44 protein-coding genes are annotated in these 40,623 nt (G+C 36.8%); 20 read left to right on the top strand and 24 right to left on the bottom strand.

Annotated elements, in window-relative coordinates:
- Nucleotides 1-127 precede the first annotated feature (127 nt).
- Nucleotides 128-322 (top strand): NAD(P)H dehydrogenase subunit NdhS, encoded by a 195-nt coding sequence (locus tag FJR04_RS21010; protein WP_168498417.1) that lies wholly within the window; start codon nt 128-130, stop codon nt 320-322.
- A gap of 182 nt (nt 323-504) precedes the next feature.
- Nucleotides 505-1,164, top strand: a complete 660-nt coding sequence (locus FJR04_RS21005) for an HAS-barrel domain-containing protein (protein ID WP_168498398.1) — start codon at nt 505-507, stop codon at nt 1,162-1,164.
- Between the two features lie 22 nt (nt 1,165-1,186).
- On the opposite strand, the gene FJR04_RS21000 is transcribed toward FJR04_RS21005, so the two are convergent.
- Complete coding sequence (locus FJR04_RS21000) at nt 1,187-2,566, bottom strand: sensor histidine kinase (RefSeq protein ID WP_174763564.1); 1,380 nt, start codon at nt 2,564-2,566, stop codon at nt 1,187-1,189.
- Nucleotides 2,567-3,272: 706 nt separating this feature from the next.
- Between FJR04_RS21000 and purB the strand changes: the two genes are divergently transcribed.
- The gene (purB, locus tag FJR04_RS20995; RefSeq protein ID WP_168498413.1) at nt 3,273-4,568 is read left to right on the top strand and encodes an adenylosuccinate lyase; all 1,296 of its coding nucleotides are present in this window, start codon (nt 3,273-3,275) and stop codon (nt 4,566-4,568) included.
- A 259-nt stretch (nt 4,569-4,827) separates the two neighbouring features.
- On the opposite strand, the gene FJR04_RS20985 is transcribed toward purB, so the two are convergent.
- The 3 genes from FJR04_RS20985 to FJR04_RS20975 all read right to left on the bottom strand — a co-directional run bounded on the left by FJR04_RS20985 (nt 4,828) and on the right by FJR04_RS20975 (nt 9,563).
- A complete protein-coding gene (locus tag FJR04_RS20985) occupies nt 4,828-6,342 on the bottom strand; it encodes an AAA family ATPase (RefSeq protein WP_168498396.1) in 1,515 nt (504 codons plus the stop codon).
- 244 nt (nt 6,343-6,586) lie between these two features.
- Nucleotides 6,587-7,249, bottom strand: coding sequence for a hypothetical protein (locus FJR04_RS20980; protein WP_168498394.1), 663 nt, complete (start codon nt 7,247-7,249; stop codon nt 6,587-6,589).
- A 376-nt stretch (nt 7,250-7,625) separates the two neighbouring features.
- The gene (locus FJR04_RS20975) at nt 7,626-9,563 is read right to left on the bottom strand and encodes an FAD-dependent oxidoreductase (RefSeq protein ID WP_168498411.1); all 1,938 of its coding nucleotides are present in this window, start codon (nt 9,561-9,563) and stop codon (nt 7,626-7,628) included.
- A gap of 163 nt (nt 9,564-9,726) precedes the next feature.
- On the opposite strand from FJR04_RS20975, the gene FJR04_RS20970 reads away from it, so the two are divergent.
- Nucleotides 9,727-10,500, top strand: a complete 774-nt coding sequence (locus FJR04_RS20970; protein WP_168498392.1) for an ABC transporter permease — start codon at nt 9,727-9,729, stop codon at nt 10,498-10,500.
- A gap of 7 nt (nt 10,501-10,507) precedes the next feature.
- Here the strand turns inward: FJR04_RS20970 and FJR04_RS20965 are convergent, their stop codons facing one another.
- Both FJR04_RS20965 and FJR04_RS20960 read right to left on the bottom strand, forming a co-directional pair.
- The gene (locus FJR04_RS20965; RefSeq protein WP_168498390.1) at nt 10,508-11,560 is read right to left on the bottom strand and encodes a glycosyltransferase family 1 protein; all 1,053 of its coding nucleotides are present in this window, start codon (nt 11,558-11,560) and stop codon (nt 10,508-10,510) included.
- A 19-nt stretch (nt 11,561-11,579) separates the two neighbouring features.
- Nucleotides 11,580-11,864 (bottom strand): glycosyltransferase, encoded by a 285-nt coding sequence (locus FJR04_RS20960; RefSeq protein ID WP_254445337.1) that lies wholly within the window; start codon nt 11,862-11,864, stop codon nt 11,580-11,582.
- A gap of 228 nt (nt 11,865-12,092) precedes the next feature.
- Here FJR04_RS20960 and FJR04_RS20955 point away from each other — a divergent pair, with 228 nt between their 5' ends.
- Entirely contained in the window at nt 12,093-12,986 is an 894-nt protein-coding gene (locus tag FJR04_RS20955) for an ABC transporter ATP-binding protein (protein WP_168498388.1), read from the top strand.
- An 81-nt stretch (nt 12,987-13,067) separates the two neighbouring features.
- Here FJR04_RS20955 and mtnA read toward each other — a convergent pair whose 3' ends face one another.
- Complete coding sequence (gene mtnA, locus FJR04_RS20950; RefSeq protein WP_371418183.1) at nt 13,068-14,114, bottom strand: S-methyl-5-thioribose-1-phosphate isomerase; 1,047 nt, start codon at nt 14,112-14,114, stop codon at nt 13,068-13,070.
- A 364-nt stretch (nt 14,115-14,478) separates the two neighbouring features.
- On the opposite strand from mtnA, the gene FJR04_RS20945 reads away from it, so the two are divergent.
- The 10 genes from FJR04_RS20945 to FJR04_RS20900 all read left to right on the top strand — a co-directional run bounded on the left by FJR04_RS20945 (nt 14,479) and on the right by FJR04_RS20900 (nt 23,490).
- A complete protein-coding gene (locus FJR04_RS20945) occupies nt 14,479-15,636 on the top strand; it encodes a DUF58 domain-containing protein (RefSeq protein ID WP_168498386.1) in 1,158 nt (385 codons plus the stop codon).
- A gap of 71 nt (nt 15,637-15,707) precedes the next feature.
- The gene (locus FJR04_RS20940; protein WP_168498384.1) at nt 15,708-16,073 is read left to right on the top strand and encodes a ferredoxin thioredoxin reductase catalytic beta subunit; all 366 of its coding nucleotides are present in this window, start codon (nt 15,708-15,710) and stop codon (nt 16,071-16,073) included.
- The gene (locus FJR04_RS20935; RefSeq protein WP_168498382.1) at nt 16,070-16,462 is read left to right on the top strand and encodes a DUF309 domain-containing protein; all 393 of its coding nucleotides are present in this window, start codon (nt 16,070-16,072) and stop codon (nt 16,460-16,462) included. Before FJR04_RS20940 ends, FJR04_RS20935 begins: the two co-directional genes overlap by 4 nt.
- 154 nt (nt 16,463-16,616) lie before the next feature.
- Complete coding sequence (locus tag FJR04_RS20930; protein ID WP_168498380.1) at nt 16,617-17,108, top strand: LptA/OstA family protein; 492 nt, start codon at nt 16,617-16,619, stop codon at nt 17,106-17,108.
- 28 nt (nt 17,109-17,136) lie between these two features.
- A complete protein-coding gene (lptB, locus tag FJR04_RS20925; protein WP_168498378.1) occupies nt 17,137-17,865 on the top strand; it encodes an LPS export ABC transporter ATP-binding protein in 729 nt (242 codons plus the stop codon).
- 392 nt (nt 17,866-18,257) lie between these two features.
- Nucleotides 18,258-19,373 carry an LptF/LptG family permease gene (locus tag FJR04_RS20920; RefSeq protein WP_168498375.1) on the top strand — a complete coding sequence of 372 codons (1,116 nt, stop codon included), beginning with the start codon at nt 18,258-18,260 and terminating at the stop codon, nt 19,371-19,373.
- A 171-nt stretch (nt 19,374-19,544) separates the two neighbouring features.
- Nucleotides 19,545-20,528 carry a hypothetical protein gene (locus tag FJR04_RS20915; RefSeq protein ID WP_168498373.1) on the top strand — a complete coding sequence of 328 codons (984 nt, stop codon included), beginning with the start codon at nt 19,545-19,547 and terminating at the stop codon, nt 20,526-20,528.
- Nucleotides 20,529-20,603: 75 nt separating this feature from the next.
- Nucleotides 20,604-21,332: a response regulator transcription factor gene (locus FJR04_RS20910; RefSeq protein WP_168498371.1), complete on the top strand. Its 729-nt coding sequence runs from the start codon at nt 20,604-20,606 to the stop codon at nt 21,330-21,332.
- Between the two features lie 73 nt (nt 21,333-21,405).
- Entirely contained in the window at nt 21,406-23,058 is a 1,653-nt protein-coding gene (locus FJR04_RS20905; RefSeq protein WP_168498369.1) for a SpoIIE family protein phosphatase, read from the top strand.
- Nucleotides 23,059-23,061: 3 nt separating this feature from the next.
- On the top strand, nt 23,062-23,490 hold the full coding sequence (locus FJR04_RS20900) for an anti-sigma regulatory factor (protein ID WP_168498367.1): 429 nt from the start codon (nt 23,062-23,064) through the stop codon (nt 23,488-23,490).
- A 722-nt stretch (nt 23,491-24,212) separates the two neighbouring features.
- Here the strand turns inward: FJR04_RS20900 and FJR04_RS20895 are convergent.
- Nucleotides 24,213-24,728 carry an orange carotenoid protein N-terminal domain-containing protein gene (locus tag FJR04_RS20895; protein WP_168498365.1) on the bottom strand — a complete coding sequence of 172 codons (516 nt, stop codon included), beginning with the start codon at nt 24,726-24,728 and terminating at the stop codon, nt 24,213-24,215.
- Nucleotides 24,729-24,936: 208 nt separating this feature from the next.
- Between FJR04_RS20895 and queG the strand changes: the two genes are divergently transcribed.
- Nucleotides 24,937-25,911, top strand: a complete 975-nt coding sequence (gene queG, locus FJR04_RS20890) for a tRNA epoxyqueuosine(34) reductase QueG (protein WP_168498363.1) — start codon at nt 24,937-24,939, stop codon at nt 25,909-25,911.
- The gene (locus FJR04_RS20885) at nt 25,886-26,521 is read left to right on the top strand and encodes an HAD-IA family hydrolase (protein WP_168498361.1); all 636 of its coding nucleotides are present in this window, start codon (nt 25,886-25,888) and stop codon (nt 26,519-26,521) included. The genes queG and FJR04_RS20885 overlap by 26 nt, the downstream gene beginning before the upstream one ends.
- 89 nt (nt 26,522-26,610) lie before the next feature.
- Here the strand turns inward: FJR04_RS20885 and recA are convergent, their stop codons facing one another.
- Nucleotides 26,611-27,687 (bottom strand): recombinase RecA, encoded by a 1,077-nt coding sequence (gene recA / locus FJR04_RS20880; protein ID WP_168498359.1) that lies wholly within the window; start codon nt 27,685-27,687, stop codon nt 26,611-26,613.
- 296 nt (nt 27,688-27,983) lie between these two features.
- On the opposite strand from recA, the gene FJR04_RS20875 reads away from it, so the two are divergent.
- Nucleotides 27,984-28,583, top strand: coding sequence for a tRNA isopentenyl-2-thiomethyl-A-37 hydroxylase MiaE (locus tag FJR04_RS20875; protein ID WP_168498357.1), 600 nt, complete (start codon nt 27,984-27,986; stop codon nt 28,581-28,583).
- A gap of 227 nt (nt 28,584-28,810) precedes the next feature.
- Nucleotides 28,811-29,410, top strand: a complete 600-nt coding sequence (gene recR / locus FJR04_RS20870; RefSeq protein ID WP_168498406.1) for a recombination mediator RecR — start codon at nt 28,811-28,813, stop codon at nt 29,408-29,410.
- A 153-nt stretch (nt 29,411-29,563) separates the two neighbouring features.
- On the opposite strand, the gene FJR04_RS20865 is transcribed toward recR, so the two are convergent.
- The 15 genes from FJR04_RS20865 to FJR04_RS20795 form a co-directional block, all read right to left on the bottom strand.
- Complete coding sequence (locus tag FJR04_RS20865) at nt 29,564-29,977, bottom strand: type II toxin-antitoxin system VapC family toxin (protein WP_168498355.1); 414 nt, start codon at nt 29,975-29,977, stop codon at nt 29,564-29,566.
- Between the two features lie 3 nt (nt 29,978-29,980).
- On the bottom strand, nt 29,981-30,229 hold the full coding sequence (locus FJR04_RS20860; protein WP_168498353.1) for a hypothetical protein: 249 nt from the start codon (nt 30,227-30,229) through the stop codon (nt 29,981-29,983).
- A 154-nt stretch (nt 30,230-30,383) separates the two neighbouring features.
- A complete protein-coding gene (locus FJR04_RS20855; RefSeq protein ID WP_254445335.1) occupies nt 30,384-30,575 on the bottom strand; it encodes a hypothetical protein in 192 nt (63 codons plus the stop codon).
- Complete coding sequence (locus tag FJR04_RS20850) at nt 30,556-30,816, bottom strand: hypothetical protein (RefSeq protein ID WP_168498351.1); 261 nt, start codon at nt 30,814-30,816, stop codon at nt 30,556-30,558. The genes FJR04_RS20855 and FJR04_RS20850 overlap by 20 nt, the downstream gene beginning before the upstream one ends.
- Before the next feature lie 273 nt (nt 30,817-31,089).
- Nucleotides 31,090-31,659 (bottom strand): dTMP kinase, encoded by a 570-nt coding sequence (gene tmk / locus FJR04_RS20845; protein ID WP_168498349.1) that lies wholly within the window; start codon nt 31,657-31,659, stop codon nt 31,090-31,092.
- 32 nt (nt 31,660-31,691) lie between these two features.
- Nucleotides 31,692-32,180 carry a uracil-DNA glycosylase family protein gene (locus FJR04_RS20840; RefSeq protein WP_168498347.1) on the bottom strand — a complete coding sequence of 163 codons (489 nt, stop codon included), beginning with the start codon at nt 32,178-32,180 and terminating at the stop codon, nt 31,692-31,694.
- A 9-nt stretch (nt 32,181-32,189) separates the two neighbouring features.
- Nucleotides 32,190-33,509 carry a B12-binding domain-containing radical SAM protein gene (locus FJR04_RS20835; RefSeq protein ID WP_168498345.1) on the bottom strand — a complete coding sequence of 440 codons (1,320 nt, stop codon included), beginning with the start codon at nt 33,507-33,509 and terminating at the stop codon, nt 32,190-32,192.
- A gap of 214 nt (nt 33,510-33,723) precedes the next feature.
- Complete coding sequence (locus FJR04_RS20830; RefSeq protein WP_168498343.1) at nt 33,724-33,984, bottom strand: hypothetical protein; 261 nt, start codon at nt 33,982-33,984, stop codon at nt 33,724-33,726.
- 37 nt (nt 33,985-34,021) lie between these two features.
- The gene (locus FJR04_RS20825; protein WP_168498341.1) at nt 34,022-34,363 is read right to left on the bottom strand and encodes a XisI protein; all 342 of its coding nucleotides are present in this window, start codon (nt 34,361-34,363) and stop codon (nt 34,022-34,024) included.
- Nucleotides 34,351-34,764, bottom strand: coding sequence for an element excision factor XisH family protein (locus FJR04_RS20820; RefSeq protein ID WP_168498338.1), 414 nt, complete (start codon nt 34,762-34,764; stop codon nt 34,351-34,353). The genes FJR04_RS20825 and FJR04_RS20820 overlap by 13 nt, the downstream gene beginning before the upstream one ends.
- Nucleotides 34,765-34,788: 24 nt before the next feature.
- Complete coding sequence (locus FJR04_RS20815; RefSeq protein ID WP_168498336.1) at nt 34,789-34,986, bottom strand: type II toxin-antitoxin system Phd/YefM family antitoxin; 198 nt, start codon at nt 34,984-34,986, stop codon at nt 34,789-34,791.
- A 14-nt stretch (nt 34,987-35,000) separates the two neighbouring features.
- Nucleotides 35,001-35,249, bottom strand: a complete 249-nt coding sequence (locus tag FJR04_RS20810) for a type II toxin-antitoxin system RelE/ParE family toxin (RefSeq protein WP_016949740.1) — start codon at nt 35,247-35,249, stop codon at nt 35,001-35,003.
- 57 nt (nt 35,250-35,306) lie between these two features.
- Nucleotides 35,307-37,937, bottom strand: coding sequence for a bifunctional aconitate hydratase 2/2-methylisocitrate dehydratase (gene acnB, locus FJR04_RS20805; protein ID WP_168498334.1), 2,631 nt, complete (start codon nt 37,935-37,937; stop codon nt 35,307-35,309).
- A 648-nt stretch (nt 37,938-38,585) separates the two neighbouring features.
- A complete protein-coding gene (locus tag FJR04_RS20800) occupies nt 38,586-38,993 on the bottom strand; it encodes a PIN domain nuclease (RefSeq protein WP_168498332.1) in 408 nt (135 codons plus the stop codon).
- The gene (locus FJR04_RS20795; RefSeq protein WP_071190359.1) at nt 38,980-39,192 is read right to left on the bottom strand and encodes a type II toxin-antitoxin system VapB family antitoxin; all 213 of its coding nucleotides are present in this window, start codon (nt 39,190-39,192) and stop codon (nt 38,980-38,982) included. The genes FJR04_RS20800 and FJR04_RS20795 overlap by 14 nt, the downstream gene beginning before the upstream one ends.
- Before the next feature lie 337 nt (nt 39,193-39,529).
- On the opposite strand from FJR04_RS20795, the gene FJR04_RS20790 reads away from it, so the two are divergent.
- A complete protein-coding gene (locus FJR04_RS20790) occupies nt 39,530-39,931 on the top strand; it encodes a GxxExxY protein (protein ID WP_168498330.1) in 402 nt (133 codons plus the stop codon).
- Nucleotides 39,932-40,623 lie beyond the last annotated feature (692 nt).

Below are 40,623 nucleotides of genomic sequence, written 5' to 3'. Positions count from 1 at the left end.
TGACAGAAAATGCAGGGAGCAGGGGAAAGAATTTCCTAATGACAACTGACAACTGACCAATCACCAATCCCTCTTCCCTGCCATAAGCATTAAGCTAGTAGATAGGAAACCAATAAGGGTAAATATGATGATCTTGCCTGGAGCAACTGTTCGTGTCAAAAATCCCGCTGATACATATTATCGGTCTGAAGGACTTGTACAAAGAGTTAGTGATGGTAAAGTAGCTGTACTGTTTGAAGGTGGTAATTGGGATAAAATCATTACTTTCCGTCTGACAGAGTTAGAAGCCGTAGAAACTACAGTCCAGAAAAAAGGGAAATAATCATTTAGTTATTAGTCATTAGTTCTTTGCTAAGACTATTGACTAATAACGCTTTTCCAGAATTAATAATTAAAAAAGTAGATGAAACAAGTTGGTTGAGAATTTTTAATGGTTGGTTGATTTACGTCTTTGTGTACTAGAGATATGTTTATTCATTTTTAATTTTTAATTTTTAATTGTTTATGCGTCTACCTTTACCACAGTTTGCTACTGGCGATCGCCATCCCCAACACCTTGCAGAGGTAATCGAAACTACAACAACGGAATTTTTGGCTCAGTGTTTAGAACCAGAAGATTTGAGTTTTCCGCCCATGCCACCTTTTGGAAGTTGGGTTTGCGCGGCGGATGAGGAATCGGGGAATCAAGTTTATGCTGTGGTCTATTATGCCACAACTATGCCTATTGATTCTGTACATCGGGCTGTTGCTTTGGGGTTATCTTTAGAAGCTTTGCGTGAGGAACAACCCCAGATATTTGCGATGCTAAAAACTGAATTCCGAGCGGCGATTGTGGGATTTCAAGAAAAATCTTTGAATATGAGTGATAACGGTAGAATTCATCAATATTTACCCCCCCGTCCTCCACAAATTCACCAAGCAGTTTATCACTGTCAAACAGAAGCTATAATCCAGTTTACGGAACAATTTGATTTTTTGCGGACATTACTTTTTATTAATGGTGCGCCAGTAGATTCTTTGGCCGCAGCAGTTATTCGTGGTGTATATCAGTTACGTAAAAATGACAGAGAATGGTTAATTAGAGCAGGACGACATTTAAGTATATTATTAAAGGATGATTATGACCGTCTACGTTTTATTTTGAGTCAAATTCACCCTTATTAAGGTAAGTTAAAAAGCCAAAAACCTATTTGGAGTGATTGTGATTAGAGATAACTGGAATTTTGATAATAAACTCAGAGCCTTCTCCAGGTGTAGATATACAATAAAACTGACCACCGTGTTTTTCCACTATAATTTGATAGCTGATTGATAATCCTAATCCTGTTCCTTTGCCTACAGGCTTGGTAGTAAAAAATGGATCAAATAATCGCTTTTGGATATGCTCTGGTATGCCTGAACCATTATCAGCAATACTAATAATAACATGATTGTCATTTGTGAGTTTTGTGCGAATCCGAATTTGAAGATTTTTGCGCGTTTTAAGAATTAAATTATCACTTTCAGAAAGCGCATCAATAGCATTAGCAAGAATATTCATAAATACTTGATTTAGTTGTCCTGCATAGCACTCTATTAAAGGTAATCTTTCATATTCTTTAATTATTTCAATTTCTAATTGATTAGGTTTAGCTTTCAAGCTATGTTGAAGAATTATTAATGTGTTCTCTATCCCTTCATGAATATCAACGGATTTAATTTCTGCTTGATCCAGTCTAGAAAAGTTACGTAATGATAGGACAATTTCATTGATTCTTGTTGCCCCAACTTGCATAGAAGATAATAGTTTGGGCAAATCTTCCTTGATAAATTCTATCTCAATTCCTTGTTCTTTTGCTTGTGATACTACATCAGTATAGGATTTCTTTTGTTGATAACATTCTATGACATAAAGTATATCTTTAACATATTCAATAGCATAATTGAGATTTCCATAAATAAAATTCATAGGATTATTAATTTCATGGGCAATACCAGCTACTAATTGCCCCAAAGCAATCATTTTATCGTTTTGTAATAAGCGACTATAGTTATGTTGAAGATCACGAAAATCGGCTTTGGCTATTCTAGCTTTTTCTTTTTCTTTTTGTAGGCGATGTATTGTTAAAATATGAATTTGAGAATTGGCTAAAAGTAACTGATGAAAATCTAGTAATCCATACTGATAAGATTGATCGGTAATCACAATTGTTTCATAGACTTGTTTGTGCGATCGCCCTAAAGCTATTTGAGTTGCTTCCACAATTGGTGTATCCTCTGGCAAAACAAGTGCTTTTGGTTGTAGAAAATTATAAAAATATTCAATAGGCCGCCCTGCAAATAGTCCTAAACCATAGGGACGACTCATTTGCTCAAAAAAAAGCCTACGGGAAATCATGCCTGCATATTTTTGATTTTTAGTCAAGATAATGCCTGGTAATAAAGGTTCTGCTTCAAAAAGTTTGGCTAGTTCATTACCTGGATGATCTATCTCTATTTGAATTGTCCAAACTGGTAATTCCTGTAAAGTTGACTCTAGCTTGAGATTTGGCAGATCCACATCTTTAATGCTCTGTATAGCCAGCATCTTTCCATCCTTAACCTGAATTTAATATTGGTTTACGTCTTTCGCATTATTGCTGAAACAGAAATTGGTCATGTCAAATCACTAGTCAAATTGATCAGGCGTGATAGTTTTAGTATTCCCAATATCTTGAGGAAAATCTTTACTTATCAGCCAAATTTTGATCTTAGATTTTTACTTGATTGATGGTGATTGATAAATTATGGCTATAGCATAAGTGCTGACTTGTCAGTTCGCATCCTCTCAAAGGTAAATATTTACTAGGCTTAATCTAGATTATAACCATAGGACTTACGCAAGATTGAACTCAAAACCTGATTATTGCGTAGGGGTAATTCATGAATTACCCCTACTTCCATTCTGTTTTGCGTAAGTCCTAAACCAGACAGTAGATGCCTATTGATTATCAAAATAACAGGCTACTTCATGCTATCACCTAGCCTTTAACTAAAGGTTAAGAAGCTAGATTGAAACTCGGTGCTGATATTTTTTACCTATTTCTTAATCTCTAGTTAATAAAGTTGGATTTACACAAAAAATTGTTAATTGATTACCTAGCGGATAAGTAGAAATCGCCATACCTGTGGGTAGCCACCAGCTTTCTATTTGGCCAATAGATTTAAAACATCCTTTGAAAGGAAAATAGGAAGACTCAATCTCTGGGTAATTTACAATGTAAAATATGACGGTTGTATTAGATGCTGTGAATGTGATTGAGCGTTATACTTTGCCTGAGATGGGCGATTTGTGGAGTGAAACCTATAAGCTGAAAACCTGGCTAGATGTAGAAATCGCGGTTTGCGAAGCACAGGCAGAACTGGGTTATATTCCAGCAGCAGCAGTTGAAGAAATTAAGGCTAAGGCGAATTTTGACCCGAAACGGGTGCTAGAGATTGAGGCGGAAGTCCGTCATGATGTCATTGCCTTTTTAACAAATGTTAATGAATATGTGGGTGATGCTGGGCGTTATATTCACTTAGGTTTAACTAGTTCTGATGTTTTGGATACTGCTTTAGCACTACAATTAGTGGCTAGTTTGGATCTGTTGTTAAAACGTCTAGAAGATGTAATTGAGGCAATTCGGAAAAAAGCCACAGCACATCGGGATACAGTCATGATTGGGCGATCGCATGGTATTCACGCTGAACCAATTACTTTTGGTTTTAAGTTAGCTGGTTGGTTAGCGGAAGTATTACGACACAAAGAACGCTTGCAAATTTTGAGGAAAACTATTGCTGTTGGTAAAATATCCGGTGCGGTGGGAACTTACGCCAATATTGAACCTCGTGTAGAAGCGATCGCTTGTGCAAGACTTGGACTCAAACCTGATACTGCTTCCACACAGGTAATTTCCCGTGATATTCATGCTGACTTTGTGCAACAGTTAGCATTACTCGCTGCATCCATAGAACGTTTTGCTGTAGAAATTCGTAATCTGCAAAAAACAGACGTTTTAGAAGTGGAAGAATTTTTCGCCAAAGGGCAAAAAGGTTCTAGTGCAATGCCTCACAAGCGTAATCCCATCCGTTCTGAACGGTTAACAGGGATGGCGCGACTGGTGAGAAGTCATGCAGGGGCAGTTTTAGAAAACGTCGCTTTATGGCACGAAAGGGATATTTCCCACAGTTCTGTAGAACGAGTGGTTTTACCAGACGCTTGCATTTTGACTCATTTCATGATGCACGAAATCACCAACTTGGTAAATAACCTGTTGGTTTATCCCGAAAATATGGCTCGAAATCTCAACTGTTATGGCGGGGTAGTCTTTAGTCAAAGAGTCTTACTCACTTTAATAGACAAAGGACTTAACCGCGAAGAAGCTTATGCCATAGTTCAAGAAAGCGCCCACACAGCATGGAATAAACCCGAAGGAAACTTCCGTTATTTAATCAGCAAAGATCCTCGTGTCACTCAAAACTTGACACCAGCAGAGATAGAAGCCTGTTTTGATCCACAACATCATCTCCAGCATTTAGAACAAGTTTATCAAAGACTAGGTATTTAAGCCTGGAGGCTGGGGATTGGGGATTAGTCAGTTGTCAGTTGTCAGTTGTCAGTTGTCAGTTGTCAGTTGTCAGTTGTCAGTGGTGATTGGGAAACTTCTTTCCTGCTCCCTACTCCCTGCTCCCCTGCTCCCCTGCTCCCCTGCTCCCCTGCTCCCCTGCTCCCCTGCTCCCCTGCTCCCCTGCTCCCCTGCTCCCCTGCTCCCTTCCTTGCCCCAACGACTATTTTTAACGCCAACCTACTGAGAATCCGGGTGGTTGCTATGAATTCTGCCGTTGAATACGTTCACTCAAAGGACTGTATTTGGAAGCTAAACGCGCCCTTCCAGCCGCTGCCCATTCTTGGAGTTTCTGAATCTGCTCGACAGCAGTTCGGGCTAAAGGGATAATTTGACTAGCGGCTTCTAAAATATCATCTGTGGTGAAATCGCGGTTTTGGCTAAAGCCTATGTGCATGGCTTCAATTAAAGTTTGCTCAATTTCTGCTCCAGAAAAGTCGGGGGTTTCGTAGGCTAACCGCTCTATTTCATAGCTGTTCAAGTTATGGGGACGTAAGCGAGATAAATGCACATTAAAAATCGCTTTTCTTTCTTCTTGGCTAGGTAAACCGACGAAGAAAATTTCATCAAATCGGCCTTTCCGCAGCATTTCTGGTGGTAAGGCTTGAATATCGTTAGCAGTGGCTACGACAAATACAGGGGAAGTTTTTTCGGCTAACCAATTGATAAAAGTCCCAAATACTCGGCTGGTAGTGCCGGCATCACCTTTGCTACCCAAACCAGAAAAAGCCTTATCAATTTCATCAATCCAGAGTATACAAGGCGCAAGGGCTTCTGCTACCTGTATCATTTGCCGAGTGCGAGATTCTGATTCACCCACTAAACCGCCAAATAAACGCCCTACGTCTAAGCGTAACAGAGGTAAATGCCAATGATGGGCGATCGCTTTGGCTGTTAAAGATTTACCAGTTCCCTGAATTCCCACTAACATTAATCCACGGGGATGAGGTAAACCATATTGGCGGGCTTTTTCGCTAAATGAACCACCGCGCCGAATTAACCAATCTTTCAAATTATCTAAACCACCAATATCAGTAATTTCTTCAGTGGCGGGGTAAAAATCGAGAATTTGGGTTTGGCGGATTGTTTGACGCTTTTCTGCTAAGACTAAATCTACATCTTCTGGTTGTAATTGTCCATGGGAGGCGATTGCTCGCGCTAATACGCGACGAATTCTTTCCATGGATAACCCTTGACAAGAACGCACTAAATCATCCAAAAATCTACCAGAAGGGGAATTATTAGTTGCTGCTAATAATCGTTCTACCTCGGTTTTGATTTCTAGGGCGTTGGGTAAAGGAAATTCAACCACTGTCAATACTTCTGTCAAATCGTCAGGAATAGCTACCCGTGGTGATAATAAAACAATATTTTTCGGTTGCGATTTCAGCAGTCGGGCTAAATTCCGGAGTTTACGAGCGATCGCCACATCGTCCAAAAACCGATGATAATCCCGTAAAATTAATACCGCAGGTGCAGTAGCTGTCAATTTTTCGACAAACTCTAAAGCCTGTAATGGGTTACGTTTGCCAAATCCTACATCATTAGGACTTCCCTGATACCCATCCACGAAATCCCAAGTGTACACTGGACGATTACCTTGATTGATCGCCTCTTCTCGAATCGCCGCTTCCACTCTTTCCTCTTCATAGGTGGGAATATAAATTAATGGGTAGCGGGCGCGGAGTAAAAGTTTAAATTCATCACGGAAATTCATAAGAAAGCAGAAATTTTTAATGTTAGGAAAAAATGAAATTTGATGTTATTACTCAAAGTAATACTTGGTTTTCTTATTTATCAATTGTATATTGTCCATTGTTAATTAATACCTTGTCCAAATCAAAAAAAGTCTTGATTTGTAGGTTGGGTTAAGCGACAGCGCAACCCAACAAATACGTCGGGTTTCACTTCGTTCTACCCAACCTACAAAAAATGGACAAGGTATTGTTAATGGCAGGGGATTAATTCACAATATTGACATTTCTAATTGTCTGATGTATTCCGAATATACCTAATAGTATCATAATAATGCCAACTATTAAAATTTTTGTTTGGATGAGACTAATTCCTACTAATACTACAACAGACCACAAAATTTTTTTTTTAAGATTATCGGTTTTTTGTTTTTTCACCCTCTTTTGTTCTTTATAAAGTAAATCTTGAACAAGATTACGGTTTTCTGGAGATTGCAAACATATATGATGGAAATAATGAACTTGACCATTTATGCGATGTCGAATTGATGAATCTTGATATAAAGGTAAGTCGCAAATAGAACAGCTTTTAAAAATATAAGCATTAATTCCCTCTGTGATAGGATGACCACATTTATTACAGTGCCAAGAAGTAGTTGATTTAATTATATAATGATTTGTTTTACATAAAGGACATTGGATATTAGTATAAATATCGCTATTTTTCCATTCTGAATCTACTTTTGCACGACATTCATCATGAAATTTTTTCGTGGAAATTTCATGTTTAGTCACAGGAAAGTTTTGACGACAAATTAAACAGTTGTTATATAAAACTTTATAATCTTCTGTTTTGCAATGAGGACATCTTGTCAGGCGGCTACTAACAAAGCCATTACATTTTATACACTTAAGTAATTCATCTGCCATCTTTTTATTTATAGTTTAATTGTCAGTATTTTCAATTGAAAAGGGGAAAAGAAATTTGGTACTTAGATAAAAACACTAAGAAACTAGTCTCAAAAACCTATGCCCAAATAATTTGTTTATTGATATATATCTTTGTCATCGCTCTGGATGAGTTTGAGATTTTTGTGTCTTCAAAAAAATCTGAACCTCCATATATTTACTGAGGTTGCTTTCCTGATTAGACTAATATATCATACATATTATATATGGATAAACTTCTAGTGGGAAGGAAGTATAATATAAATTATAGCCAAGACACTTGCTTGCAGTCGGTGAAGCCAGTGGTGTAAAATTTATGATAGCCAGGAGTGGAGAATTTCCTGGCTAATAACTTGATTTAAACTTGCAATAATCCCTCTGGATTGACTGTTAAAAGCGATCGCCTTTGTAATCCTTCTTGATGTAAAATTTCATTAGCAGCTAATAATCCACTGCTGACTGCTCTTTCCATTAAACCACAGGGAAACGGCATTTTCACCCAATCACCAGCAAAGAATAAGTTACTAATATTTGGGTTAGTTTCTGGACGTTCTTTGTAACTATAGGGAGGATAACCAGAAAAATTATGTTGATTGACTAATTCCCGATGTAAAACTTTAGCTGTTTTCAATTCCGGAACAATATCATAGAGTTCATTCTCAAAGGTTGTTAATAAGTCTTCTTGGGTAGGAAATGCTTTTTCTTTATAACAGTATGCGTGTAGTTCTACCACACTTCCTCCTGTTTTTTCTGCCCAATCAATAAATTGTTGTTGAATGCGATGATAGAGAGTAATACTATCAGTCAGTGCATAACCAGACAAAGACGTAAAATTACTATGTTCCCATTGAAAATCTTGATCAAGCCAGAAACGACAGACAGCAAAAGGATCAGCAATACTCAATTTTTCAATTTGCGATCGCACTTGTTTATCCACATTTCCATTCATCCGTTTAAATAATTGTTGAACTCCAGGAACATCTGTAGCAAAAACATAATAATCTGCACTGATAATTTCTGGTGCTGATGATGTTTGATTAACTGCAACTAATTGCAATTTATCATCCTGTTTTTCCATAATTTTAAACGTTGCTAAATCTCTTTTAGCAGGTCCCTTAACAACCTTCCCCTCAGCGGTAAATACTGCACCATGACAAGGACAATGAAACTGTCCATCTGCTGCTTTTTTGACAGTACAACCTTGATGAGTACAAGTCAGAGAAATTGCTGTTTGACTATCATCAGCAACCGCAAAAACCTCATCAGCAGCACCAAAATATGTCATTTTTTCATCGTTCATAGTAGAGTTGCGCTGAACTGAAAAAGGGACATGATATTGATTGTCATCTACATAATATTTAATTCCTGAAATCTTCCCCGCTTCAGTGACAATTTCACTCACATTTACATCTGTGATAATTTTCCCATTTTTTTGAATACTTTCAGCAATAGGTTGGACTAAACTTGTCCCCATATCATCTTTTGTGCCATTAAAAGCCAGTCCTTCGGGATTACCAAAAAAGTAAAAATGGAAGAACTGCATTAATTCACCTACACTCATTAAATCTGGTGAATTTAAACTAGATTTAGCAAAAGGAAGGAAATACAAATCATATAAACCTTGGGGAAATTCCGTTTTTACCCAATCCGCAACAGATATATGATCAAAACGTTGATAATTCTTTTCTCGCTGAAAACCACTAATAGCTTGAAAAACCTCCAAATGCTTAAATTTGGTCAGATTAATCCCCCATTTTAAGCGATTAGGAGAAGCGATCGCTAAATCTACAATATTCCAAGGAAAAGCCGAATGTGTCGGACGAAATACCTCTGGTTGATATTGAGAACCACGATAAACTAAAGAATAAGAATTTAAGGATTTAAAATTATCCTTGATCTCTAATTCTGATACTAAACTATTTAAGTTATAATATTGGGGAAAAAACCCATGAAACCCATGTTCCATCATAAAAGTTTCACCCACAGCCTCAATTTTCCAACTGGCAATTTTGCCACCAAGTTGGGGAGACTTTTCTACAAGTGTAACTGTAAATCCTCGCTGAACTAATTCATAAGCACAAGCTAAACCGGCTAAACCCCCGCCAATTACAACTACACTTTTATGATTATTGATCATTCTGGGTAACTCCAGAGTATCAAGTTGAAAAATTGTTGGTTGTGGTTTACTAAAACGGGAATATCCAGTGACTCCGACAATAGTCCCTACACCAAATAATTTTAATAATGTCCGCCGGGAAATGGTAGATACTTCTGGTAAACTAATTTTTTGGCTCATGATTAATGCAATTAAACTTTCACGATGAAATACAGCAGCAAATGATAAATAGAATTTAACAGCTTTTTCTGTAAATTGCCAATGTATAATCATCTTAAATATCCCCGATTTCTTGCAGAAGTCAGGGATATAATGTGGTAAAATTAGATATTAACTAATCAAAATGAAGTATTGGCAAGAAACTATTGCTGTCACTCAGCGGATTTTAATTGAACTTTTCCGACGCAGACGCAGCCTCATTTTTTGGAGTATTTTTCCCATTTCAATTTTAATCCTCAACGCATTTATTTTATCAGAACGGGCAAAATTCACAATGGCTGTAGCTTTTGAAAACGCTGCACCGTCAACATTAGTAGGTGCGGCACTTTTTTTTAGTTGTTTGGGTGGAAGTGTCGCAACTGTAGTTGCAGAAAGAGAACAACAAACCCTCAAACGCTTGTTCATTTCTCCCTTAAGTGGCACATCCTATTTTTTAGGAATTTTCCTCGCTCATAGTACCATTGGTATAGGACAAACTCTGCTGGTTTATACTATTGCTGCTTTTTGGGGTGCAACATTTAAAGGTTCGATTTTTTTGGGAATCACAATTATTTTATTAAGTATAGTGGCTTATGTTGGTTTAGGCTTTATTTTGGGTACACAATTAGCACGCAGAATTGAAGATGTTAATGCTTTAGTTGCGGCTTTTGGAGTTCCTTTATTAATTTTAGGAGGAGCATTTTTACCAACTTCTTTATTTCCCAAAACTCTCTTAGATATTGCTCAATATAATCCAATATATCACATGAATGAAGCCCTCTTAGGAGTTTCTGCTCAGGGAGATAACATCAACGATATTCAATCACACTTTATTTTTCTCTTATTGTTTGCATTAGTTATGTTAATTTGTGGTTGGTTATCTTATAGAAGGATGTTAATGGTAGAAAGGAGATTGTAATCCTCTATTAAGGTTGAGAAAATAGCAATTTTGCAATATATTCGGCATTTCTTTTTTCTCTCCAAATCCAATGATTATCTTGTCCTTTTTCTCGAATATGAATAATAGCTGCCTCGATAACTTGCTCTAAATCATCTAAATTAGAATAGGATGAACCGATAGCAATAGGCCAGGTAATTTGATGCTGAATTACTGGATAATTGGGAGCAATAATATAACATCCACAAGAACCGGCATCACTAATGACACCACTAGCGCGATAATAATAACGCTCTTGATCAAAATCGGTGACTAAAATATCTAATTGTTGTAAAGCATGAAGATAATCTTCATCTTTTGTGGTATCAATAAAAGTAATATCTAAGCAGTTTTCTAAATATTCAGGTTTTTGTTTAATGGGTGTACCAATAACTAATTCTATTTGCTGAGGATGTTGAGTAACATAAGCTCTAATTTTTTCTAAAATCTTATTAATGGGTTTATCTTGACGAATAATTCCGATGATGCCGATTTTGATTTTATCATCTTCTTTTAATCTTTCTTTTGGCTGTAATTTCGGTGTAACTTCACTAATTATAGGATGAGGAATCACAATTTTAGAAGCTGGGGAGAATTTCAAATCATTTCTGATATAATCATCATCTAATTCTAAAAGCACTACCTTAAATTGAGGATTTGCTTCTAGAAATTTTTGTAGATAAAGAAAACCCCAATATTTGATTTTATTTTCTTGAGCAAATAATTGATTACCGTGAATACCTAAAAATACTTGTTTTCCTGTTGATGCTAACATTGGTAACAGGGCTAAAAGATGTTGATTATAGATTTCCATCACATAAATACTATCCACATCTTTCAGAGATAAAGCTTGTAATCCCATTGAAAAATGACGATATTCACGTCTTAATTGTAATCCGACGGAATAACTAGGAATGGCTTGGGTGAATCTTATAAACCATTTAGTTAACGGTCTTTCTATGGTGACAAATCCGATTGTATGATTAGATAAATGTTGATTAATACGTAATAGTTCTCTGAGTCCTTGATGAAATAGCTGCATATTATGTTTATGGTTTATGTTAAAAAATAGTTACAAAAAATTTATAAACACCAGGAGGAAACCATCTCCGAGCAAAAGCAAGTCCCTGTTCAGCTTTAAAATAATATTTTAGAGGATAGGTTTCACTCCAATTAGATATATGCTTTTGGACTACCTCCGCGGTCTGATCAGTGCTATTGTTATCAATAATGAGAATTTCCCAATTTAGCTTTTCTGTTTTAACTTGCGATCGCAATTTTTCCAGGACATCTAATATCAGTTTTTCTCCGTTGTAGATACAGATAACCACTGTAAAATCAACCATAAGTCCTTGTAATATCTACGTTATCACTCAATTAGCTGGGAATGCGATCGTATTTCTCTGGGGTTTATTATAAAACTCACTCAAGTGCGTAATTACTCTTAAGTAATAGCGCAAAAAATGTTATTTGGCAAGCAAATGCTCTCAAAGCTTGTTCTCTCTAGTATTTAAGGACTTCTGTCAGACAGTTAAACTTAAGTTGACAAAATGAAAAATATCTGAATCATCAATATGCTGAAAATCAAAAATTTAAACAAAGCTTACAAAGCAAGAAAAGTCCTCGAAGATTTGACATTACATATTGACGGAGGAGAAATTTACGGTTTATTAGGAGCAAATGGAGCAGGAAAAACGACAACAATTAATATTATTTGTAATTTACTCACGGCTGACAGCGGTTCTATTACTCTAAATAATCAACCTGTTTCTGAAAAAACCAAAAAATTAATTGGCATTGCTCCCCAAGAAAATTTATTATATAAAACTCTTTCCTGCGAAGAAAATCTCAATTTCTTTGCCGATATTTATGGTTTAAATCGTCAAACCCGTCAACAACAAGTTATAGAAAGTCTCAAAGCTGTTAATTTATTAGATAGAGCCAAAAGTCCTGTAGAAACCCTGAGTGGGGGAATGCAGAGACGTTTAAATATTGCAGTAGCTTTGGTACATCAACCGCAATTAGTAATTCTTGATGAACCAACAACAGGTTTGGATATTGAAGCCAGATATGAAGTTTGGGAATTAATTAAAAATCTCAAAAATCAAGGATTAACAGTTTTATTAACTACCCATTTATTAGATGAAGCAGAACGACTTTGTAATCGGATTGGGATTTTAAAAAATGGGACAATTTTAGCAGAAGGGACTTTAAATGAATTAAGAAAATTAATTCCTGCTCAAGAAATTGTCATTATCCAAACCAAGCAGGAAGAAGACGCAATTAATCAAGCTGAAAAATATGGTTTTATCCCACGACGTTATGGTAGTGATTTGGCTTTTTGGTTGCCAGAAATACTAGAATTGCAAGAAATTATTTCCCGATTTGAAGGAATACAAATTGATTCTATTTCCCGGCAACCTGTAAGATTAGAACATATTTATGTGGAAGTAACTCAAGGTAATTAGAGAAGAAACAGATGGCAATTGTAAATCGCGGCTAAACCTACCTGCGTGGGTTCAAAGAGTCCGCCTTCGCGGACTAGTTATCTATATTTTCCCTTTTGCAGTTAATAAATCATCAGGAGAGAAAGCACCATTTTCTGTAATAATTGCTGTGATTAAATTAGCAGGTGTAACATCAAAAGCCGGGTTATAAAATTCCACTCCTGGAGGTGTGAGGATCGTTTCACCTATTTGATAAATTTCTCCTGGATGACGTTCTTCAATGGGAATTTGACTACCATCAACTAATTGAAAATCTACTGTAGATAAAGGTGCAGCGACAAAGAAAGGAATATTATGGGCTTTGGCAACTATAGCTAAACTGTAAGTTCCGATTTTATTGGCAGTATCACCATTAGCAGCAATTCTATCAGCACCCACAACCACAGCATCAATTAAACCTTGTTTCATGCAATGGGCAGCCATATTATCGGTAATTACTGTGACGGGAATCCCTTCTTGTACACATTCCCAAGCAGTGAGTTTTGCACCTTGTAACCGGGGACGAGTTTCGTCTGCAAATACTCTTGCTAAACGTCCTTCTTTCCAAGCAGAACGAACTACACCTAAAGCTGTCCCATATCCAGCGGTTGCTAAAGCCCCAGCATTACAATGAGTAAGTATAATTAATTTATCAGGGGTTTTCGGTAATGCGGCTAAACCATGATCACCTATAGCTTGACAAGTTTGCAAATCTTCCGCATTAATCTTTTGGGCAGTTTCTAAAAGAGTTTGTTGAATTTCGGCAACTGTTCCCACGGTTTCATAGGCTGTTTGCATCATTCTGCCAATTGCCCAAAACAAATTTACCGCAGTTGGACGAGTAGAACGCAACAAATTAGCTACTGTTTCCAGTTTAGTTAAAAACTCCTGGCGATCGCTCGTTTCAATTTCCCTTGCACCCAAATACATCCCATAAGCCGCAGCTACTCCAATCGCCGGCGCACCTCTGACAATCATTGTTGTAATGGCTTGTGCCATATCTTCACTGCGGTGAATCTCCACCACTGTATATTCATTAGGTAGACGAGTTTGATCAATGAGTGATACTGAATTATTTTGCCAAATAACGGGATAAACCATGTTGTTAATTGTCAGTTGTTGGTTGTCAGTTGTCAGTTGTTAGTGGCAATAGATTACAGGGAATTTTTATATATAGCAATCCTCAATCATTATTAACGTAAGTTGCTAAGTAGGTTGGCGTTAAAAATTGTCGTTGGGGCAAGGGAACAGGGAACAGGGAACAGGAAGAGAGTTTTGGGCGATTTTACTTTTCTTCACATACCTTTAAATTTTTCTGCTCACCTACTTAGTTAAAGAAATTGTCAGAATCAGGATGTCCAGGATTTAAGGATGTACAGGATTAAGACTGAGATTTTATCACCAATCACCAATTACCAATTACCAATTACCAATCACCTATTCCCTCTTTCCCAAATTAAGTTAAAAAAGAAAGATGAAAATTACTAAAAAAATCAACAATTGGCTAGAAACTCATGCTGCTGCACCTGCTTATGGCGGTTGGGTGTTAACGGGAATCTCCATAGCTTATTTAGGTGCAGCAATTAATACAATGGCTGGCTGGCTGTATGTCATTAGTGGAGTCAGTTTTGCCCTTTTGGGGGTATCAGCTTTTATTGCACCGCGATCGCTTGTGGGTATAATTGTCAAACGTCGTCCCATTGAACCAGTAACCGCAGGTGATGACCTCAAAATTGAGATAGAAGTTGAAAATCACAGAAAACAACCTGCAAGTTTATTACAAATTAGAGACATTATCCCATTTATTTTGGGTCAACCTGTCCAGCAAAGCATTGAAAATATTCAACCACAAGATAGTTACCGCTGGATATATTATCACCCTACCCAACAGCGAGGCGTTTATCGCTGGCACACAGCAGAATTAGCTACAGGTGCGCCTTGGGGTTTATTTTGGTGTCGTCGTTCCCGTCCGTGTGAAGCTAGAGCCATAGTTTATCCTACCGTCTTACCCCTGACTACTTGCCCTTTAGTTGATGAAATGGGACAAGATGAAAGCCAACGGGGAGATCCTCGTGGTAAACCTTTACAGATGGCAACAACGGGATTAGTGCGATCGCTGCGTCCCTATCGCATTGGTGATCCTACCCGGTTAATTCATTGGCGGACTAGCGCCCGTTATGGAGAATTACGAGTGCGGGAATTAGAAGTAATTACCGGGGGACAAGAAATTATTATCGCTATAGATAGTTCCTTCAAGTGGGAACAAGAACTATTTGAACAAGCTGTGATTGCTGCCGCATCCTTGTATTTTTATGCCCAAAAGCAAAAACTGCAAGTGCAAATATGGACAGCAGCTACAGGTGTAATTAAAGGCGATCGCTCTGTTCTAGAAACCTTAGCAGCCACCAACCCCATCGAAAAAAACGGACTACCACCAGATTACTGTCCCTTAATTTGGCTGACACAAAACTCCTTTACCACATCCTCCTTACCCCTTGGTAGTCGTTGGGTACTATGGCAAAATCCAGCTTCACCAGCAGAAACCGTCATTAATCGAGACTATCCCGGCATCATCATCCAAAACGAACAAGAACTACAACCCCAGTTACAAAAAGCTCTCAGTTCATTTTAAATTTTGAATTGATTTCTCACACTGAGCCTGATGTACAATGCAAGAAAACATTAAAATTTAAGGGCGGCACAATGGTCAAATCAGAAGTTAATTCAAAATCCACTGATAAAAATCTAGAAGCAATGCGGCATTTTTCCGAACAATACGCCAAGCGGACTGGAACATACTTCTGTTCTGAACCTTCCGTTACCGCAGTTGTCATCGAAGGACTAGCCAAACACAAAGACGAACTTGGTGCGCCTTTATGTCCTTGCCGTCACTACGAAGATAAAGAAGCAGAAGTTAGTGCTGCCTTTTGGAACTGTCCTTGCGTACCCATGCGCGAACGCAAAGAATGTCACTGTATGCTATTCCTCACTCCTGACAATGAGTTTTCTTGCGATAAACAAGAAATCTCCCTCGACACGATTAAAGAAGTTCGGGACAGTATGGGATGAACGACATCATGCCGGCAGAGTTTTGGCAAGGTATAGAACAGTTCAATGCAGGACAGTTCTATGCTTGTCATGACATTCTAGAAGCACTCTGGATTGACAGCATTGAACCAGATAAAACTTTTTATCAAGGAATTCTCCAAATTGCTGTAGGACTATATCATCTGGGTAATTGTAACTGGCGAGGAGCAATGATTCTTTTAGGAGAAGGTAGCAATCGCCTCCGGCGTTATTTACCCAGTTACGGTGGTATTAATGTAGAAGAATTATTTACTCAAAGTGTAGATCTATTAAAAACACTACAACAAGCCAGCCTAGAACCGATCGCCACCAGTGAATCGGCTCAAAATCAAGATTGGCTTTTACCAAGTATTTCCTTTAGTAAGGATTAGCACACTCAACGCTGGCGGGAAATTAAATAGCGAAACCAAACGCTTGCCAAAACCGTCCATGATTGCTAGTTGCTACACTATATCAATTGGGAATTAGTCCAGATTACCTTTAAGCAATCAGAATACCACCAAAAGTCTTTCATTGTTAATTGCTATGATACATCGCTATCAATTACTAAAATCACAGATAAACCGTTTTTTATTAGCCTTAGCAGTACCAATTTCCCTCGTAGGAGCAGTAACCCTTCCTACCCAATTACAAACCGCTACAGCCCAATCTACAGGAAATCGTCCCTTGACTATCCGCTCGGATATTCAAGAATATGATGCTAAATCTCAAGTAATTACGGCTCGCGGTAATGTACAAATGCTGTATCCAGCAAGGCAAATTCAAGCCACATCTGCCCAAGCACAATACTTTAGTAAAGAACGACGGATTGACTTCAGCGGCAATGTTTATATTTTGCAACAGGGTAATAATAGTATTCGTGCCGAAAAAGTTACTTATTTAATAGACGAAGGGAAATTTCTCGCCTTACCTCAAGCTAACCGTCAGGTAGAATCTGTATACATGGTAGAAGATAATGCGATTAGACAAACTACGACACCAGCCCCAAAAACCCCAGCCCTGAAGCGTTCTAATTAACATCTACACCTAGATAAAAGCGCCCATAGTGAAAATTGTTTTAGAGAATATTCACAAATCTTACGGCAAGCGATTAATTGTCAATCGCGTTAGCCTTTCAGTTAGTCAGGGGGAAGTTGTCGGTTTACTCGGTCCTAATGGGGCTGGGAAAACGACAACATTTTATATTGCCACAGGTTTGGAAAAACCTAATCATGGCAAAGTTTGGTTAGATAATTTTGATATTACTAATTTTCCCATGCACAAAAGGGCTAGATTAGGAATTGGTTATTTAGCCCAAGAAGCCAGTGTATTTCGTCATCTTTCAGTTAGAGAAAATATTCTTTTGGTATTTGAGCAAACTCGCGTTCCTCGTTGGGAGTGGGGACAACGACTACATACTTTATTGCGGGAATTTCGTTTAGAAAAAGTTGGTGATAGTAAGGGTATTCAGCTTTCTGGTGGGGAACGACGACGGACAGAATTAGCTAGGGCTTTAGCAGCAGGTAAAGATGGACCCAAATTCCTATTTTTAGATGAACCTTTTGCAGGGGTTGATCCTATTGCTGTGTCAGAGATTCAGGAAATTGTCGGCCAATTGCGCGATCGCGGTATGGGTATTCTCATCACAGATCACAATGTCCGCGAAACCCTGGCCATTACAGATCGTGGTTATATTATGCGCGAAGGACAAATTCTCGCTTTTGGTACTGCTGATGAACTTTACAATAACCCTTTGGTGCGACAATTCTATTTAGGCGATAACTTTTCTGCCTAAATTCATTATTTTTATAAAATGCTATAAATTACTATTTAGTACCGCAGAACGGGATTAAAAATTAATCATTAAAAATCAAGAAAGTAGCTTTTTTCAGCAGTTATTACCTGCGACAATTAACCCCTAAATTATATTAAATTCTTTCTTCTTTTTTTTCTGACTTCTGTACGGGCGTTCGCGGAGCGTGCTGGAAGCATCAGCATTCGGATAATCAATTATCGGTTTTTCCCAAGTAGGGGCGAAGCATTCGGGCGACAAATTATCGGTTTTTCCCAAGTTTATTTTCCGAATGCTTCGCCCTTACAACTCCTGACTCTTACTCCTTCCATATCATGATTTCTAAACAGCTTAAACCATTCTCTTATTTCATTTCATTTTTTTCTTTTTCAATCATGGATCGCTACTTAGCAATCCAATTACTTCCACCATTTCTATTTGGCGTTGGGGCATTTACTTCTGTAGTTTTAGCAATTGATAGTTTATTTGAATTATTGCGAAAGGTTGTAGAATCTGGGCTACCACTGAATATTGCCTTAGAGATTTTCCTATTAAAGCTACCTTATGTCATGGTTTACTCCTTTCCCATGTCCACTTTGTTAGCTACTTTAATGACCTATAGTCGTCTTTCTAGCGAAAGTGAATTAATTGCTTTACGGGGTTGTGGAGTTAGTGTTTATCGCATGGTTTTCACTGCTGTAGTTTTAAGTTTTGCAGTTACTCTCATGACTTATGTATTTAATGAGCAAATTGCTCCCGCCGCCAATTATCAAGCCACAACTACTCTCGCAAAAGCCCTCAAATCAGATCAACCTTCCTTTAAACAACAAAATATTTATTATCCTGAATATCGGGAATTTAAACAAGCAGATGGTAGCCAAAGCAAAATACTTTCCCGTTTATTTTATGCTGACCAATTTGATGGCAAAGAAATGAAAGGTTTAACAATTATAGACCGGTCCCGAGGCGGAGTTAATCAAATTATTGTTGCCGAATCAGCTAAATGGAATGGATCAAAACAAGTCTGGGATTTTTACAATGGTACTATATATTTAGTCGCTTCAGATAGCTCATATCGAAATATTTTACGATTTGAACAACAGCAATTACAATTACCCCGTACACCTTTAACCCTCGCCGAAAATAGCCGCGACTATGGCGAAATGAATATTTCCCAAGCCTTAGAACAACTAGAAATAGAACGTCTGGGTGGTAACGATCAAAAAATTCGCAAACTACAAGTACGAATTCAACAAAAAATCGCCTTTCCCTTTGTCTGCGTAATTTTTGGCTTAGTTGGCTCAGTTATGGGCAGTATACCTCAACGTACTGGTAGGGGGACAAGTTTTGGTATTAGTGTGATTGTAATTTTTAGTTATTACTTACTACTGTCCGTCTCCGGAGCGTTAGCACAGGCTGGTATACTGTCTCCTGTAATTGGCGCTTGGTTGCCCAATTTATTTGGACTGGTAACAGGGTTATTTTTATTAATGAAAGTAGCACAAAGATAATGTAAAATTTTGAACAAGAATACTGTATCCCCCGTGACTAAATGGCTATAAAAGCTTAGGATAAAATTACAAGCTGGGGATTAAGTATTGGTAATTGGAACAATATGGAGAATATTTCTCTTGATCTTCAGTCCTCAACCTATTTATTACCTATTACATAAAATCCTAAGTATGTCACACCGTTACTATCCTCCCGCTTATTTACGCTACCTCAAAGCCAGGTTATTCATTTTTCGACAACCGGCTTTTTGGGGAATCAGTATGTTCTTATTATTAGTCGGGATAATTAGTTGGGAATACTGGTTAAAACCCGATAATCTGAGTGAAAAGCCAAATTCCGAAGCAATTTCTGAGGAAATTGTGATTGAATCAGATTCAACAATGTCTGCTGAAGATAAAAGTATAGCCGCAGATATTGATAATTTACCAGTATTATTAAATGATTTTGATCAGGCTGATGCCTTGGTAAATAATATTCAGTTACCAATAAGTAATCAAACCCAAGAAAATAGAAAATTTCTGGAGGAGGTAATTAAACAAAATAATGCAGATATTCAATCTCCAAGTATTAACAATAGTGGTAATAATTTAACTCCGCCAATGGAGAAAAATTCCTTTGTCACTCAAGCTGAAAATCTATTATATTCTTCTGGTAATAATTTTGATAATCAGTTTTTAGGAACTAATTCTTTAACTACATTACCCGAAACAACATCAACGACTACCTCATTTAATCATCAAACTTCACAAACTGCAAACTCTGTTTTAGTTAACCCCTTAGCAACTGCTATTCAACAGTCAAATAATTATAGCAATAGAATAAATACGTCAATACCTATTAATAATAGCTTGTCTGGTCAAGTTGTCAGTCCTAGCAATAGGGTGGGATATATTCAACCAACTTTTACAAATCAACAACTAAATGTTTACCCGAATATAAATAGTATTCAGACTTCACAACCTGGAGAATTACCTACATCTGGAGTATCTTATCCTATTCAGTCTACGAATCCAGTAGTTGTTAATCCGGCTACCCCATTGGAAAATGGAAACTATAGTGGTTATGGGATACAACCCCCTTTGCAAACCACACCTTCTGATCTTTCATCTCCAGCGCCAATACAAGGACAGTATCCGTCTGGATATGGCAATTAAAGGGACAATTTCTGGTAATTACGGAATTAATTAACAAAAAGCTATATATTATTGAATATCTAGCAGCATTCAGCTATGAGTAAAATTCGCATTGCGATCATTGAAGATCATGAACTCACTCGTCTCAATATTTGTACTACATTACGGCAAAAAGATGACATTGAAGTAGTTGGAGAAGCTAATAATGCCAGCAGGGGGCTAATTTTGTTAAAAACAATACAGCCAGATATTGCGATCGTTGATATAGGTTTACCAGATCAAGATGGCATTGAATTAACTAGGAAGATTAAGAAGATTAAAACGACTACTGATGATAGTCAATCCAAAATAAAAGTATTAATCTTAACAATGCAGGATAATAAAGAATCCGTAATTGCGGCTTTTAATGCTGGTGCAGATTCTTACTGTATGAAAGATATCAATTGTGATAATTTACTAGAAGCGGTACGGGTAACTGCTAGTGGTAATCCTTGGATTGATCCGATGATTGCCCGAATTATTTTAGAGCGAGTCCAACAAAATCCATACCCATTAGACTCTATACTTATAGATACAACAGCGGTAAGTTCGACGATAGAATTTACTGAAAATCAATCAGCTATTACGCCCTATCTTCTCACAGAAAGAGAGTTAGAAGTGTTAAAATTGATAGTCGAGGGTTGTAGTAATGCCGCGATCGCTCAGAAACTTTATATTACAATTGGCACTGTAAAAACACACGTTCGCAATATTATGAATAAACTATGTGCTGATGACCGTACTCAAGCAGCCGTTATGGCTTTACGCTCTGGATTGGTTGCATAAGTTGTATTTAAATACTCATAACTGTTAAGTTTAGGCATCTTGCCATTCAAGTATTTGGAAAGTTGAGTCAAATATGACTGATAAAAAGTTAGACAAGCTCAAGCTCATGGTAGTAGATGACGAGCTAGATAACTTGGATTTGCTCTATCGCACTTTTTGGAGAGATTTTAAAGTCTATAGAGCCAGTAATGCTCGTGAAGCTTTGGCTATCTTAGATCAAGAAGGTGAAATGGCCGTGATTATCTCCGACCAAAGAATGCCAGATATGAACGGTAGTGAGTTGTTAAGTCTGACTGTAGACCGTTTTCCTGATACAATTCGGATTTTGCTAACTGGTTTTACTGATGTAGAAGATTTAGTAGATGCAATTAATTCCGGTCGAGTATTTAAATACATTACAAAACCTTGGAATCCTAACGAACTTCAAGCATTAGTTAGCCAAGCTAGTGATACATATCGCTTAGTAAAAAAAAGGATAGCAGAATTATCTCGGGCTTTGCGACGGGAATCTTTATTTAATGCTTTAACAACAGCAATTAGAGAATCCTTGGATTATGAGAATATGCTGCAAAAAATTGTCGCTACTATTGGAGAAACATTTGCGGCTAATAATTGTTTACTCATCCCAGTAGAAGATAATTTACTAACACAAAAACAATTTTTGTATCAAAATCCTCAATCTGAAGTATCCGGTTTCGTCCCCAATTCTAGTGCGTTAATTGCCGAAGTTTTCCAAACCCATCATTATCAAATAACTGAAGATATCTATGAGGGTATTCTTTGTCACTATTTAGTAGTCCCACTCATTTACCAGCAACACTTACTAGCTATTCTGGCTATCTGTAAATTAGGAAATGATCATGGTTGGCATCAAGAAGATATTCAACTAATTACAGGTGTGGCTGAACAAGCCGCTTTAGCCATTTCCCAGGCCAAACTCTATCAAAGTCTGCAAGAAAAACAACAACAACTGCGACAGGAATTGGAAGTAGCTCGCCAAATTCAACATAACCTGTTACGGCAAACTTTACCAGAAATGCCAGGAGTGAGGATACAAGCTTGCTGCTATCCAGCCCGTGAGGTAGGAGGTGACTTTTTTGAGGTATTTATTCATCCTAATGGTGATTTATGGTTAGCAGTGGGAGATGTGTCTGGTAAGGGTGTTCCAGCGGCTTTATTTATGGCTAGTACGATTTCTCTCTTGCGTCGGGAACTATGTCAAGAAGTGCCAGCAGAGCCAAATGTGATGATGCAGAATCTTAATTCTGCCCTCAGTGATGACTTAATCAGTAGTAATTATTTTATCACGATGGTTTTAGCACGTTATCACCCAAGCACAAAGGAACTGGTTTATGCTAATTCTGGGCATATTTATCCTTTGGTTTGGTCACGACAAGCAAGTTTTAATGATGCTCCCCATTATCTGAAAGTTCGCAGCATTCCCTTGGGGATATTACCTAAATGGCAAGCAGAGTCTGGTCGTTTGATTCTTGCTCCAGGAGATACATTATTGCTGGCCAGTGATGGAATTACGGAAGCAACTGTATGGGAAAATATAGACGATTTAAAGACAACAAATCGTTATATGCTTAATCAAGAAGGTTTATGGCAACTAATTACGAAACAATCACAGCCACTTAGCCTTGATAACTTATTAACTCTGATTCAAGCCAATAACTATGTCCAAGAAGATGATCAAACTATACTCTCTCTGGAGGTTTTATAGGTAATGAAAAGCGAACTCCATGTTCCTAGTGATCTTAGCTTCATTAATATTGTTGAAGGCTGGTTGTTGGGATGTTTAAAAGTGCAGCTAGGTGAATCTGTTGATTGGACAAAACAATCAAGTCGTTTAAGATTAGCTTTGGTAGAAGCATACTCTAATGCTGTCCGTCATGCCCATAAGGAAAAGCCAAATTTACCTATTTTACTGCGTTTAGAACTAAAAGACCGGGATTTATCTATCGAGATTTGGGATTATGGTGAAGGCTTTGATATGTCTACTTACTTTCCCCCCAACCCCACAGAAAAACAAGAAGGTGGTTATGGTTGGTTAATTATGAACCGATTGATGGATAAAGTAGAATATCAATTGCAGGTGAATGGGGCTAACTGTCTCAAACTAGAAATGACTCTCCCGGAACTATCTAAACCTTAAATATCTCCTAAATAAGTATTACAAATACTTTGGACATAAAGTCCCTCCTTTCGACTGCGCTCAAGGCAAGCCTTGCGGGTAATGTTAGCTGAATGCCTCCGGCACGCTGCGCGAACGTCAATGTTTTAAGAGCTTGTTAGGCTGGCAACACTGTTTCAGTGACTTTGAAACTGTTTAATCACAAGCGACAGAGCAGGGAACTAGCTACGGATTCCAGGGTGTCGTGACTCAAAAAACGTAGTCAGTGAAGACTTAGACTGGTCAGTACAGCTTGCAATTTCTTACAAGCTCAGTCCCTTTAGGGCTGAGTTACTGACATATTTACCTGAATATTTTAAATAGAAGAAGTCAGGATGTAGGGGCGAAGCATTCGGAAAATAAATTTGGGAGAAAACCGATAATTTATCACCCGAATGCTTCGCCCTTAAGTAGGTAGATGCTAATCAACCCAACTATGTAACGAACTGTAAATTACCCAAAACTCTTGGGATTGCTGCGTTCCACTCCGTTCCACTCGCAATGACATAGTTATAAGTTTTCCCACCTACCTACTTACAACCCTAATAAAAAATAGTCCTCAGATAGTTGCCTGAGAACTATTACATGGCAAAACATTGAGGTTGAGAGGATATCAAAAATTAATTGTCAACCCTTTTAGGGAATTCAAAATCTAAAATTCAAAATCTAAAATTTGGTAAAAGGGTTGTTGCTTCTCAGGTCACCTAATCAGCGAGGGGGTCTACACCCATATCTGAGACTACTTTCCGCAAAACAGTAATTTGTTGACCAAAATCTAATTCTTTCAAAGTTTCTAAAACTTGTGAGCCGTCACGGGATAATTGATAGCCGGCGGGTACGGGAATAACAAGACCTTTCGCCATTAATTCTGATAATTCGTACCAGAAAGCTAACTTGGTGTTGACGCTGAAGATCCCATAGGAGCGAGAAACTGGGGTATTTCTTTGAGTAGCCAAGTCACGCATAACTTCCAACTGTTCGGCGTGAGACATTTGTTGGATTTGATTTAAAAGACCTTCTGCTAGTTGCAAACGCGCCGCACCTGTAGCAGCAGGGGTAATAGAACGACCCATTTCTGTGTAGGCATACCACAGGACTGCTAACTGATCATCCACGTTTAGGGCTTTAAATACGGTAATAGTGGCAGGGATAGCGTCACTGGTGCTGTAGTTAAAAGCGCCAGAAAATTGGGTTGAAGCTGAATCAGAAGTGAATGTCATAATTTCTCCACTGTCTATTGATTAGGTCAGGAGGTTCATCACTCTGGGTTGCTTGACCTCTTCCATCCCATGTTGCATTATTTCTTAACAAATTGCAAATAAAATTTACATATATATGTAGTAAGGAATAGAGAAACTGGGGATCATAAGTGGGGTGTATAATGTTCTCACCATTTCTTTACTCTTGGCTAAATTTCCCATAAGAAAAATGAATGAATGTACATCAATTAGCAGCGTAGTGGTGAAAGCAAAAGCTCAAGAGTTGGGATTTCACCAAGTGGGTATTGCTGCTGTAGGTGATTTAGAGACGATAGAGACACAAAAATTGCAAGATTGGCTAAACATGGGTTATCACGCCGACATGGAATGGATGAAAAATCCCAAGCGTGAGCATATTAGTTTAGTTATGCCAGAAGTGCGATCGCTCATAGCTGTAGCATTGAATTATTACACTCCTCATGAACGTCCCCAAGGAGATGAATACGGAAAAATTTCCCGTTATGGCTGGGGTAGGGATTATCATAGAGTTATGCACAAAAAGCTGAAAGAATTGGCTATTTGGCTAGAATCTCTGGGGGCAAATGTAAAAGCGCGTTATTATGCAGATACAGGGCCAGTCCAAGATAAAGTTTGGGCGCAAAAAGCGGGAATTGGTTGGATTGCTAAAAATGGCAATGTGATTACCCGAAAATATGGTTCGTGGGTATTTTTGGGAGAAGTTTTAACCAATCTGGAATTAGAAAGCGATCGCCCATCTACCCAACATTGTGGAACTTGTACTCGTTGTCTGCAAGCTTGTCCTACTGGTGCAATTACTGAACCCTTTGTAGTAGATGCTAACCGCTGCATTGCCTATCATACAATTGAAAATCGGGCAGAAGAACTCCCGGAAGAGATTACACCTCATTTACAAGGATGGGTTGCAGGTTGCGATATTTGTCAAGATGTTTGTCCTTGGAATCAACGATTTGCTCAAGTAACTGATGTCACTGATTTTCAACCCTATGCTGGGAATTTAGCCCCCAAGCTGGTAGAATTAGCGCAAATATCAAATGAGGAGTGGGACAAAAGATTCACAGCATCAGCCTTGCGGCGCATTAAACCAGAAATGTTCCGACGTAATGCTCGCGCTAATATTGACGCATCCAGGCACAAGAATGACCCAAAAAGTAATAATTTTTGATTTTGATGGGACGATTGCTGATACAGTAGATGCTCTTGTAACTATTGCCAATCGTTTAGCCCTGGAATTTGGATATGTCCCTATCAATCCTCAAGAACTAGCTATACTCAGAAATCTAACAGCCAGGGAGATTATTAAATATTCTGGCGTTTCCTTATTCAAAATTCCTTTTCTTGTCAAAAAAGTAAAAGGAGAATTAAAACTTAAAATCCCAGAATTAGAACCTATTGATGGCATTAATGTTGCCCTAATAGAACTCTATAATCAAGGATATCACCTGGGAATTATTACTTCTAACTCTCAAGAAAATGTGAATGAATTTCTCAAGTGTCATAATTTAGATTATCTGTTTAATTTTATTTATTCAGGAGTAACTATTTTTGGCAAAACTACAATCATTAATAATGTTTTGCGCCAAAAACAATTCAAACCAGAAGCAGTAATTTATGTAGGAGATGAAACTAGAGATATAGAATCTGCCAAAAAAGCCAATATTAAAGTAATTGCGGTAAGTTGGGGTTTTAATTCTTCAGAAGCATTAAGTAAACAAAATCCAGATTTTTTAATTCATCATCCTAGTGAATTACTAGATGTAATTAAAAGCTGTTAAGTGGATGTTTTTAGAAAAGGCGTAAGGACAATTCATGAATTGTCCCTACATAACTCCTTTAGATTATTTAATTATTCACCACCAAAAGTCTATTCTTCTTCTAAATCAATCTCTTCTTCCTCTTCAACGTCATGGGGTTGAACTACAGAATTAGCAGAAACTACAGCACCTTTATCTAGTTTTTCCAGAACTTGTTCTTTAACTTTGGCAGCAAATTCTGGTTTTTCTTCTAAATACTTAATAGCGTTATCTCTACCTTGAGAAATATTTTCCCCACTGTAACTATACCAAGCACCTTTGCGGAGAAGAACACCAGTTTCTTCGGCTATGTCTACTAGACAACCAATGGTAGAAACTCCTTTGCCAAAGATAATGTCAAATTCGGCAATTCTAAAAGGTGGTGCAACTTTATTTTTAGCTACTTTCACTTTGACACGGTTGCCAAATTCATCAGTCCCTTTTTTCAAAGTTTGAATTCTGCGAATATCCAAGCGCACGGAAGCGTAGAATTTCAGAGCATTACCACCCGTTGTAGTTTCTGGACTACCATAGGTGACACCAATTTTTTGTCGTAACTGGTTAATAAAAATTACTGTGCATCCAGATTTACCGATATTGCCAGTAATTTTCCGTAGAGCTTGGCTCATTAACCGAGCTTGTAAACCCACGTGAATATCCCCCATATCTCCTTCAATTTCGGCGCGGGGTACAAGGGCAGCTACGGAGTCAATGACAACAATATCAACCGCCGCAGAACGCACCAGTTGATCAACAATTTCTAGTGCTGATTCGCCATTGTCTGGTTGGGAAACAAGTAAGTTATCAATATCTACACCCAAAGCGGCAGCGTAGGTAGGATCTAGAGCGTGTTCAGCATCTACAAATGCCGCAATACCGCCATTTCGCTGCACTTCTGCCAGAGCATGGAGGGCGACGGTGGTTTTACCAGAACTTTCTGGTCCATAGATTTCGATGACTCGTCCTTTGGGTAAACCCCCACCCAAGGCTAAATCTAGGGTAAGCGCCCCAGTAGATATTGTTTCTACCTTCATTCGGGTAGCATCACCGAGACGCATGATTGCGCCTTTTCCAAAGCTGCGTTCAATTTGTCCAAGTACGATATTTAACGCTTTTTGCTTGCCTGAAGTTTCGGTATTAGTTGCCATTATTGCCTCTAAGTATAGGATTTTCCAAAATTGTGGAAGAGTTTTTATAGAACAGATATACTATCTTACTCGAAAAGTGTGCCAATAGGAATGTTTACAAAATAGGTTTGACTAAATCCTAACGCGATCGCTACAACATTAGGTTAATGGCTATCGGGAATTTTGCAAAGGGGTGATTTTTACAGTTTCAGCCTAGCACAAACTGTGATAATTCATATATAAGCGTATAAAATATAATCAATAGTTTACAATTAAAATCCAGTAGCTAAATTGTTGAATCTGGAGTTGTCTTTCCTGTGCTAAGTTCACCTTTACCCACTATTAATGCTCTTAAACAACCTACCAGTGATGCTTGGGTAGAGCAAGCGATCGCTAACCTGGATATTATCTTACTAGATCACTCCCACTGTGAACGCAAAGCCGCAGGTGTAGCATTAAATATGATGTTTCGCTATCCCTCTAATAGTAAAATGGTGAGGGAATTAACAGCGATCGCTCGTGAAGAACTAGAACACTTTGAACTCGTTAATCAATGGCTAGAACGCCGTCAGATCAAACTAGCAGCCCTTTCCGCACCCCCCTACGGTGCAGGGTTAAAATCCCAAGTCAGGGGACAAGAACCCCATAGATTTTTAGACTCTTTACTCGTCACTGGTTTAATAGAAGCCCGTAGTCATGAACGTTTAGGACTCCTAGCTGCTAACTGTCCAGAACCCGAATTAGCGGAATTTTACCGCAGTTTAATGGCATCAGAAGCCCGACATTTTGGCACATATTGGGTTTTAGCTGATACTTATTTTGACCGAAAAATCGTCATGGATAGATTAGATGAATTAGCAGAGGTGGAAAGTCAATTATTATCAACCTTACACCCAGAACCGAGAATTCATAGTTAGTCAGTTTTCGACGGAGTATTCATGATTATAGCGATTCTCATTGAGGTACACCGAAAAAATAACTAACCGCAGATAAATTTGTACCTCAGCAGACTAGGAAATGCTATACAATATTTTATTGGTTAAAATTGCTCAAACTTTGCATCTTTGCTCCTTTGCGCGAAACATAACTCATTTTAATTTTGAGATGAGATGATTGTAAAATAGAAAAAAAGCCCGGAGGTAAAATTACGGTTTACGCACGTCCCTTAGCCAGATTAATTGAACAATTGCAACGGCTACCCGGAGTTGGTCCAAAAAGCGCCCAACGATTAGCTTTGCATATATTAAAAAGACCAGAAGCAGAGGTAGAAGCTTTAGCTCAAGCACTTGTTGACGCGAAAAAACAGGTAGGCTTGTGTCAAGTTTGCTTTCACCTTTCATCAGATCCAGTATGTGAAATTTGTCGTCACCCTCAGCGAGACAATACAACTATTTGCGTAGTTGCAGATTCTCGTGATGTGATTGCTTTAGAAAAAACTCGTGAATATAAAGGTAAATATCATGTTTTAGGTGGCGTAATTTCCCCCATGGATGGTATTGGACCTGAACAGTTAACTATTCAAGCTTTAGTGAGAAGAGTAAGTGAACAAAAACCCCAAGAGGTGATTTTAGCTATTAGTCCCAGTATCGAAGGGGAAACCACAACATTATACATAGGTCAATTACTGAAACCATTTACAAAAGTCACCCGTATTGCCTTTGGTTTACCTGTAGGTGGTGATTTAGAATATGCTGATGAATTAACTTTAGCCAGGGCATTAGAAGGACGGAGAGAGCTAGATTAAGGTAATAAATACTCGCCCTGGCAACTTTTCCTGATCATACTTGTTGGGCTTCTTAGCTGTGATGGTACAAAAAAGCAATATTTTCTGTAAGCTATGCGATACCTTCGGTCAGCATTCCGCTATTGCTTTTAGAAGCTATACCCAATTTAACTGTTAATCTTTAAACAAGATAAGAAAACCCTCTTGTGTAAAATGTTTATCATGGGTTAAGATTTCTATGATATTGAGATTTTTCATTGTCATCATAGAAATACAGTCTGTTAAACTATATCCTTTATCAAATCGTTGTTGAAATAACTCTAAACCTGCTATAAACGATTCATGGGTTTGAGCAATTACTTGAATATTATGATCTGCAATAATCTGAACTACTAACTGAGAAACTGCTGTTCTCATTGGTGTGGGAAAAGAAGCAAAAAAATTTATGGTTTCTGTTAAAACTTCCTCTGTAGTGATAATTTCACTATTTGATAGATTACGGCTATAACTTCTGACACGCTGATGCCATGAATCACTTTTATTAATTAATGCTACCCAATAAAACGTATCTGCAAAAATGCTTTTCATTATTTATTCTTTTATAGAATCTTGTTGATAAAGATAGTAATCATGTTTTTCTGCTCCATCTGGAGGAAGTGTTTCTAAGACTTCTTGAGGAATATCTTTGATGATATCATCAGCTACTTCCCAAATAGGTTTATATTCAGTTGATTTCGAGTTGCTTTTTTGTTTGACAGCACGAATGTAATTAAGTATTTGGGTTAGTTCAATTTCTGGTATTTGCTGTAGTTCTTGTATAATTAATTCTTTGGTTTGCATATATTTTTTGTAGTTTAAGGGGGGACTAACATTATTTTAGCAAGGGTTTGGCTTGTTTTTCAACTTTAAGGGTAATAAGCGAACTGACAAGTCAGCGCTTGCGCTATCGCTCTTTCAAAACCGTACCCAAAATGCGATCGCCGTGCAGAAACCCTTAATCATCTGCTAAAGTTTCCAACTCATCAGAAATCAAATTTTGCCAAGATGATTGATCTTGTTTAGCACTGATTTCTTCGTTAACACTTTCTGGTAATAAAAATTGAGATTCGGTTGTCAGGAATAAATCACGAAAATTTAACCGAGATAAGAAAATTAAAGGGGAGGAGTTAAATACTATTTTCATCATGCTTACCAGTTTTTTCTATAGCGATATCTTCAACGGTAAGATATGAAAAATCTATCCCCATTAATTCTAAAACTTTCAAAAATATTTCTGTATCCATTTCCATGATTTCGGCTGCTTTATGTAAACTAATCAACCGAGATGTTAAAGCACCGAGTACAAATATAAATGTTTCTTTTTGTTCTATACTCTGGAATAGTTGCACTTGCGAAGCAATTTCTTTAAAGGTAGTTTGGTGATTCATTTATTTGATATTAGTTAATGGATTAAGTCTACTTTTACAAGTATATCAATTACTGGAGCGATCGCTCTCCTAACTCCTTACATCAAACAAGCGATCGCACTTACAAGCTGTATCTAGAGGGCGAACTGACAAGTCAGCGTTATAGCACCTCAACCTTCCCTACAGCAAGACAGCTATTTCATCTCTAATTTCTAACTTTTTAATATACTAAAAAATGTTTATTTGAATGATAATTTACTATAAAAAACACTTATTTTAGGACGAGTAGTCTTTCTATATAGTCAAATAAGACATTATCAATTCTTCTATTTCCTTTGTATTTTCTAAAGAGAAATTTAATACACGAAAATAGTTAAACCTTTGTTTTTGCAGAAAAGATATTGCTTCTTCATAATATTTTTTTTCCGCATTTCTATACGAATCATTTTCAAACCTAGATAAATGCTTTCTTTTCAATAGTCTTTCTTGAATTAACTCATCAGGAGTATCTATGAAAAAGCAAAGATCAGGAATTGGAAAGTTTTTGTTGTAAGACCATATTTTTTGTAATGATAAACCATCAAGTCTTTGATAAACTAAAGTTGACTCAATATATCTATCACACACAACTATTCTTTTTTCTTGTAACGCCGGAATAATTTCATTATTTATATGAAAATCTCTATCTTTAATTAAGATAAAAAACAATTGACTACCGACAATGTTTTCATCAAGACAATTAAACTTAGAGGACGGCTCTTTAGTTCTAAATACTCTTAATTCTTTTTTCTCAAGAAAATCTACTAAATAGTCAACAAAAAAAGATTTTCCAGATCCGTTACATCCCTCAACCGTAAAAAACATTTGATTTTTAGAATTTCATGACATAGAAAATTCTAATATATTTCATGTTCCATTATTTCATTAATAATTTTTTTTATTGCATCAACATAATCTTCTTTGTATTGCTTTTTGTAAACCATGATATAAGAAGGATGGTAAATTGGTAGAATAAATAGCTTTTTATAAGAATAAAATTTATACTCATTTAGGATGTAAGTGCAATTTCTCACAAACAATTTTCTCATAACAAAATTAGTTACTTTTTGTCCCAATAAACATATGAGCTTTGGTTGTACTTCAGAGATAGTTTTTTGAAGTTGAGGGAAAAACATCTCACATTCATCATTTGTAGGATATCTTAATTTTCCATTTTTATCTAAAGGAGCAAAAGAAACCAAATTAGTTTTTTTAAATTCTACTTTTACTAAATCATTTTCAATCTCTGAAATTAATTTCCCCGAAGTGGTTTTGGAATCCAAAGGTGTGACTAATTTATTGTTTTTATCTGTTTTTGAAGATAAACCGACCCAAAGTACATCCATTTTGACTATTTAGAATGAGAGTTGAATAGTTTTAGAAATCATGGTTTCAAGAAAGTCATCAGAGACATCAGAAAAATTTTGGCTGGCAAAATTAAATTGGTGTCGTCCAATCTTGTGAGACAAGTTTTTATTTTGTTTGATCGGGCATACATTTGAATCAATCATCTTTAATTGGTTAAAAAGTTCTGTTCCATGATAAGGTCTAAATTGAAATACACTTGTCCGAAAATTAATATCGGGAAAATGATTAGAAAGCTCCTTGATTTCACAGGCTAAATCATAGGTACACTGCATATCATATTCTGTTTCATTTGGAAAACCAAATATAAAAAATGCTTTTACGTTAATTCCAAATCGAAATAACTTTTCAAAAGTATTTTTTATGACAGATGGCTTATTAATTTTATGAATTAATTCTTGAATTTTAGTAGAACCTGATTCTATCCCAAAAAAAAGTTCTTGACAACCTGAAAATTTGAGCTTTCTTATTTCTCCCTCATCTAAATTACTAATTGATTTGATATGTGCCATTGCTCTCCAAGCCAAAGAGAACCGTTCAAATATAACATATGCTCTGTCAACACTTTCTTTATTAACTAAGAATAAATCATCTAAAATTCTTATGACTTCCAATTGAGGATATAAGCTACACAATTGTGAAATTTCTTCAATCACTGATTTGATACTTCTTTCTCTGCGTGGTTCTTCCAAATTTAAAGCTATCGCAGAACCACAAAAAGCACAGTTATAAATACATCCTCTACTTGTACTAATGTATGCTTCATTAAATCCTAATTGGTGTTTTAACGGTTCATTTTCAAAAAATGTATGATCGATTGTAATTCTTGAAATATCGTGTGGAAAATATTGAGATTTAGCAGTAATTTGTATAATTTTTTTAGAGTCGTGTGAAAAATTATTTATATTTTCTCCACTAATAATTGCAGAAACTATAAAATCACCTTCTCCTTTAATAATTGTAATATTATTTTTAATTTCCCAACTGAGTATCTCTTCACAGAGATATTTTGTTCCACCACCTAGAATAAAATGAATAGAAGAATCTGAAAGCGAAAGAATATCTTTTACTAAAAGTAGATTCGTTGAAAATACATTCATCACCACAAACTTGGGCAAATTACTATTTATTAGATTGACGATTTCTTTAATGGATAAGTTTTTTGATACTGAATCAACCAATTCCACTGAAAAACCAGCTAACTTAATACTTGTTGCTATATAACCCAAACCAAGAGGAGGAAGATAATTATCAGTATAATCTAATTTTTTTTCTCTAAAAAGTGGTGAATTAATTACTAAAACACTCATTTTTATATCCTTGTATTTATTTTTAGAAGTTTTTTATTTGTGACAAACAATCTATAGATAATAATATAATAATGAGCAGAAATCTTAAACGGAGTAATAAAATTTTACATATTGAGATAAATTTAGCGTATAAATGCCATTTTTCTCACTGACACAAACGAAGATGTATGCAGTAAAAACTCATTTTCTTCTTGTGCTGCATAGATAATATAGTTTAATCACGATTAGGAAGAGAGCGATCTTGACGAATTTCCTGTTGCCATTTTTGTGGATCAATTTCAGTAAAAATATTCTTTTTTGAGATTTTTCTTAACGCTTCTGCCATTTTTTGACCATTAGATTTAGTTTTAGCTGTTGCTGTTTCTTCTAATAAAGTAATATGCACCTTTATTGAACTATCTAATTCTATTTCAGGAGTTTCATTAACCCATTGAATAGAATTGTTTTTCAAAATAGCGTTAAAAGTTTTTAACATGATTTTGTTCACCTCTTAATAATTGACAACCGTTTACTCAAGCCACAGCAAACTCAGTTAATTTACGAGTTTCTGGATCATGAAAAGCCAAAACAATATCCTCTTTTGGTACACCTTCCCGTAATAACTCAGTTGCAATTCCTTCCTCAGTCCAATCTTCCTCAATGTAAATCTTCTCATTTTTAATGCGAATATGGACAGAAATTCCCTTAATCCTTTCCTCCGTTGTCCAACCAACTTGAAACCATAAATATTGATCTCTTTGCTCATCAAAAGCTAAGAGCATTTCTATATTATCAGGAGATGCAGAGGAAAAAAGTTGATGATATTCTGTTAAGATTTTTTTGATTAAAAATCGGTAATTTTCTAACTTATCCATTTGGTAATAACCTCCTTGTCTGTATCTACAATGATTAATTTAAGTTGGTTTTCATCAACAACAACTTGGATAGTTTCGTCAAAATTAGCTTTATAAACAAGTTGACCAAGTGCTAAGTAAATCTGATGGTCTGGTGCGGTTCTTTTAAGATAATTACGATAAATGATATACTGACCTACAGCCCTTTCTAAATCATAAATAAATGATGGATTTAGAAAACTTTTAACTTCGATCACTATTTTCTCATCACCTCTTTGAGCAGATAATGGACGTTCAGCACCTAGATCAGCAACAAGTCTTAATTTTCCATAGATTATATAATAAGGATCAGCCGTAATTGTCCAACCGTCTTTAATTAAAGCATTTTTGACTGCATCATGACAAGTATCCTTTGCTGGCATTGTTTACCCTGGTAATTTATAGTATCAAAATACTAGCATACTTTTCACATCTGCTAAAGATACTGAAGGACTATCTTTCTCCTCTTCCTTAGCATCTCGTAAATCTCTTAAATCTTCCAAATCTTCTAACAATTCTTTAATCTTTAAAAACTCCTCATAAGGTAAAACAGCAAATTGTTTTTGACCATTTTTTGTTAAAAACTCAGGATGTAATTCAATCATTTTTTAACCTCCTATTACTCATAAGCTTTACTACGATGCTTAACCCTATACACGATTATAGTTTGTTCTTCTAATTCAAACAAAACTCGATAATCACCAACTCTTAAACGATATTCTGGAGTAAAATTTGTTAAGCGTTTCACATCTCCTTGTAAATCATCTTGCATTGCTTCAATTTTATTGATAATGCGTTCTCTTTCATTTACAGGAATTTTTTGTAAATCTTTAATCGCTTTGGGTTTAAATTCTATTTGGTACTGCACATATTTTAACCTTTTCAAAACATTCAGGTGAGTCATCAAGACCCACCCTAACCTAAATTACACCAAAGCCGCCTGTTCCTCCTTACTAATCACCCTCCCCTCATCCTCAAAACCGGCAATTTGATCAAAGTTCAAATACCGATACAAATTATCAGCAAAAGGATGAATTCTCTCACCCACAATATCCATATATTCCTGTACATTAGGAAGTCTTCCTAACAACGCACAAACTGCTGCTAATTCCGCCGAACCTAAATACACTTGAGCGCCTTTTCCCATGCGATTATTGAAGTTACGAGTCGAGGTAGAAAACACCGTTGTGTTATCATCAACTCGTGCCTGATTTCCCATACATAAACTGCATCCTGGAATCTCAGTTCTGGCCTTTGCAGCTACGAAAACATCATAAACACCTTCTTCCTTTAATTGGTGTTCATCCATGCGAGTTGGGGGCGCAATCCACAACCGTGCTTTCACCTCACCTGCACCTTCTAAAACCTTCGCGGTTGCTCGATAATGTCCAATATTTGTCATACAAGAACCTACGAAAACTTCCTGTACAGGATCATTGGCAACTTCCGATAATAACTTAACATTATCTGGGTCATTGGGAGCAGCTACAATTGGTTCTTTGATTTCGCTTAAATCAATTTCAATTATTTCTGCATACTCCGCATCTGCATCGGCCGACATTAATACAGGATTTGCTAACCATTCTTCCATTTTCGCTACTCGGCGCATAATGGTTCGCTCATCATGATAACCCCGTGCTACCATGTTTTTTAACAAGGCAATATTGGAACGCAAATATTCCGCAATTGTTTCTTCACTCAATTTAATTGTACAACCTGCACAAGAACGTTCTGCGGAAGCATCAGTTAATTCAAAAGCTTGTTCAACTTTCAAATCTGGTAAACCTTCAATTTCCAAAATCTTGCCAGAGAAGACGTTTTTCTTGTTCTGCTTTTCTACAGTTAACAACCCTTTTTGGATAGCAACATAAGGAATGGCGTTAACAATATCTCTCAATGTAATTCCTGGTTGCAATTCTCCTTTAAATCTTACCAAAACTGATTCTGGCATATCCAAAGGCATTACACCCAATGCACCAGCAAACGCAACTAAACCAGAACCTGCGGGGAAGGATATTCCTAACGGGAAGCGAGTGTGTGAATCTCCACCTGTTCCCACGGTGTCGGGTAATAACATCCGGTTTAACCAGGAGTGAATGATACCATCACCAGGACGCAAGGCTACACCACCACGTTGGGAGAAGAAGTCAGGTAGTTCTTGGTGGGTTTTGATGTCTACTGGTTTGGGATATGCGGCTGTGTGACAGAAGCTTTGCATTACTAAGTCTGCACTGAAACCTAAACAAGCAAGTTCTTTTAATTCATCCCTTGTCATGGGTCCTGTAGTGTCCTGAGAACCGACTGTAGTCATGATTGGTTCGCAAGATGTCCCTGTACGTACACCAGGCAAACCGCACGCCTTCCCGACCATTTTCTGCGCCAGTGTGAAGCCTTTTCCGGTGTCGGCTGGGGCTTGGGGACGGATAAATAAAGTGCTGGGTTCTAAACTTAATGCTTGACGGGTTTTATCGGTGAGGGTACGTCCAATTAATAGGGGGATGCGTCCACCTGCGCGAACTTCGTCTAAAATGGTGTCAGGTTTGAGGCTGAAGGTGGAAATTACTTCTCCTGCGGCGTTGAGAACATCGCCTTTGTAGGGATAAATGGTGATAACGTCACCGGTTTCCATTTTGCTGACATCGCATTGAATGGGTAATGCACCGGCATCTTCGGCTGTGTTAAAAAAGATGGGTGCGATCGCACTTCCTAATATATAACCCCCAGCCCGTTTATTGGGAACAAAAGGAATATCATTTCCCAAATGCCATAATACAGAATTGATTGCAGACTTGCGAGAAGAACCTGTACCAACAACATCACCGACGTAAGCAACAGGATGACCTTTTTTCTTCAACTCTGCAATGGTTTCTAAACTTCCCGGTTGACGAGTTTCTAACATCGCCAAAGCGTGTAAAGGAATATCAGGTCTAGTTGTAGCGTGGGTTGCGGGTGATAAGTCGTCTGTGTTGGTTTCTCCGGGAACTTTGAAAACTGTAACGGTGATAAATTCTGGTAATGTGGGACGCAGCGTAAACCATTCTGCTTCTGCCCAAGAGTCTACCACTCTTTTAGCGTAGGGGTTGGTTTTTGACAATTCCAAAACATCATGGAAAGCATCATACACCAACATAATTTTGCTGAGGGCGTTGGCTGCATAAGCGGCTATTTGTTCTCTTCCTTCTCCTCCCATGACTAAGGGTGTTTCTGAAGATTCTGATACAGAGGTGCTGGAAACTTGGAGTAAATCTATTAAGGATTGAACATTGTAACCGCCGATCATTGTTCCCAGTAATTCTACTGCATCAATTGGTGAAACTAAGGGGCTGGTAATTTCCTCTTTAGCAATTCCAGTCAGAAATCCAGCTTTTACATAAGCTGCTTGATCTACACCGGGGGGAATGCGATCGCGTAATAAATTTAATAATAACTCTTCAGTACCTTGGGGTGGATTTTTCAGTAATTCACATAATTCTGAAGTTTGTTTTGCGTCTAATGGTAATGGGGGAATACCCATTTCTGCGCGTTCTTGGGTGTGTTGTTGGTATTCTGCTAACATGATTTAGCTTTTCTCCTCTCAATGTCTTGTTTTCTTTATTTTATTGTAAGGGAATTGTTACAGGAGTTACGAATGGACGGAATTGGTTATCAAGAACAGTTTATAGTTTATAATCTGAACAGTAAAGTTTACATTTTATAATTTTCCTGTGGGTTTATTGATTAATTTTGGTGCGTTGAAGTTGGAATATAAGAAGGTTTTTAATCCTAGATATCAGGGTTAATTTGTCTGAATCAGGATGTCCAGGATTTTAGGATTTACAGGATGTGATTTTTTATTGTTTAGCAAAAATGGCGATTTTTGGATGATAGATAATATCCTGTGATTGTAATTATCATTTTTTATCTTTCACTATTCACAGAAAATTCATCAATAACAATCTGTCAGAATCAGGATAACCAGGATTAGAGGATGTACAGGATGTAATTTTTTTATTGTTTAGGAAAAATGCCGATTTTTGGATGATAGAGAATATACTGTGATTATAATTATCATTTTTTATTTTTCAATATTTACAGACAATTCATAAATCACAATCCTGAAAATCCTTTAATCCTGGACATCCTCATTCTGACAATTACAATTTCGACATCTCACCAATCACTTACAAATTACCATCCTGTACCTCCTTTAATTTAGTGCTAATTATTAATTTATAGAAGATGGAAACCGCAAACAGAACAGAGGTCTTACTTGTTGAATAGTTTCAAAATCACGATCATTATGAATTAGGGTTAGTTGGTGTTCTATTGCTATTTGGGCAATACAACAATCTATACTACTTCTAACAGTTAATCCTTGTCTTTGTAAATCATAATAAATTCGTGCTGCAAACACCCAAGTATTATCAGTTGCTTCAATATAGTCTTGTTCTTGCAGATAGGTTTGCAACAACATCCACTCCCTTTCATCCCGACAACCTTGTAATAATTCCATCTGGGTAAATCGAGTCAGAAAGACATTCTCATCTTTTATAAGTGTCTGGAGATTTTGACGTGCAACTCCTGTTTTATCGCGTAAAACATTTATCCAAACGGAAGTATCAATCAGAAACATTTCGATTTTCTCGCAATGCTTTGTAGTCGTAGTCAGGAGTAAATTGAATTTGTCCACTTAAATCAAGTAAGTTCCGCTTTTTACGAACGCGAATTAGTTCTTGTAATGCTAGATGAATTAATTCTTTTTTGGTTCGCACGTTAGTTAAACGAAATGCTTCTTCTACTAATCCGTCGTCAAGTTCAATGTTGGTTCGCATGATCTTTAGGTAGATTATGTGTATGGATATGTGTATAATACACTATATTTAATCAAATGCAAGGTTAATTATTTTGTCTGATAGCGTAGCGTGGCGTAAGCCATATCAGAATATCCAGGATTAGAGGATGTACAGGATGTGATTTTTTATTGTTTAGGAAAAATAGTGATTTTTGGATGATAGATAATATACTGTGATTGTAATTATCATTTTTAAATATTCACAGAAAATTTATCAATCACAATCCTGTAAATCCTAAAATCCTAGACATCCTGATTCTGACAATTACAATTTCAGCATCTCACCAACAATTTACAAATAACAATCATGTAAATCCATGAACACACCTAATACCCAAAATCTAAAATTAGACGAAATTACATACATAATAAATGGATGTGCAATGAAAATACACCGAACTTTGGGAAATGGTTTTCAGGAGGTTATTTATCAAAGATGTCTGGAAATTGAACTCAAAAAATCAGGGTTAAGTTTTGGAAGAGAGGTAGAACAAATAATTTATTATGAGGGAATTGAAGTAGGAACACGAAGAGCGGATTTTATAGTTGAAAATCAGGTTGTGGTGGAGTTAAAAGCGGTTATTTCTTTAGAAGATGTTCATTTAGCACAAGCGAAAAATTATGTAGTGGCTTATAATTTTCCTGTCGGATTATTGATTAATTTTGGTGCGTTAAAGTTGGAATATAAGAAGGTTTTTAATCCTAGATATCAGGGTTAATTTGTCTGAATCAGGATGTCCAGGATTTGAGGATTTTCAGGATGTTGTTGTTTCATTGTCTATGGGAAGTACAGATTTTAGGATGTTAGATAATAAATTATCCGTTAAATTATTTGTTGTTATTTGTTGAGTGTTGGTGTAACTGTATTTTATAATATCTCAATATTCACAGACAATTCATCAATAACAATCTGTCAGAATCAGGATAACCAGGATTAGAGGATGTACAGGATGTCATCTTTTATTGTTTAGGAAGAATGGGAACTTTTGGATGATAGATAATATCCTGTGATTGTAATTATCATTTTTCAATATTCACAGACAATTCATCAATAACAATCCTATAAATCCTAAAATCCTGGACATCCTGATTCTGACAATTAAAATTTATATTCCCACCAATAACTTACAAATCACAATCCTGAAAATCCTAAAATCCTGGACATCCTGATTCAGACAAAAAATATGAATCAGATATTTTCATGATGTTGGGTTGCGTTCCTTAATCTAAGCTACAAGATAAGCGATCGCACTATGTTACATTTCATTAACCAATTTTACGAAATCAGTGATTGCAATGTTATGATTAATTAAATATTAGTGGTAATTTCTCAAAACTAATCAATCTTTTTTTCTGTTATTTGGATAATAATTTTTATGAAACTATCTTGTTTATTACCTTTAGTTGTTGC

It is taken from the genome of Anabaena sp. UHCC 0204, assembly GCF_009711975.1.
Taxonomy (GTDB): domain Bacteria; phylum Cyanobacteriota; class Cyanobacteriia; order Cyanobacteriales; family Nostocaceae; genus Dolichospermum.
Note: the sequence above shows the minus strand (reverse complement) of the source record. Positions and strands in the feature narration are given on the sequence as shown.

Bases quoted from the DNA above. Each gene is read 5' to 3' on its own strand.
- FJR04_RS21010 (WP_168498417.1), top strand. From the start codon at position 128: ATGATCTTGCCTGGAGCAACTGTTCGTGTCAAAAATCCCGCTGATACA.
- FJR04_RS21005 (WP_168498398.1), top strand. From the start codon at position 505: ATGCGTCTACCTTTACCACAGTTTGCTACTGGCGATCGCCATCCCCAA.
- FJR04_RS21000 (WP_174763564.1), bottom strand. From the start codon at position 2,566: ATGCTGGCTATACAGAGCATTAAAGATGTGGATCTGCCAAATCTCAAG.
- FJR04_RS20985 (WP_168498396.1), bottom strand. From the start codon at position 6,342: ATGAATTTCCGTGATGAATTTAAACTTTTACTCCGCGCCCGCTACCCA.
- FJR04_RS20980 (WP_168498394.1), bottom strand. From the start codon at position 7,249: ATGGCAGATGAATTACTTAAGTGTATAAAATGTAATGGCTTTGTTAGT.
- FJR04_RS20975 (WP_168498411.1), bottom strand. From the start codon at position 9,563: ATGAGCCAAAAAATTAGTTTACCAGAAGTATCTACCATTTCCCGGCGG.
- FJR04_RS20970 (WP_168498392.1), top strand. From the start codon at position 9,727: ATGAAGTATTGGCAAGAAACTATTGCTGTCACTCAGCGGATTTTAATT.
- FJR04_RS20965 (WP_168498390.1), bottom strand. From the start codon at position 11,560: ATGCAGCTATTTCATCAAGGACTCAGAGAACTATTACGTATTAATCAA.
- FJR04_RS20960 (WP_254445337.1), bottom strand. From the start codon at position 11,864: ATGGTTGATTTTACAGTGGTTATCTGTATCTACAACGGAGAAAAACTG.
- FJR04_RS20955 (WP_168498388.1), top strand. From the start codon at position 12,093: ATGCTGAAAATCAAAAATTTAAACAAAGCTTACAAAGCAAGAAAAGTC.
- FJR04_RS20945 (WP_168498386.1), top strand. From the start codon at position 14,479: ATGAAAATTACTAAAAAAATCAACAATTGGCTAGAAACTCATGCTGCT.
- FJR04_RS20940 (WP_168498384.1), top strand. From the start codon at position 15,708: ATGGTCAAATCAGAAGTTAATTCAAAATCCACTGATAAAAATCTAGAA.
- FJR04_RS20935 (WP_168498382.1), top strand. From the start codon at position 16,070: ATGAACGACATCATGCCGGCAGAGTTTTGGCAAGGTATAGAACAGTTC.
- FJR04_RS20930 (WP_168498380.1), top strand. From the start codon at position 16,617: ATGATACATCGCTATCAATTACTAAAATCACAGATAAACCGTTTTTTA.
- FJR04_RS20920 (WP_168498375.1), top strand. From the start codon at position 18,258: ATGGATCGCTACTTAGCAATCCAATTACTTCCACCATTTCTATTTGGC.
- FJR04_RS20915 (WP_168498373.1), top strand. From the start codon at position 19,545: ATGTCACACCGTTACTATCCTCCCGCTTATTTACGCTACCTCAAAGCC.
- FJR04_RS20910 (WP_168498371.1), top strand. From the start codon at position 20,604: ATGAGTAAAATTCGCATTGCGATCATTGAAGATCATGAACTCACTCGT.
- FJR04_RS20905 (WP_168498369.1), top strand. From the start codon at position 21,406: ATGACTGATAAAAAGTTAGACAAGCTCAAGCTCATGGTAGTAGATGAC.
- FJR04_RS20900 (WP_168498367.1), top strand. From the start codon at position 23,062: ATGAAAAGCGAACTCCATGTTCCTAGTGATCTTAGCTTCATTAATATT.
- FJR04_RS20895 (WP_168498365.1), bottom strand. From the start codon at position 24,728: ATGACATTCACTTCTGATTCAGCTTCAACCCAATTTTCTGGCGCTTTT.
- queG (WP_168498363.1), top strand. From the start codon at position 24,937: ATGAATGAATGTACATCAATTAGCAGCGTAGTGGTGAAAGCAAAAGCT.
- FJR04_RS20885 (WP_168498361.1), top strand. From the start codon at position 25,886: ATGACCCAAAAAGTAATAATTTTTGATTTTGATGGGACGATTGCTGAT.
- recA (WP_168498359.1), bottom strand. From the start codon at position 27,687: ATGGCAACTAATACCGAAACTTCAGGCAAGCAAAAAGCGTTAAATATC.
- FJR04_RS20865 (WP_168498355.1), bottom strand. From the start codon at position 29,977: ATGAAAAGCATTTTTGCAGATACGTTTTATTGGGTAGCATTAATTAAT.
- FJR04_RS20860 (WP_168498353.1), bottom strand. From the start codon at position 30,229: ATGCAAACCAAAGAATTAATTATACAAGAACTACAGCAAATACCAGAA.
- FJR04_RS20855 (WP_254445335.1), bottom strand. From the start codon at position 30,575: ATGATGAAAATAGTATTTAACTCCTCCCCTTTAATTTTCTTATCTCGG.
- FJR04_RS20850 (WP_168498351.1), bottom strand. From the start codon at position 30,816: ATGAATCACCAAACTACCTTTAAAGAAATTGCTTCGCAAGTGCAACTA.
- tmk (WP_168498349.1), bottom strand. From the start codon at position 31,659: ATGTTTTTTACGGTTGAGGGATGTAACGGATCTGGAAAATCTTTTTTT.
- FJR04_RS20840 (WP_168498347.1), bottom strand. From the start codon at position 32,180: ATGGATGTACTTTGGGTCGGTTTATCTTCAAAAACAGATAAAAACAAT.
- FJR04_RS20835 (WP_168498345.1), bottom strand. From the start codon at position 33,509: ATGAGTGTTTTAGTAATTAATTCACCACTTTTTAGAGAAAAAAAATTA.
- FJR04_RS20830 (WP_168498343.1), bottom strand. From the start codon at position 33,984: ATGTTAAAAACTTTTAACGCTATTTTGAAAAACAATTCTATTCAATGG.
- FJR04_RS20825 (WP_168498341.1), bottom strand. From the start codon at position 34,363: ATGGATAAGTTAGAAAATTACCGATTTTTAATCAAAAAAATCTTAACA.
- FJR04_RS20820 (WP_168498338.1), bottom strand. From the start codon at position 34,764: ATGCCAGCAAAGGATACTTGTCATGATGCAGTCAAAAATGCTTTAATT.
- FJR04_RS20815 (WP_168498336.1), bottom strand. From the start codon at position 34,986: ATGATTGAATTACATCCTGAGTTTTTAACAAAAAATGGTCAAAAACAA.
- acnB (WP_168498334.1), bottom strand. From the start codon at position 37,937: ATGTTAGCAGAATACCAACAACACACCCAAGAACGCGCAGAAATGGGT.
- FJR04_RS20800 (WP_168498332.1), bottom strand. From the start codon at position 38,993: ATGTTTCTGATTGATACTTCCGTTTGGATAAATGTTTTACGCGATAAA.
- FJR04_RS20795 (WP_071190359.1), bottom strand. From the start codon at position 39,192: ATGCGAACCAACATTGAACTTGACGACGGATTAGTAGAAGAAGCATTT.
- FJR04_RS20790 (WP_168498330.1), top strand. From the start codon at position 39,530: ATGAACACACCTAATACCCAAAATCTAAAATTAGACGAAATTACATAC.